Consider the following 57,671-nt stretch of genomic DNA (forward strand, 5'->3'; position numbering starts at 1 on the left):
TAAAGTCTTTCTTAGGCATTTTTGCATTAACAACACAGAACTTCATTACAAGACGTTCTTGGATACGTACTTTGTCCATCATTGCACGCATGTTTTTAACCATGCGATCAAATTGCTTAGGAACTAGACGGAACTCTTTAAATACGTCGCTTAGTGCGTTGATTTGTGTACGAGAATCGGCATGTGAACGACCCTTCTTCTCGATAACATCACGAGTTTTGATGTACTGTTCACGAAGTTCTGCGAAACGTTCGCGCGCTAGCTCTGGGTCTACGCCGCTATCGTCTTCATCTTCGTCGTCGTCATCATCATCATCGCCATCTTCGTCATCTAACTCTTCTTCAGATAACTCAGAGCCTACGTGCGTTGCAGTTGGCGCGAGATCTTGATCATCGTTAGGATCAACAAAGCCCGAGATAATGTCACTTAGGCGAATTTCTTCGGCTTCGTATAAATCCCACTGATCTAACAGGTAAGTGATCGCTTCTGGATATTCAGCAACCGAGCACTGTACTTGGTTAATACCGTCTTCAATACGCTTAGCGATTTCAATTTCGCCTTCGCGTGTAAGAAGTTCAACGGTACCCATTTCACGCATATACATGCGAACTGGGTCAGTCGTACGGCCAATTTCACTTTCTACAGTAGCAAGTGCTTGAGCTGCCGCTTCTGCAGCATCTTCATCAGCATTCGCTTCTTGCATGAGAAGTTCATCTGCATCAGGAGCTGATTCAGAAACTTGAATTCCCATGTCATTAATCATGCGGATTATGTCTTCGATTTGATCAGAATCGACAATATCTTGCGGCAGGTGGTCGTTTACTTCTGCAAAGGTTAAGTAACCTTGCTCTTTACCTTTTGCAATCAGGAGTTTAATCTGAGACTGCTTGCTTTGCGCCATATAACCTACACTTCTCACATTCAATTAGTTTGCAATAGAAAAGACAACATACGCCTAGGTATGTTCCCTGTTCTGCTGTAGTACTGCATTTGTATCAAGGCCGTTAATGCTAGATGCCACGCTGGTGTAAACCAATATATTTACGATGCACATCTGCTCGGGTTCGGTTCTGCCCGTTATGTTCGGCTATATCTTTGCTACTCGTGTTGCTGCATTTTTGTTCACATAAAAAGCGTGAACCATGTTCAAACATGCCCGCAGCGAATTAGCCAGTATAGCAGAATAAGCGTTGGTTTTACCAGATTGACGGCCGATTTTTTAGTCAATGCTTTTTACATTTCCGCCTTTACTACTTGCATAGTGCATAACTGCAAGGCGAAGGCGAGCTAAACGTAAAGCTTACTACGCAAAAACAGACCAACCCAAAGTTCATTTTCCCCTGGGTTAACTCTTCTGTCTTTCCCTCATAAGCAGGTTCAATTCCTGTTTTTCCGCTTGAGTCAGCGGTTGAACCCGCGAGCGTGAAATTAAGGTTTCAATGCGGCTATCGAAATGCCCGTCTAGTAAGCGAGCGAAGCTGTCGTTATATACACGCTCAGCATCCTCATCTTTGACTAAGTGTTCTTGCAACAATAATTTCGCGATAGTAGAAGAATGGGGATGGTCGCGGAAATTTTCAACAAGCTGCGCAGTTTTTGCGTGAGGGTGATTGACACAATAGCTGTGAATATCGCGCAATAAATCCATACCGGCAGCATTGCTACCGGCGAATATATCTATCTGCACATCTTCGCAATGTGCGGCTAACTCTGGCTTATCAAGCAGTAAGCGTATCAGCATGCGAAGTGGCGATAGTTTAGGTTTGTTTACCTGGTTGCGATTAGGGGAGTAAGCTTGCTTTGAACCTTGATTCGCTTTGTTAATATCTTGTTGAAGTTTAAATCGATCGAACTCACCGGTGTGCTTGGCTAACTCTTCCAGCAACATTTGCTTTTGGTCATCACCTAAGGTGCTTTCAATCAGTGGCATTGCCGCTTTTTTAAGGGCAATCTTACCTTCTGGCGTACCCACGTTGTGAGTTTTTAACAAGTTCTCAAAAAAGAAACGAGACAAAGGCGTCGCGTTATCGAGCATTTCCATAAACGCATCTTTGCCCACCTGACGCACCATGGTATCTGGGTCTTCGCCATCGGGTAAGAATAAAAAAGATATACGCACGCCGTCTTTTAACGCCGGTAAGGCGTTCTCTAGCGCGCGCCATGCAGCTTCACGCCCAGCGCGGTCACCATCATAACAGCACACAATGTGCGAAGTAGCGCGAACAAGCATTTGAATGTGTTCAGGTGTGGTGGCCGTACCCAAGGCAGCGGTAGCAATATTAATGTCGAACTGACTCAATGCCACTACATCCATGTAGCCTTCAACAACGACAACCGTATCTAAAGTGCGATTGTTCTGGCGCGCTGAATAAAACCCAAAAAGCTCGCTGCCTTTATGAAAAATGCGAGTTTCTGGTGAGTTTAAGTATTTAGGACCGCCGTCATCTAATACTCGACCGCCAAAGCCGACCACGCGACCCCGTTTATCCCTAATTGGAAACATGATGCGGTCGCGGAAGAAGTCGTAGGTACGTCCTTGGTCGTTTTTATTGACCAGTTTTAAATCGACCAACTGCTTGATGCGTTGGGGATCTTTACCAAAGGTATTTAGCAGTGCGTCCCAGCTGTCAGGGGCATAGCCAATTTCCCACTGCTTGACGATATCACCACTGAGCCCACGGTTCTTTAAATAGTCGATGGCTTTTTTACTATTACCGTTTTGGCGCAACTGATGCTGGAAAAAGCGTGTGACTTGTTCCATTACTGCATAGTCGTCTTGCTGTTGCTGCTTTTTCTCTTCGCTCATGGCAGGCCGGCTGCCTTTTTCTCGAGGTACTTCAAGCCCGTGATAACGGGCTAGCTCTTCAATCGCCTCGACAAATTCTAAGCGGTCGAATTCCATAATAAATGAGATAGCATTACCGTGAGCGCCGCATCCGAAACAGTGATAGAACTGCTTATCTTGACTAACAGTAAAAGAGGGGGACTTTTCGTTATGAAAAGGGCAGCACGCCTGGTAATTCTTACCTGCTTTTTTGAGTTTGACTCGGCTATCTACCACTTCTACCACATCGGTACGTGACAGCAGGTCATCTATAAAATCGCGAGGTATCTTTCCAGCCATGAGGGTACTTTCAACAAAAGTTAGTTAAAAAAAGAGTTAGTTAAAAAAGAATGAGTTCAAAAATAAACAGAAAAGCATAGTCTTAGCTGCGCTTTAAACGACAGGCTACAACATCATGAAAACGGTGAAGTACTGTAACAGGGAAGTGGTTAAATGAGAATAACGAAGGTGAGACAATGCCCACCTTCTGCGCGATTCACTGTTACACGTGGGCAGTACTTAAGCGTTCAAACGCGCCTTAATTTTTGCACTCAAAGCGCCCATGTCGGTGCGGCCCTGAACTTTAGGCTTCAATGCACCCATGACTTTACCCATATCTTGCATACCTGACGCGCCAGTCGCAGCCATGGTCTCGTCGATAAGGGTATTGAGTTCATCGTCAGTCAAAGGCTGTGGCAAGAAATCTTCAATATAAGTGATTTCTTCACGCTCTTTGCTCGCTAGGTCTTCTCGATTGGCGGCGTCGTATTGCGCTGCCGCGTCTTGACGCTGTTTAACCATTTTGGTCAATACCGCTAAGATTGCGCTATCGTCTAGCGTAATTTGTTCATCGATTTCTTTTTGCTTAATGGCAGCCATAGCCATACGAATAGTACCAAGACGTACTTTTTCTTTTGCACGCATCGCATCTTTTTGCGCTGCTTTTAAATCATCAATTAGTGCCATGATGCTTCCTGATTTTTATTAGTAGATTGCTTGTACCAATCCGCATAGAGCATTGCCCACTCAGAAGATAATGATCTATGCGGAATGGTATTATTAAGCCCCAAGTTGAAAATCAAATGCAACCATTTAAAAAGGAAAAATGGAGTCGTTAAGAATACGGCCAAAAAAATAGAGGCCCAGAAACGCGAAAGGTGCTGCAATTGCAACACCTTTCAGACTCGTTACTTAACCCTATATTAGTAGAGTTTTACGCGACGTGCGTTTTCACGAGCTAGCTTCTTAAGATGACGCTTTTTAGCGGCAGCTTTCTTGCGCTTGCGTTCCCAAGTTGGCTTTTCGAAGAATTCACGACGACGAACTTCAGAAAGAACACCTGCTTTTTCACAAGAACGCTTAAAACGACGCAGCGCCACATCAAACGGCTCGTTTTCTCTAACTTTAACGATAGGCATTAAACACTCACCTCAAAACTTTTACTGTGTAAATCCGGGTAAAATTGTGCGCTAAAAAGGCCACCCGGGTTAAAAATGGTGCGAAATTCTAATCATATCTACAGAGAAAGTAAAGGATGAATTGCCAAAAAATAGCCAATATTGTGCATTTACCGTTCATTTACCTGTTCACTGGCATTCCATGAATGCAGGATAAAAGGTAAACTCTGCGCTCGTTAAGCACCGTGTTGTTTAACGCGGCTTGTATAAGCGCCCTTTTCAGAATGCTTTTTGCTCATGTTTCTTCTGATATATTTTTGTGATCAAAAGTAGAAAGCAAACGATCCTGACTAGGGTAGTGTTATGATCGCGGCGGGATCATAAAGATGATCGCCACAGATCGCCAGAATTATTTTCTCAGTTTTTGGTATTCGCTTAGTTATCTTGACTCACAACAATTGTGTGGACACTTGTTGTGATAAAAAGATGACAGCAAATTCAGAAACTAGGCATTGAAGTTAGTAGTAAAAGGGTTGCTCCCCATGCGTATTTTAGGAATAGAAACATCTTGTGACGAAACTGGCATCGCCGTTTATGACGATGAAAAAGGCTTGTTGTCACACGAACTATACAGCCAAGTAAAGCTGCACGCTGATTATGGCGGTGTGGTGCCTGAGCTTGCTTCACGGGATCACGTAAGAAAGATCATTCCTTTAATTGAAAAAGCCATGGAAGATGCGAATACCCAGCCATCAGATATCGACGGCGTTGCCTTTACTCAAGGCCCGGGTTTAGTAGGGGCGTTATTAGTAGGTTCGTCAGTAGGGCGCTCATTGGCCTATGCGTGGAACGTACCTTCAGTAGGTGTTCATCATATGGAGGGGCATTTGCTAGCGCCTATGCTTGAAGACGATGCCCCAGAATTTCCTTTTGTTGCGCTGTTAGTGTCGGGCGGTCACTCGATGTTGGTTAAAGTAGAAGGCATTGGTCAGTATGAAGTACTTGGCGAGTCTATCGATGATGCCGCTGGTGAAGCCTTTGATAAAACCGCCAAGTTACTTGGTCTTGATTATCCTGGCGGCCCTCTCTTAGCAAAATTGGCCGAAAAGGGCGAAGAGGGACACTACAAATTCCCACGTCCAATGACCGACCGACCAGGCTTAGACTTCAGTTTTAGCGGCTTAAAGACCTTTGCTGCAAACACCATTCGCGATGCTGATTTAACCGGTGATGATGCTGAGCAAATTAAAGCGAATATTGCCTACGCGTTTCAAGAAGCCGTAGTGGATACGCTTATCATTAAATGTAAGCGAGCATTAAAGCAGACGGGTATGAAGCGTTTGGTTATTGCTGGCGGCGTAAGTGCAAATACGATGCTGCGCAGTAAGATGAAAGCCCTGATGCAAGAGCTAAAAGGTGAGGTGTTTTACCCTAGCTTAGCGTATTGTACTGACAATGGTGCCATGATTGCCTATGCGGGAATGCAGCGTCTAAAAGCAGGCGAAACCTTGGCGTTATCGTCACAAGCCAAACCGCGATGGCCTCTTGATACCTTATCAGCAATTTAAAAACGCCGACGGGGTTTTAAATGATGTTGTGAAATTGATACTGCTTATCTATGTATACATAAGATGTGCAAAAGGCAGGTATCAAGCCTAACAAGCAGGCAAAATAGACAAACAAAAAGTAAAGGCAATGGGAGCTCGTCCCATTGCCTTTTGTTTTACCACGGCAAATATTGAAGAAAGGACATAAAAAATATGCGCCTAGCAACAAATAAAACAAAACAAAATGCATCGCTATTATTTTTAGCGCCGTCGTTATTTATTTTGATTTTCTTTGCAGCGCTCACCACGCCTAATGCACTTGCCTCAAGTAAGATTCCTTCAAATGAATCAGCAAAAGAGTTAAAACAAAAGCAACAGCCAAATAATCAGCAAGATCAGTATGTCGTGTTAATTTCTCTTGACGGTTTTCGCCACGACTATATCGAGTTACACAACGCCGAGAACCTTGGCGCCATTGCAAAGCAAGGCGTAAGGGCGTCATCAATGACCCCTGTTTATCCGTCGAATACGTTTCCCAACCATATTTCGTTGATCACAGGGCTGCTTCCTAAACACCACGGTATTGTGAATAACCGCTTTTATGATAAATCACGCCCTACAAAAGACGGTTATGCAAAATATCAGTTAGGCTATGGCAAAATGGATAGCACCTGGATCACGGCAACACCGCTATGGAATTTAGTGGAATACCACGGGATGAAGGCTGCAACCTTCTTCTGGCCAGAGTCTGACGCACGCATATCGGGTGCTTCTCCGACTTATTTCTATCATTATTCAAAATATGCTGACTACCAGATGCGTATTGATCAGATCATCAACTGGCTAAAATTGCCCGAGGTATCGCGCCCTCGTTTTATCGCGAGCTATTTTTCGCTTACCGATTCGGTAGGACACGATGAAGGCCCTTTTGCCGATAAAACCAATGATGCAGTGCAGGAAGTGGATGCGCTTATCGGTCAACTTTATAAGCGTATTAATGCATTAGATTTGCCCGTGAATCTTGTAGTGGTGTCTGACCACGGTATGACGCCTATTGATGAAAGCCAGCTTATAGAGGTTGAGTCTTTATCCATTCCTGATAGCTTTATTATTGAAAACGAAGGGGCCCAAGTACACTTGTATGCCAGAGAAGGTGTGTCTGATAAACAAATCACCGACGAAATAGAACGTCTGACACATCTAGCCGAAAATCGCTACATTGTACTTAATGATACCCAGCGGGCTAAGCGTCACATGGAAGTAGGAAATAGAACCGGCGATATTATTATGGAAATTGCGCCGCCAGCGCGTTTCAAAAACGCTAACAGTACGCATGTTAGCAAAGGTGGGCATGGCTACGTAAATACGTTACCTGATATGGGGGCGACCTTCGTTGCAGTGGGGCCTGCGTTTAAAACGAATACCACTATACCAACATTTAGCAACTTAGAAGTATATCCAGCGCTGGCTAAAATATTGGGTATTACGCCTGTTACGCCCATAGACGGCAAGCTGGATGTGCTGCAGCAGGCACTTACTCTTTAACTTTGCCTTTATCCCACACCTTACTTTCATTGCCTGCTAACAGGCGGGCAATGTTGTCTTTATGGCGTAAAATAATAAGCAGCGAAAGCATTGCTACCGGCACAGTATACAAAGGCTTGATTAAAAATGTGAAAAGCGGCGCAAGCGACACCGCAATGAGCGCACCTAGCGAAGAATAGCCGGTAAGAAAAACCACTACTACCCAACTTAGAATAAGCAATCCGGCTAAATCGAGCCCAATCGGCAGCATGGCACCAAAAGCGGTAGCGACGGCTTTACCGCCTTTGAAACCGAAATAAAGCGGAAATATATGGCCTAAACAGGCAAAGATAGCAATTATGCCCAGCATTATTGGCTCTATACCCAAAAAGTAGCTGCCGTAAACGGGAATAGTGCCTTTCAAAATATCCATAACAAGTACAAGTAGCGCAGGAATACGACCACCTAAGCGGTACACATTGGTTGCACCAGGGTTTTTAGAGCCAGCGGTCCTTGGGTCGGGTAAACCAAATAATTGGCTTATAACCACTGCACTTGATAGTGAACCGAAGAGGTAGGCAACAGCAGCCATTAAAAGCGTTAGCGAAATCATTTTTTCATTCTAATTATCAAAAGCGTTTTAGAAGCACTACCTTCTGTCGGGTTTTACTTCTCTTGTAGGAGGTTAAAGACTTATGCCCTATTAAATTACAAAACCTTGGTTGCCCCCAGTTGTCATACAGCGGTATAGTTGTGCCACACAAGCGTAAAGCTACTCCATCCAAACGCGATATACCACCGTTTACCAGCAATATGTGGTTGAAAGCGCAGTAGTAAGACCAGTATTGAAGCCGGAAAGTAAGGCAATAAACTGGGTTGATAACAGACAAGATGAAAAATTCCATGGGAAAAATTTATATAACAGGGCTTGAAGTAGACACCCTGATTGGTGTTTATGACTGGGAGCGAGTAAGAACCACCCAGCTACTTCTCGATGTAACACTTGATGTTGACTTAAGCGCGGCGATGCAAAGTGATGATGTTGCTGATACGGTAGACTATGCAAAAGTAGCCGAGTGCATCGTGGAAGTAGGTAAAGAGAGTACGTTCGAACTACTTGAGGCTTTCGGAAGCAAGGTTATGGACACCGTGCTTGCTCACTTCTCGGTTTCAACAATAACGCTTAAAATTGTTAAACCTAATATTCTTCCTAATGCGCAAACTGTTGCCGTTGAAATGCGAAAAGAGCGCAACTAATGCCTGAACATACCATTTTAATCAGCATTGGTTCTAATATTGAGCGCGAACATTACACTAGGCAGTCTTTGGTTGCCCTAAAACAGCACTTCTCAGAAGTTTCAGTGTCTTCTGTTTATGAAAGCGAAGCTGTAGGCTTCAACGGCAGCCCTTTTTATAATGCTGTCGCACGGGCGACAACATCAAAAAATGTTGAAGAGGTGTGTGCAATACTAAAGGCAATTGAGAAAGACAATGGAAGAGTGCATACCGACAAAAAATTCTGCGCTAGAACCCTTGATCTCGACTTGCTTACCTATGATAGTAAGGTAACCACATCCCCTGTGGTTTTGCCTCGCGAAGAGATTTGTTACAACGCGTTTGTGCTTTGGCCGTTAGCTGAACTTGTTCCCGACGACATTCACCCTGAAACGCAAGAAACCTATGCCCAAATGTGGCAAAACTTTGATAAACAGAAACAGCAATTATGGCCAATTGACTTTACTTGGAGTTAAGCAAAGGAATGACACTTTTCGAAATCATTATTTTAGCAATTATTCAGGGCGTTACTGAATTTCTTCCAATCAGTAGTTCTGGGCACTTGCTGCTACCCGCTGAGCTTTTCGGTTGGGTAAGCCAAGGTTTGGCGTTTGACGTAGCAGTACATGTGGGAAGTCTTCTTGCAGTTATGATCTATTTTCGTCAAGAAATAGGGCAGATGACAGTAGCATGGGTGACTCAAGGCTTCAGCAAGCAGCAATCTACCGACAGTAAACTGGCGTGGTACGTTATTGTGGCGACTATTCCTGCGGTCATCATTGGCTTTTTGATGAAAAGCTGGATAGAAGACAATGCACGTACAGCATTGGTGATCGCAGGTACTACCATCATTTTCGGTTTGCTTTTATGGTATGCCGACTCGACAGCAAAGCGGGAACAAGAACTTGAAGGCCTAACGCTAAAACAAGCCATTTATATCGGCTTAGCCCAGGTGTTAGCGTTGATTCCGGGGACATCTCGTTCGGGTATAACGATGACTGCTGGCTTGATGCTAGGATTAAAACGCGAAGCCTGTGCACGCTTTTCTTTCTTACTGTCTATACCTGTCATCTTAGGTGCAGGGTTGCTAGCCACCTTAGATTTGCTTAAAGCAAATGAAGCTGTGGACTGGTATGCATTGCTGTATGGCGCAGCATTTTCATTCGTAAGTGCCTACCTTTGTATTTATTTATTCCTAAGCTGGATATCCCGTATAGGCATGCTGCCTTTTGTTATCTATCGCTTAGCGTTAGGCGTAATACTTCTATGGTTTGTTTTTGCATAAAATAAGGCATCAAGCCGAGTAAAAACACTGTAGTTTAGAATTTGTTATTGCGTTGACGAGAGAACCATCATCGATCGCTAACGCAATAGTTAAACACCTGATTAAAAAGGAATGTGAGACATGGCAGAAACAATTTTTGATAAAATTATCAGCAAGGAAATTCCAGCAGAGATTTTGTACGAAGACGAACTCGCGCTGGCGTTTAAAGATATAAACCCTCAGGCCCCGACTCATTTTCTGGTTATCCCGAAAAAGCAAATTGCCACGGTAAACGATATTGCTGAAGAAGACCGCGAAGTAGTGGGGCACTTGTCATATGTAGCTGCAAAAATTGCCAAGGAGCAAGGGTTTGCAGACCAAGGCTATCGTACTGTCATGAATTGTAACGAATACGGTGGGCAAACCGTATATCACATTCACCTTCATGTATTGGCAGGTAAACCGCTAGGCTGGCCTCCGTATACTGAGAATATGAAGCAACACGTAGAGTAACGTTTGCGCTTAAAGATAAAAAATGCCGCCCTTTATTCAAAGGGCGGCATTTTTATTTACGCTGCAGATAAATGAGGTAAATAAGTGAAATCGATTGACTTATTCAGCAAGCCCCAGCACTTTCTTACCTTGATTAAAGTGAATATCAACCGGGATGCTGGCTGCTTCTAAGCGCGCTAAATCTGACGCAAGGTCAGGCTTGATCACACCCATAGTTTCTACAAGTTTTGCGACACCGTCATAATCGCCGTCACCTTGAAGGGTAAGGATCAATTCAGAAAGAGCTTCTACTGCGGCGCCCATCTTCTCCATATTTACGCGATACATGCCGTTTTCTGTTTTCTCAAACGCACCTTGCTGTGCAAAAAAGTTAAAACGAATCATGTTCGCTTTTCCGTGTGCAGAGCTTGCGCCGAAACGCACAGAACGGAAAATGCCAGCCATGAAGGTCACGTAGTAGTCTTCAAGTGTACCTTCAGTAATTTCACCTTTTTCCAATAAGCTTTGTACCATGTACAAACCTAGAATATCCGCTTTGCCTTCTTCAAGAGCTGAGGCATGCTCTTTAAGTGCGCCGCGCACGGTACCCGAACCGTCTAGGGTGTTTTTAATACCAAGGCCGTGAGCCACTTCGTGAAACATGGTGTTCGCGAAAAAGGCGTCGAACGTAATGTGCTCACGTTGCTCTGGCACAATTAGCGTGTCTGCAATAGGTACCAAAATAGTATCGAACTTAGCGCGCATTGCGTTTTTAAGCTGCAGGCGGCGAGTTCCCTTTTCTAACTGTACGCGCTCGTCATTGGGCAAGTTAATCGCAATGGTCTTACTACCAGCATTAGAGTGGCCTGCATAATAAATAACATCGTAAGCGTTTAGATCTGCATCAGAACCTGGCATCTCAGCTTTGTAAGCATCAGCAACAGGAAGGCCTTTCTGAAGCTCAGGTAGGAAAGCCGCGTACTTCGCCAGCTTTTCACTCCATGCTAAATCTTTAATAAGCACGTAGGCTTCAAACGCAGCGCGATAGCCAAACAATTGGTCTTCATAGCTTTCAATAGGGCCGATAACCAGCTCAACAGGATTAGTCTTCATATCCATCCAGGCCATATCAGACGCAAGATAGTCATTAGACAACAATGCCTCAGAACGCAGTTGCAGGTATTGCTTGAAGCTTTCGTCTTCAGCTAGCTCTGACGCTTTTTTTAGTAGGTCAGATGCTTTCATCAATTCGCTTTTAAATGCTTCAGAGTAAGGCACAGAATAAAGGTTACCGGCTTCATCGCGCTTCACCATAGAATACAAGCCTTGCTTGTCGTTAAAATCTGCCGTAGCAAACTCTTCCTTTTCCATGTCGTGAGGGTAAAACTCAGCGCCTAGGGCCTTATCTTCATAGCCGCTAATAAATGGCGTGTCGCCATTTAGGCGATCCCAAGGACCATAGTTAATCGCTGCAAAGTGACGTACCTTTTCGTCGCTTATCGAGGAAAGGAAAGCATCCTTATCTTCAAAAAATGCCTGCTTCCAAAACAGGTCGTCCATAATTTTCGACGCATCTATTAAAAGCGAAAGCATTTTATGCTGGTTGTCATTAAGGTGTGATAAATCGCTGGTAAGGTCTACACCGTGATAAATAGACAAGCGGGACTCGTCTACAAGTAAGGTTTGCGCTGTATCGGTTTCAGGCTTTGCCGTTTGAGTTTGCGTTGTATCGGCGCTTTTGCTGCAGGCGGTCAGCATAAATAGCCCTGCTACTGCAGCAGCAATAGGCGAATAAGTTGAAGTCGTTTTTTTAATCATAAGGTTTACCGTGTCGTTTTCCCGCATTGATTTAAGTATGTGGGGAGGTGTTTGCGTAACTCACTATAGCTATGCTTTTGATTTTATACAAAAGTATGAAAATTATTTGCTTAATATCAATAGTGGTTTGCCGCTTGTTGTCTATACTTTGATTAAGCTCTTGTGCTTCTGCGGTCGTTAAACATTCGCACTAAGCCTGTCTTTTTTAGTTGGTCGAAACTAAAGAGCTACTATAGTATGGTGATAGAAATACCATAATAAAACAATAAACGGTTTGTATTTTAGCGTGAAACATAGAGGCCTATGTGAATAAGCGCAGGGAATGCAACGCACAAATACTCGATTTATTTGGCGCATCAGGATTGATGTTAGCTATGTGGATAACGGGTAACGCAAACTATCGCCTTATCAAGGCAATTTGGAACTTTCTAAGGGTAGAAATATGTCTACACAGAACGCGCTTTCAACCATCTTGGTTGAAAAGATAAACAACGACACACTGGTCCTTCCTACACTTCCTGCTATCGCATTAAAAGTCCGTAAAGCAGCAGATGACCCTGACATTAACCTTAATGCTATGGGCGAGGTAATCGGACAAGACCCATCACTTAGTGCAAGAATGATCAAAATTGCAAACAGTGCTTATATGGGGCGCAGTGTTAAAGTAACCTCTATCAGTCAGGCGGTAACCCGTATTGGTTTGCGACAAATTAAGAATATCTCTACCGCACTAGCAATGGAGCAGCTGTTTGTATCTAAAAATGATGTAGTTGCTCGTTATTTGCAACAGGAATGGGCGAATACGGTAAACATAGTTGCCAGTGCAATGGCGGTATTGCAGCTTTATATAGCCCGCACTAAAAAGCGGGAAATGAGCATGGATACTATGACTTTAGCTGCATTGGTACATAATATTGGTGTACTGCCTATTTTGACCGAAGCTGAGCGCCACCCTGAAGTTTTTGCGAACCCTTCTTTCCTTGAAGTGGCAATCGATAAACTAGCGGGGCGCATTGGTGCAAGCATAATGAGAGAATGGGGCTTTGGTGAAAGCTTCGTAAATGTAGCGAAAAACTGGAAAGACTTAAGCTATCTTCCTGATGAGCTAAGCTATATTGACTTTGTTCGCGTAGGTGCGGCAGTCTCGGGAGCGGCAGGTAGTCAAAAAGACGCCATGCTAAACCTAGCTATTCAGCGTGGTGTGGTCGAAGATATGGGCGAGCTTCACTCAGATGAGTTCGAAGAGCTCACAAGTGCCGCGAAGCAAATTTTCTTATAGCAGTTAAGCTTTTAAGCTACCCCTCAGATCTACACCGTAGTGTTAGGCCGATACAGAAGTGAAACCTCAAAACGTATCGGCCTTTTTGTTATATAGGTTAGCTACACGTACAGCGCATAATAAGCAACACTATGCGTTAGCAGGTTTCTTTTGAACAAACAGCAATAGTAAACCTAGACCCAATCCCCACACCGCTGAAGTCATAGAAAATAAGCTAAAGCCTGACGCCGTACACAGCATGGTGAGCAGTGCTGGGGCTCTGTGATGTTCTACTTCCATCGCGCGAACCACCGCCCCTTGAAGCGTAGCTAAAAGTGCGAGCCCTGCAAGTAGATGAATAATGATACTGGGCATGCTAACAAATAACGCAACGACCACAGACGCTAAAAGTCCCATAAACAAATACGCTACGCCGGCCGCTATGGCAGCTCTATAGCGCTGTGATTTTTCACTATCCGCCTGCTCACCCATGCACAGTGCTGCTGTGATAGCGGCTAGGTTAAAAGTAAAGCCACCAAACGGTGCTAATAGACCTTGTATAACGGCAATGCCTGATAAGATAGGCTTATGGTCGGGCGCATAGCCGTGGGCGTGATGAATAGCTATGCCGGGCAAGTTTTGAGAAAGCGTGGTGATAAGAAAAAGAGGAAAGGCTAAGCCAATGGCGGCGCTGAGAGAGAAAGTGGGCGTTACCCAAATCGGCTCGGGCAGAGTAATTATTGATGGCAGTCCTGATGAGGTACTTGGTAAAGCGACAATACCGCTGGTACTACCCATAAACAAACTAATGCCCACCGACATAACCAGCAACAACAGCATCAGATAGCGGGGGAATAGTCGGCTTCCTATTAGGTAAGCGGAAATAAATAACGCGACTAGGTGCGGCGCTTCATTAACATCGGTAAATATAGCAAGGCATATAGGCAGAAGAATACCGGCTAAAAGTGCAGATGAAATGGCTGGTGGAATGCGACTAATTTGTTTAAGTAAAGTCCGACTTTGCGCTGTTATCAGTGAAAGCATTGCGCATATTATAAATGCACCAATGGCTTCACTTAAACTATAGTCGCCGATACTGGTTAATAAAAAAGCCGCACCAGGGGTAGACCAAGCGGTAACAACGGGCAGTTTGGATAGCCACGAAAACACAATACAGGTAATGCCCATTCCTAGACCAAGCGCGAATAACCAACTTATTACCATGTCATCGCTAGCGCCGGCTTTGCGCGCAACATCAATGATAATGACAACAGAACTACTGTAACCTACCGTAACGGCGGTTAGCCCTGCGCTGATATGACTTAACTTCCATTTATTCATGAAAACCCTCGTGATGGAATTTCGATTGGAAACGATTGAGCGATAAAAATACGCTTTTAGCGTCTTTCGAATGTGCTACTCTACCTTTTCGTGCGCTATAACGTACAATGGGTAACTTAACACTTGTGCGTTATAGCGCACAACTGCTTTATTAACATCAGCGACAAAATAAAAGGCCTTCATTACATGACAAAAGCAAATGGGCAGCCTTCTGCTATTTCAAGGAGCATTGCACAGCACCTGCAGTCTGTTCGCAAAGCAAGGGGGCTTTCGCTTGATAAAACAGCGAAGTTGACGGGGGTATCGAAAGCTATGCTTGGGCAAATAGAACGAGGTGAGTCTAGCCCAACCATCGCTACCCTGTGGAAGATAGCTACAGGTCTTGCGTGTTCATTTTCTTCTTTCTTATCTGGTGACGAAACAGCACCTTCGTCTCAACACGCCGATAACAAGTTCGCTAACGACCCAAACGTAACCATAAAAACGCTATTTCCGTTTAACTCAGCTACCCAGTTTGAAATGTTCGAACTATGCTTAACAGACTTGCATGAGCAGCACTCCTCGGCCCACCAAATTGGTGTCACCGAACATATTCACGTACTACAAGGAGAGTTAGGGGTTTTGCAAGATGGACAGTGGAAAACCTATCAGGCTCAGAAGCAATGTATATTGCGTGCAGACCAGCCCCACGGTTATCGAGACGAAGCCGGAGAGACGCGCTTTGTGGTGGTAATTCACTATCCAACTTACACCTAAAGCGGTTGGACAACTTTCTTGCAAAGGCTAGGAAAAGGGCTAAAAAAGCTACGAAGTATTTGCGCTTCGAGACGGTTGCCAGTTCAAACATGCAACTTAATTAACAGGCCCTAATAAAAAGCCTAACGACCCTTAGGTAATTAGGCTTTTCGATAGCGCTAAGCTACCTTTATCATTTGCTTATTATTTACTTACCGTTCGCTTATAAACTATCGTCGTTAAGATTAAGCGCACCGCGAAGGAAGTTCAGCAGCGTACAAATCTCTGCTGACATTAGCGCAAACTCTGCATCAAGGCGAGCTTCTACCTGATCCTTTGGTACGTCGTCAGTTTCTTCTTTAATGCGGTCGGTGAACTTAATACGCTTAATGGCGCCATCTTCACACATAATAGCCGTTAGGGTTTCTGCATATTCAAACGCGACTTTTTGAACCAGCTTACCGGCATCTAGGTGAATACTGATTTCTTCGCTATCAAGCGGCTGGTTCTTACAGCGAATAACACTGCCCGTGTCGTCGGTAGATTTAAGCTCAGCTTCTTCAAGTAGCCCTACACCTTCCGGTGTTGACTCGGTAACCCAATGCGTAAGTTCGCTTTGAAGGCTTCTACGCGTAAACGGCACTACTGGAAGTGAACCTATGGCCTTTCTTACCATGGCCAAAAAGGCTTCGGCTTTGCCGTCAGACGACGCATCAACCACTACCAAGTTGTCGGCAAGGGAAATAAAACCGTGGGTGTAGGTGTTTTTGGTAAAGGCCTGTGGCAGCAAGCGTGTCTGAATTTCTTGCTTAAGGTCGGCTTTGGCTTTTTTGCCAACTGGCGAACCGGTTTCCATTTCAATTTTAGCTACCATCTCGTCAAGCTCGGCATTGACCACAGCACCGGGCAAAATCTTTTCTTGTTTCTTTAGCGTTATCCAAAAACGCTGTTGAACAACATGAAACATGGTGCCTTGCTTACCAGCCTGAGAAAACGGAGAGGCAAACCCCATGGTTGCCAAATCTTGGCTGCCGCACGGGCGAAAAGCATGTTCGTTTAAGACTCGCTCTAAATCACCCTCGTCTAGCGATAACGGCTGAGTAATTTGATAGGCTTTTACATTTTTAAACCACATAGTGTAAGCATTCTCTTAATAAAAATAGGGCGCAAGCGTACCAACGTAAGACTTGCGGTGCAATTGAATAAAGGGTTGTTAGATACATAAAAGGGCGCTTGCAGTACGCGCCCAAAATTGAAAATAGTAAAAAGGATTACACACTCTTTTTGGGAAAACGAATGGTGTATTGTAAGCCGTTGCCGAGTGTACTGTCGGCTTCAATATGGCCATGCAGTGACTGCGTCACCAGGTTATACATAATGTGTGTGCCCAGACCGCTGCCACCTTGGCCTCGTTTAGTAGTAAAGAAAGCATCAAACAATTGACTTAATTCTTCTTCACTTAAGCCCCTGCCGTCATCCTTATAGTAAAGAACAACATTATCACCTTCTTCTTTTACATCGAGGGTTACCGTGCCAGCGGTTTTGCCTTCAAAGCCATGCATAAGCGAGTTAACGACCATATTTGTCACAATCTGTGCAATAGCGCCGGGGGCACAGGTTACTACTAAATTGTCCGGGCAGATTACGCTAATTTGATGTTCGGTTTGCTTGAAACTCGGCTTTAGGGACTGGATGATCTCGTTGATGTAATCGCCTAATACAAACTCGCGTTCGGTTTCACTGGTTTGATCAACAGCTACTTGCTTAAAGCTGGCGATAAGATCTGAGGCGCGCTCTAAGTTACTTAAGAGTAAAAGCGCAGTTTGCTCGGCTTCGTCAATAAAGCTTGCCATATTTTTACTGGTTAGGCTTTTATCTTCAAAATCAGTCTTCAGGTTGTTTAGTCGCTCTTGCAGAAAACTGGCTGCGGTTACGCTCACCCCTAACGGGGTGTTTACGTCGTGTGCAATACCGGCAACAAGGCCGCCAAGTGAGGCCATGCGTTCGGATTCTACTAATTGCTCTTGCGCTTGGTGAAGGGTATCCATAGAACTGGCTAGTTCTTGGTTACGTTTGCGAAGCTCTGCCTCTATATACTGGCGATTTTCGTTTTCCTGGCGCAGCTCTCGTTGGTGGGCGATAAGCTCGTCTTTTTGCTGCTCTAAATCAAGCATGATTTGCGACAAAGACGCGGTTTTCTTAGCCACTTCCTGTTCTAAAATGAGGTTTTGATCATCTAACTTTTTATTGGCAAGCGTTAGCTCGCTTTGCGCATTATTCAACTTATTATTTGAAGCGATAAGGTCATCAATAACATTGTTGTACGATTCTTTAAGCTGCAATAGCTCGTTATCATCATCCAGCTTGATGTTGAACTTACTCTCTTCCGGGTGCTGAGGGTTGAAATTGCCCATTTGCTCAGTGATGGACTGTAAGGGTTCAGAGAGCATGGTGCGAAAGGCTGTCATAAATAAGAAAACAAGGAAGGTTGTCTTCACTATCGCGTTGCCGATAAGAAAAAAAACACCTACTTCAATACGGCTAAATATAGTGTCGAAGCTTGAGTATAAAGTAACATCGCCGACGGTAGATTCACGGCCAGAGAATTTGAAAACAAGCGGGAAGCTATAGCTAAAAACGCCTCCGGGATGATCCTCTATCAGCTCTTGGTCGACAGGCGCGGGAGAGCGCTGGACCCGAATGCCGTACTCCGCAATGTAGTTACCGTTTTCACCACGAACTTGCAGACCTTCAACTATTGGGAGCGACATTAACCCTTCAGCGATGGCTCGGACTTGATCATTGTTAAGCTCCCATAGCGCGCGAGTAAGACTAGAAGAAAAGGTGTTTTTTAACGTTTGAAGCTCGCTTTCAACGTGATTTTTGGTGCTGAGATATTCTGTGAAAATTTGTCCTACTGTCACAATAAGTGTGAGCGCAAAGTATACCGATAATACCCTTGCTAAGAGCTTCCTTGATAACCCTGTCTTGACCGCAGCCATAGAAAAACACACCCCTGTTACTTCGGACTTTGCATGATTCTCCCACTTGTGGTGAAAGCACCATTTTGAATTACATACATGTAGATATTTTTGACAATTCAAGAATATGCGCAATTGTATGAATAAACAAGATTGTATGTATAAACTTTGGACGAAGCGTGTTTTAAAACCGTATTAAACTTGACACATTAATGTAATCGTTTTAATAAAACTGTCACAGACCACATTAATAATAACGGCGTTTATAAATGAGCAGGAATATTACGATGTCTCGTACAGTGTTGGTGGTTGAGGACGAAGCGCCTATCCGTGAGATGCTTAAGTTCGTACTTGAGCAATCTGGTTTTAATATTATTGAAGCCGAAGATTTCGACATCGCGCAAGAAAAAATTTGCGAGCCTTACCCAGATTTGATTCTACTGGATTGGATGCTACCGGGTGGAAGCGGTGTACAACTGGCTAAAAGTTTAAAGCAACACGAGTTTACTCGTGACATTCCCGTTATCATGCTTACGGCCCGTGGTGAAGAAGAAGATAAAATTCGCGGCCTAGATGCAGGTGCTGACGATTACGTGACTAAACCCTTCTCGCCAAAGGAACTAGTGGCAAGAATTAAAGCGGTAATGCGCAGAGTCACGCCTACATCAAATGAAGAGCCGATTGAGTTTAACGGGCTTAAACTTGAACCTGTGTCGCATCGCGTTATGGCCAATGAAGAGCCATTAGATATGGGGCCCACAGAGTTCAAGCTATTGCACTTTTTCATGACTCATCCAGAGCGAGTATACAGCCGAGAACTGCTACTTGATAACGTGTGGGGCACCAATGTATACGTGGAAGACAGAACAGTAGATGTACACATCCGACGCTTGCGCAAAGCTATCTCTCGCCACGGACATGATGCTATGATCCAAACCGTACGCGGTGCGGGTTATCGTTTTTCTACTAAGCTTTAGTAAGATGTAGTGTTTAGGGATTGGTATGACGCCATTCCTTTCACTTCTATGCGCCACCTTAGCGTGCGCCTATTTCCACTTTCAACAACGCGAGCTATTTCATGTATTACCCTTTCTCTTGGTTGAGAAGTACATTGCGCTTAGTGCTATTCCTTGTGGTTTTTGCGCTGGTCGGGTGGTACCTGGATGATATGTTATTCGCTGTCGCCATAGGTGCGACTTTGTTACTGCTGTTTAACTATTGGCACCTTTATAAGCTGAATCGCTGGCTGTGGCATAGTCGCAAAATGTCTCCTCCTACCGTGCGAGGTGTATGGGAGCATATTTATGAAGGTATCTATTACCTTCAGCGTCGAAATCGCAACAAGCGTAAAGAGCTTGGCGAGTTAGTAAAACGCTTTAGAGAGGGGTCTGAAGCCTTACCAGATGCAGCGGTAGTGGTTGACTCAAAGGCATGTATTATCTGGTGTAACCGTCTTGCACGTTTAGATCTTGGGTTGAAATGGCCTCAAGACTCAGGCCGGCGCATAGACAACTTATTACGCCACCCTGAATTTATTCAGTACTTTCATGCTGGTAATTACAAATACCCTATTGAAGTACCGTCGCCAACGAACCCCAATAAAACTTTCGAATATCGGATAATGCCCTATGGCGACGAGCACCTTCTGCTGATTGCTCGTGATATAACGCGTGTATCTCAGCTTGAAGAAATGCGCAAAGACTTTGTGGCGAACGTATCTCACGAGCTTCGCACGCCGCTCACGGTTATAAATGGGTACTTAGAAATTCTTCCGGTTGATGAAGCGTCAGACCCGTTTATGCACAAAGCGATGAAAGAAATGACATCGCAAACCCAGCGTATGCAAAACTTAATTGAAGACTTATTAGTGCTATCGCGCATTGAAGCAAGTTCGGAACGTATTTATGAAAATACCGTTAATATACCCGTGGTCCTCGCGCAAGTGGAACGAGAAGCTCAAGCGCTGAATAAAGAAAAAAATCACACGATAAACTTCCATATTGACAAAGAGCTATATGTCTTTGGTGTGGAAACCGAACTACGCAGTGCCTGTTCTAATTTGGTGTTTAATGCCGTTCATTACACCCCCGCTGGTGGCGAGATAAACGTATATTGGCGCCGCGGTACGAGTGGCGCGCAGTTTTCTGTTGTAGACAACGGTGAGGGCATTGAACAGAACCATCTTAATCGCTTAACAGAACGCTTTTACCGTGTGGATAAAGCCCGTTCCCGTAAAACCGGTGGTTCAGGCTTGGGGTTGTCCATTGTAAAACACGTGCTAAGTCATCATAATTCTCGATTAGAGATAACCAGTACGTTGGGCGAGGGCAGTAACTTCTCCTTCGTGTTGGATAACGAGTTAATTGCAGAGCAGCTGTAATCTTAAGAGGCAGTAAACCTTGGTGAGCAAACGTCATAACATAGTGAATGGGCTATGCCATAGTTTCATGAGCTTATTGTTGGTAATAAGCTTGTTGATGCCACTTAAATTACTCGCCAGCACTCAGCTTATGCAAAGCTCTTCTTCTGTTCCAAGCACTTATCAAGTGCCCGCCTATGAACGCAAGCCCGGTGTTGCAGGGAAAATATCCTCAGTGGGCTCAGACACGCTGGCAAACTTAATGACCTTTTGGTCACAGGAATTCAAAACCCTCTACCCTCAGGTCGGCTTTCAAATTCAGGCATCTGGTTCATCTACCGCTCCGCCGGCACTTATTGAAGGTACTGCCACCATAGGCCCCATGAGCCGAGAATTAAAACCCAGTGAAATACGCGACTTCACGCGAGTTCATGGTTACCCACCCACTGTTTTAAAAGTTGCGATGGATGCCATCGCAATCTTTGTGGACAGACGAAACCCACTTCCAGGTATGACGTTAGAGCAAGTAGATGCCGTATTTTCTGAAACCCAGTTTTGTGGCAGCAATACCGCCATAACCAATTGGTCTCAACTCGGCGTTAACGATATAGGCTACCGTTCTCCCATCAGGCTGTACGGCCGGAATTCAGTATCGGGTACTTATGGCTTGTTTAAAGTGATGGCGCTGTGTGATGGGGACTTTAAAAATACGGTTAATGAACAACCTGGCTCTGCATCGGTGGTGTTATCTGTTGCTAGTGGAACTGGCGCTATTGGCTATGCCGCTTACGGTTACAAAACCGCCGGGGTTCGCGCTCTGCCACTAGGTGAATCGCTAGATAGCTTAATCCCTCTTTCTATTGACACTGTGCGCAACGAAACCTACCCCTTTGCCCGTTTTCTTTATTTAGTGATAAATAAAAAGCCCGGCGAGCCTTTACCTACTTTAGAACGGGAGTTTTTGCGCTATATCTTGTCACAGGAAGGGCAGCAGCAGGTGTTAAGAGATGGCTATTTCCCTATTCGTGAAGATGTATTGGTGCGCCAGCGTCGATTACTTGGTGAATAAATAAGCCAAATTTATGTGATGAAATCGTTTCGGCGTTGCCGTACGATTTCATGGTTATTCACTGAATAAGCACTATCCAAAACACATGTGCCAATAACCTTGAGTGGTCATGATTTTGTCACAAAACAGTAATGTAACTTCATGAATACCAGGTTTATCTTAGACAAAAGATCAATTTTCAATGAAGAATAAAAGACTTATCTCAGCCAATTTGGCCAATGTGAGTTCTGCAACTATCTGAAAATAAGCAAAAAATAAAGTCCCATAGAGCTTTAAGCATTAATTGTGTGATTTTTTAGCTCAAAATTGAACTTTTTATGTGAAACTTTTGTTACAGCGCCTTAATGTAACAAATGTGTCATCTACCTCAGTTAAAGTTTCCGCGTTTTTAAAATCCATAATTATACCGTACTTGGAGAAACACATGGAACTTAAGCAACTTTTCAAAGCTTCAGCTATTGCTACAGCGCTTGTGCTAGCTGGCTGTGGTGGCGATATTAATATCAGTGAAGGTGATATTGATAACAGCGTAACTAATAACAATGGTGGCGACACTGGTGGCGATACTGGTGGCGATACTGGTTCAGATGATACAGCTCCAGGTGAAGTAAGCTCTTTCCTAAGTGGTGAAGTTTCTGATGCGTTCGGCCAGTCGGTTGAAGTACGCGTTCTTTCTGGTCGTTTAACAGCTGATGATGCTGACGATCAAGGCGTTATCACGCTAACTAATGACACAGTGTGGGCACTTGAAGGTCCAGTATTTATTGGTAACGACAAAGCAGACAGCGTAACGCTAGCAATCGAAGAAGGTACAATCATCTTTGGTCGCACTGGTGCAGATTACCTTGTAGTTAGCCGTGACTCTCAAATTGAAGCAGAAGGCACAGCATCTTCTCCAATCATCATGACATCTTTCAACGACGTTGTAGGTGACGAAGTTGGAGCAGGCCAATGGGGTGGTGTAGTTATCCTTGGTAACGGTACTTCAACTAAATGCCCGCAAGACGGTTCTGATTGTGCGCTTCAGGTTGAAGGTGCAGAAGAGGGCGCAGTATTTGGTGGTACAGACGATACAGACAGCTCTGGTATCCTTAAATACGTAGTTGTTAAATACGCTGGTTTTGAAATTGCGCCAGACAACGAACTTAACGGTATCACTTTTGGTGGTGTTGGTTCAGGTACAGAAGTTGACTATGTACAAGTACACAGCAACGCGGATGACGGTGTAGAATTCTTCGGTGGCGCGGTAAACGCGAAACACTTAGTTTTAACAGCTAACCAAGATGACTCAGTAGACTGGGACAACGGTTACAAAGGTAAGCTTCAGTATGTTTACGTTCAGCACGCTGCTGACAACTCTGACGCAAACCGCGGTATTGAAGGTGACGGCGACGGTGGTGACGGCCTAGAATTCTCTAAGCCAATGATCGCAAACATGACAGTTATCGGTAACACTTTCGACACAGCTGACGCAGATTCTGAAGGTTTACTACTTCGCGACCAAACTGGCGCAAACCTAATGAACTTCCTTATCACTGGTCCAGAAGCAATGGGCGAGTGTTTAGAAATGGACACAGACGAAACGGTTCAAGCTAACCTTTCTGACGGTGACCTAACCATGACTTACTCAGCTATCGCTTGTTCTGAGCCGTTCAACACGCCAGAAGGTGCAGTTGACCTAGAAGCGTGGTTTACAGGTCAAGAAGGCAACCAGCTAATCGCCTTTGAAGACCGCGCAAATCTTGGTCTTAACCCAGATGGCACATTAACAGCTCAAAGCGACCTTCTTACCGCCGGTGGCGACGCATCTACGTTGCTTGATACTTTCTTTGAAGCAAACACCTTCATCGGTGCTATCGGTGAAGATGACTGGCGTCAAGGTTGGGCATTTGGCTTCGGTGGCGGTAACATCGAACTAGCACAATCTGCTTCTGGCTGCCCATCGGGTACTACTTCTATCACACCAGTAGACGGTTCAACCACTACGTGTGAAGTGTCTGGCACCATCACGTCTGACCTAACGCTTACAGAAGGTAACTTCTACGCGCTTTCAGGTGCAGTATTCGTAGGTGGCGACAAAGAAAACAGCGCAACCCTTACTGTTGAGCCAGGCGTAACTGTTTATGGTGCATCTGGTAACGACTACCTAGTAATCAGCCGTGACTCAGAAATTAATGCAAACGGTACTGCTGAAGACCCAATCACATTCACTTCACGTGACCACGTTGTTGGCGGTCTTGAAGCGGGTGAAGCTGGTCAATGGGGCGGCATGATTGTTCTAGGTAACGGCGAATCTACTAAGTGCCCTCAAGACGGTACTGACTGTTCACTTCAAGTTGAAGGTGCACAAGAAGGTGCAGTGTTCGGTGGTACAGATAACGCTGATAGTTCAGGTACGCTTCGCTACGTTCGCGTAATGCACGGTGGTTTCGAAATCGCCCCAGATAACGAACTAAACGGTATTACGTTTGGTGGTGTGGGTTCTGGTACTACCGTTGAGTATGTACAAGTACACAAAAACGCAGACGACGGTGTTGAGTTCTTCGGTGGCGCAGTAAACGTTAAATATCTTACGCTAACAGGCATCCAAGATGACTCTGTAGACTGGGATAACGGTTACAAAGGTAAACTACAATTTGTTCTTGTTAAGCACGCAGAAGACAACTCTGATGCTAACCGCGCAATTGAAGGCGACGGTGACGGCGGTGACGGTACTGCGTTCTCTAACCCAATGGTTGCTAACATGACTATCATTGGTAACGAGTTCGATACTGCTGACTCTGATTCTGAAGGCGTTCTTCTTCGCGACCAGACAAATGCACAGCTTTATAACTTCGTAGTTACTGGCCCAGCGGGTATGGGTGAATGTTTCGAAGCTGACCTAAGCGATGGCGACACTACGCTACTTGCTAACATGGACGGCACTAACGACCCACAACTTACTTTTGAAACTTCTGTACTAGCATGTGCGGAAAACATCAAAGATTCTGGTGACTTTAGCCAAGAAGACTGGTTCACCGCACAAACAGGTAACAGCCTACTTGATAATACTGCGACAGTACTTAACGGTATCTACACAGTAGACGCAACTGCTGCGACTGACGTATCGACGCTAGACAGCTTCTTCTCTTCAGTAGACTTTATCGGCGCAGTTAAAGACGCTGATAACGACTGGACTGCGGGATGGACTGTTGGTCTTGAATAAGACCCAGTTCGCATAGCTAAAAACAAGCAAGTGCGTTGCAAAAGTGGCGCACTTGCTTTTAAGTTTGTAAGACACGAATTATTTTCGTGAATGTATTCCTTTCTAAAGAGGTTCATCATGAACAGACCTGCTAACAGGTTTCTTCTAAAGCCCATTAGCTTAGCCGTTGCAGCAAGTATTTTGCTTCCAACGTCTATAGCCAACGCTCAATCAAATGAAGACGAAGTGATTGAGGAGGTTGTCGCTACCGGTACGCGCTTAAAAGGCACCGCGACAGCAGTAATGGAAGAACGTAAAAATCAAGCCTTCGTAGCTGATATCATGGGTGCTGAGCAGATTGCTCGTACTGGTGACAGTGATGCTGCGGGTGCACTTCGCCGTGTAACTGGTCTAACACTGGTAGATGGTCGTTTCATCTACGTACGTGGTCTTGGTGAGCGTTACTCATCAACACAATTAAACGGCGCAATCGTGCCAAGCCCAGATCCAACGCGTAACGTAATACCTCTCGACTTGTTCCCGTCGAGCATTATAGAAAGCCTTGCGGTTCAAAAATCGTATTCGCCTTCCATGCCTGCGGCATTCGGTGGCGGTAACGTAAATATCCGATTGAAATCTATACCTTCACAGCGTGTTTTCAACGTATCAGCTGCGGTTGGTATCGATACGGAAAACTCTGGCGATGTCCTGGATTATGCTGGTGGCGGTCGCGACTGGACAGGTGAAGACGACGGAACCCGCGCAGCCTCTGCTGCTATCCAAGAGCGTTGGGATTCAAAGAATTTCCTAGACGACCTAGAGCCCGAGGAAGCGCTAGAGTTGTTCAAGGGCGTTAACAGAGAATATGGGCTTGAGAGAGAATCAGCTGACCCAGATATGCGCGTTAACGTTACCTATGGTGACAGTTACGACTACGATGACGACTGGCGCTTTGGCTTTTTGGTAACTTCACGTTACTCAGCCCAAACTCGCTCTTCTGAAGAATACGAGCTACAAGACCCTGACTTAGTGGGCGATGACATTATCAATGTACGCTTCTTTGACGATATTCAAGGTACTGAGCAAACGGTGACTTGGTCTTCACTATTAACATTAGGTGTAGACTACAACCGTCAACATCGTATTGATTACAGCCTTATTGTACTAAACGACACGCGCGATGAAATTCGCGAAATGTTTGGTAACACGGAAAACTTAAACCAAGCAGAAGGTTTGCGTATTCGCGATATCGACGTTCAGTACGAAGAACGCTCGCTTTATACCAATCAGATTAAAGGTCAGCACACCATCCCAGAACTAAACTTCATGGGTATTGACTGGACTTACTCGTTGGGTCGCTCTGTACGTCATGCGCCGGGTAACTTCAATGCGCGTTTCGTAATGGAAGACGTGAACCAAGACGGCATCTTTGATGATGAAAACGAAATCTTCTTGTCAGATGCACAAACTGCGGCTCGATATACGTTTCAAGACCTTCACGACCGCTTGGAGAATTTTGGTTATAACGTGACTTACCCAATGACAATGGGTAAGTGGGAAACTGAGTACAAAGTGGGTGCAAGCTTTGTAACCAAAACACGTACTGCTGAAAACCGTCGTTTCGACATCAATACACTTGGTGTTGAAGACCGTTCAATTCTAGACGGTAACGACTTTAGCGAAATTTTCAGCGACAGTGTTCTAGACACCCTATCTTTGTCTAGCCGACCCATTATTCGTGATACGACTATTGCCGGTGATGACTATGTAGCGGGCCAGAAAATTGATGCTTACTATCTAGAAGCTGATTTCTTCTATGACAACAAGTGGCGTTTCACTGGTGGTGCACGTTATGAAGACTTCCGTCAGGTAGTGGCGCCGCTAGACCCGCGCACAAACCAGTTTGACTTGAGTGACGAAGCGGATCGTTCGCAGCTTGCGTTCCAAGAAGACGGTTTTTATCCAGCACTTGCAGTGACTTACTTCTTAGAAGACGATATGCAGCTAAGAGCGAGCATTGGCCAAACGGTAGTTCGCCCTGATCTTCGTGAAGTATCATCAGCGACTTACCTAGACCCACTAACTAACTTCCCGATTGCTGGTACACCTGGTGTAAGCACAACAGATATCATTAACTATGATTTACGTTGGGAGTGGTATCGCGAAGCAGGTAACAACGTGTCTGTAGGCCTATTCTATAAAGACATGGAGGCGCCAATTGAATCGGTACAGTCTCCGGCTCAGGATGGTCCACCCCTAATTCGTATTGCTAACGCTGAATCTGGCGAGGTTTACGGAGTTGAAGTTGAATTCCTACAAGACTTAGCCTTCATTGGCGACGGTATTTGGGACAACTTGTTTACTACAGGTAACATCACTGTCAGTGATTCTGAAATCGTATTAGATCGTCAGAATATCGTTGAGCAAACTGGTGTTTCTGCGGCAATTACTAATGTTGAGCGCCGAATGACCGGCCACTCTCAGTATGTACTTAACATGCAGTTGGGTTATGACTCTGATAACGGTGAACACACTGCATCATTAGTCTATAACGTATTCGGTGAGCGTATTCTAATTCCGGGTATTGATGGTTTCGACGATAACTTCGAGCAACCATTTCATTCATTGGATATGGTATACAAGTACTACCCAGACTTTAATAGCACTGTCACATTACGTGTTCAGAATATTCTAGGCGAAGATCGTGAAATTGAATTTAACGATACCCTGCTTAGGTCTGAGACACGAGGTACAGGTATTAGATTGTCATTTAAATATGACTTCTAAAAACTGAACTTATCCTTAAGGCCGCTACATGCGGCCTTTTTTATGAGTTAAACATGACACTTTCGGTTCTAATATGACAGTTTCGTAATAAAACTGTCACAGAAAAACTCTATCCTACGCGCAGAAATTTATAGTCGGATACAACCGATTTCTTTTAACTTTAAAGGTTTGAATGTATGAAGCTTATCAATGCTTTGTTAGTTGCAGGTGCGCTTACAGCGACACCGGTACTGGCACAAGACGATGAAGTCTTAAAACCCGTTGTCGATGAGGCAGCGAAAATCAATGAGTCAGCGGCAAAATCGCAAGAAAAAATAAACGGTATTACCGATCAAATTGACAGCAAACTTCAACAGTTCAAAACATTGATGAAAGAAATCGAAGGCCTTGAGGTTTATAACACTCAGCTTCGTAAGCAAATCAATAACCAAGAACAAGAAATGGCAGATCTGAACTCAGCTATTGACGAAGTGTCTGTTGTTGAACGCCAAATCACGCCACTTATGATGCGTATGATTGACGGCCTAGAGCAGTTTGTTGCTTTAGACGTACCTTTCCTTCCAGAAGAGCGCGCTAACCGCGTTGCTGACCTTCGCGCCATGATGGACCGCGCCGATGTTGCTGCATCTGAAAAATTCCGCCGCGTTATGGAAGCGTATCAAGTAGAGATGGATTACGGCCGCACTATGGAAGCGTATAGCGGTATTCATTCAATTAACGGTCAAGAACGTGACGTAGAATTCCTACGCCTTGGTCGTACAGCGCTAATTTATCAAACACGTGATGCTAGCATGCAGGGTGTTTGGAACAAGCAAACCCGTCAGTGGGAAGAGCTTGATAGCAGCTACCGTACACAAATTACAAAAGGTCTGCGCATGGCGAAGAAGCAACTTGCACCAGACTTGCTAATGCTGCCAGTGGCAATTACAGACTAAGAGGTTGATGAGAATGTTTAACACAGTAAAACGTATCGCTGTTGGTCTAGCAGCCCTTAGCATCAGCGTTGGTGCTTTCGCACAAAGCGACCGTGCGATGGACTTAGATGCACTTCTAAAGCAATTAGAAGAAGGTCAGTTCGCACAGTCTCAGCAAAACAAACAGCGCGAGCGTGATTTCCAATCACAACGTGCAGAGCAAGATCGCATTCTTCGCGAAACCCGTGAAAAGCGTGACCAGATGCTTGCACAATCTGAGCAGCTTGAAACTCAGTTTGAAGAAAACGAATTCAAACTGGCTGACTTAAACGGTGCACTAGACACGCGTCTTGGTTCACTAAAAGAGCTATTCGGTGTGCTGCAGCAAATCGCGGGCGACACCAAAAACAAATTCTATAACTCAGTAATATCTGCGCAAATTCAAGGCCGTTCAGAGTTCCTTGACCAAATGGCACAAGATATGGGGTCAAGCTCAAAACTTGCTTCAATTGAAGAGATTGAGCGCGTGTGGTTTGAAATGCAGCGTGAAATGACTGAATCAGGCAAGGTGACTACCTTTACCACTGACGTTGTTGAAGCTGGTGGCGAGAAAGTGAACAAATCTGTTGTGCGTGTAGGTCCGTTCGCGCTAGTTGCTGATGGCAAATACTTAGAGTACAACGGTGTAACAGGCACAGTGTCTGAACTAGTACGCCAGCCTGCTGACCGCTACATGAGCTCTGCGGCAGAGCTTCAAGCATCAAATGGCGAGTTAGTTCAATTCGGTATCGACCCAACAGGTGGTTCTATCCTAGGTCTTCTTGTTCAAGCGCCTAACCTTAAAGAGCGTGTAGAGCAAGGTGGTCCAGTAGGTTATATCATTCTTATCGTTGGTGCTTTCGGTTTGCTCCTTGCTCTAGAACGTCTAGTAACGCTTACGCTAACGCGCATGAAAGTGAACAAGCAGCTTAAGAGCAAAGAAGTTAACACTAATAACCCGCTTGGCCGTGTACTTAAAGTACGTGACGAGCATCCAAACGCTGACGTGGAAGCGCTTGAACTTCACCTTACAGAAGCGATTTTGGGCGAAGTGCCTAAGCTAGGTCGTAACCTAACTATCATTAAGATTATCTCAGTAGTTGCGCCGCTTATGGGTCTACTAGGTACGGTAACGGGTATGATTAATACCTTCCAGGCAATTACCTTGTTTGGTACAGGTGACCCGAAACTAATGGCAGGTGGTATTTCAACTGCACTTGTAACAACAGTACTAGGTCTTGTTGTAGCGATTCCAATGACACTGCTTTACGCAATGCTAAACACACGTTCTAAGAACATTGTGTACATCCTACAAGAACAGGCGTCTGGCGTAATTGCAGAGCGCGCTGAGCGAGGCTAATCATGATCGAGTTTTTAGAAGCAATTCGCGATTTCACAGAAACAGGGGGCCAGGTTCTCCTGGTCATCGGTCTGCTGATATTCGTTATGTGGCTTTTGATCCTCGAGCGTGCGATGTATCTGATGGTTTGGCACAAGCAAGCCAAGAAAGAAGCGGTAGCAATGTGGACTGCACGTGCTGATCGCTCTTCTTGGTTCGCTGAGCAAGTTCGTCAGAAAACAATTTCACAGTTGACCATGCGCCTTAACGGCAGCATCCCAATTATCCAGTCACTGGTAGCGCTTTGTCCGCTGTTAGGCTTGATGGGAACGGTTACCGGTATGATTGAAGTGTTCGATGTAATGGCGATTGCGGGTTCAGGTAATGCTCGTTCAATGGCATCAGGTGTATCGAAAGCCACTATCCCGACAATGGCGGGCATGGTTGGCGCACTTTCAGGCGTATTCGCCGCTACCTGGTTAACTCGTATGGTGAAATCAGAACGCACGCATCTTGAGGATGCATTGATTATTCAACGTTAATGCTAGCTAAGCGTTAAGGTAAGGTATTTATTATGAAGCAGCACTTTCAAAACCTAGTCGATGAGGAAGAAGCAAACATCGACATGACGCCCATGCTGGACGTTGTATTTATCATGTTGATCTTCTTTATCGTGACTGCGTCATTTGTGAAAGAAGCCGGTATCGATGTTAACCGTCCTGAAGCAGCCACCGCTGTGAAAAAGGATCGCGCTAATATCCTTATCGCTATTTCAGATAAAGGTGAAATTTGGATTAACAAACGTCGTATCGACGTTCGCGCAGTACAGGCGAACATCGAGCGCCTACACGCTGAAAACCCACAGGGTACTGTTGTTATTCAGGCTGACAAAAAGGCCACAACAGAAACCTTAATTAAGGTTATGGACGCGTCGCGAGCCGCTGGTGTTTACGATGTTTCGATTGCAGCCCAAGAGCAATAAATCATGCCACGATATTTAATCGCATTTGTTATTTCCCTTGCGATCACGTTAGGCCTGTTCTTCTTGATGCAATCGCTTATCAAGATGGGTGGCAGCGCACTAACTGAGCCGCCTAAAGGAAGCGTGCTTGACTTCGTAAGGGTTAAGCAGGATGAACAGGTTGAGAAAAAAGATCGTAAGCCGAAGAAGCCACCTAAGCCAGAAGAGCCGCCACCGCAAATGGAGCAGCCTCAAATGGACTCGCCTTCTCCAGATGCAGAAGGTACATCAATGGACTTTGGTGCTGAAGTGGGAGACGACATCTCGCTAGAGGGCGGTTTGGCTCTTGAATCTGGTGACGGTGAATATCTGCCTATTGTTAAAGTTGCGCCGGTATATCCACGACGTGCTCTTCAGCGGGGTATTGAAGGCTTTGTTATTGTTGAATTTACGGTAACTAAGCAAGGCGCAGTACGCGACCCAATTGTTGTTGAAGCTAACCCAGAAGGTATATTCGAACAAGCGGCTATCGATGCTGCCATGAAGTTCAAATATAAACCTCGCGTGGTTAACGGTGAAGCAACAGAAGTGTCTGGTGTACAAAACCGTATTACGTTCCAAATTGACGGGTAACAGAACATGATGAAAAAACAGACGAATACATTGCTTAGTGCACTGGCGTTTGCATTTGCATCGGCCACGGTATCTGTACCTAGCATGTTGGTTGCCAATGATGCTGTTGCGCAAGAGCAAAAAGCCAGCGAGAAGAAAACTCGCCGTGTACCTACACTTCGCGGCAAGGTTTACGAGCAGTTAGCCCGGGCCCAAACGGCAGCAGATGAAGCGGGTAATGTTGAAGAAGCTATCGCTATTTTGAAAGAAGTAGAAGATAAGGCTGACTCAATGAACGCTTATGAAAAAGCCATGATGTACAACTTTTTCGGCTTCATTTATTACAACAACGAAGACTATGCAAAAGCATTGGAATCGTTTGCCAAAGTGGTAGAGCAGCAGCCAATTCCTGAAAAGTTCGAAATGACCACGCTTTTCAGTCTGGCCCAGCTTAACCTTATGCAGGGTAATTACGACGACACCATTACTTACCTAGAGCGTTGGGAAAGTCTTAATACAGGCCCTGTACCGGTTAAAAACAAAGTCATCAAAGCCCAGGCGTACTATCAAAACAAAAAGTACGACGAAGCGGCAATGTGGATTTCTGAAGCCGTTGCCGATCACGAAGCAGAAGGCATGATCCCTGATGAAGGGTGGTTAATTCTTCAACGTGCTATTTTTTACGAACTCAAGCAGCCTCAAAAGGTTAAAGACGTTCTTATTAAAATGGTTAAGTTGTTTGACGAGCCTAAGTATTGGATCCAGCTAGCTGGTATGTACGGTGAGCTAGGTGAAGAGCGCAAGCAATTGGCCATCATGGAAACCGCTTATCAACGTGGGTTTGTCAATACGTCAGCTGACGTGTTCAACATGGCGCAGCTTTATTACTATCACCGTGTACCTTATAAAGGTGCTAAGTTGATGGAACAGGCGATGAACGACGGTGTGCTCGAGAAAAACTTGCGCAACCTTAAGTTCTTAGGTCAAAGCTGGTCACTTGCTAAAGAGCAAGACAAAGCCATTCCCGTTATGATGCAAGCGGCTGAACTGTCTGAAGACGGTGAGTTAGATGCACAGTTAGCGCAAATTCTTCTTAATGAAGAGCGTTTTGACGATGCAATCGCTGCTGCAGACCGTGCTGTTGAAAAAGGCGAATTAAGAAACCCTGGTTTGGTTTACTTGATAAAAGGCATGGCACTTTACAATAAAAAGCAATATGCCCTTGCGCTTAATCAGCTTGCAGAAGCTGAAAAGCATCAGAAAAGCCGCGCTATGGCACAGCAATGGAAGCAGTTTGTGCAGGGCGAAAAACGCCAAGCTGACGCTATCGCTGCCGAGCTTGGTGCCAGTTAAAGCTAGCGGTTGAATGCAAGCGTTAATTGAAAAGGTCGATAAAATATCGACCTTTTTTTATATCTTCATGCGCAATATCTTTAATTAGAAGTCGCGAATCTTTTGGTTTGTCAGATAGCGTTTTATAGTGGCTATAAGTGACTAGAAGTAATTAGGGGTTTAGATCTGATACTGATGCCATTTGGCCTTCCGCCTCTAACTGATTCCAATGGCTTTTAGTATCTAGTATTTCCTGTTTGATTGAAAAAAAACACTCTACTAGTTTGGGGTCGAAATGTTTCCCTGCCCCCTCCTGAATATATTCAAATGCTTCTTCGTCAGACCATGCTTTTTTATAAGGGCGTTTCATCGTAAGGGCGTCGAATACATCGGCAATGGCGACAATGCGCGCGCTTTCGGGAATGTCTTCACCCGCCAAGCCTTCGGGGTAGCCTGTACCGTTCCATTTTTCGTGGTGACATAATGCAATTTCCGCCGCAAGGTTAAACAAAGGTGTATCGCACTGCGAAAGAATTTTGTGGCCAATTTGTGCATGGGTGCGCATCACCTCCATTTCGCTGTTTATAAGGCGACGAGGCGCTTTCAAAATTGCATCGGGAATACCGATTTTACCTGTGTCATGCATAGGCGCAGCTTGCGCCAACAAGCAAGCGTCGTCATAGGACCAGCCGCAGGCAATAGCTAAACATTTGCTGTAGGCAGCCATGCGCCAAATGTGGTGTCCTGTGTCTGTGTCATTATAGTGTCCTGCTGCCGCTAACATAGTAATGGCACTTTGCTGGCTTTTGCTAAGCTCTTCAGTGCGTTTTGACACCAAGTTTTCGGTAGTACGCATTTGATGAGCAAGACTAATATGTGTTTTCACGCGCGCTAGTGTAATGCTGGGAGATACTGGCTTGGTTATGTAGTCGACGGCGCCAAGCTTGAAACCCTTCTCCTCGTTTTCTCCTTGGGTCAACGCTGTGACAAAAATGATCGGAATCTGGCTTAGCAATCTGTCAGTTTTTAATTGTTTGCATACTTCAAACCCGTCCATACGTGGCATCATAATATCTAGCAGTATTAGGTCTGGCGTAAACTGCTGAACTATTTTGAGGGCAACCGCGCCGGATGGCGCGACCTTTACATCATAATAAGGGCTTAGTATTCCAAGCAATATATCAATATTGGCTGGCTCGTCGTCTACAACGAGGATACTGAATTTTTGTGCTACTTTATTCTGCTTGTTCATGCTTAATTTCATCTATGATTTTTTGCGCCACAACTAAAGCCCCTTCGAAATCATACACAGAGGCTCGCTGTTTTAATTGACTTATGCTGTGTGAATGGGCTGAATCACCATGGCAAGCTGCAACTTCAGTAATATAGTCAAGTGCTTTTGCATCATAAGCTTCAAGAAAGGTTTTTATTTGGTATAGAGATAAGAGCAGAGGCTCCGTTCCCATATTTTTACTTTGAACCGAGTCATTTTTTTGGCCTGTTTTATCTATGGTATGCGCAATTAAACGCAGCGTCGCATCTAGTTCGAAAGAAAGCTTTGCAATGTACTTGGCAATAACCGAATCCGGACGTTGTTGAACGTCTGCAATACATTGTAAATGTCGTTCTAGCGTACTTGCCCCAATCCTCTGAGCATCTGCGGTTAAATTTATTAATAGCTGGCTTGTGCAGGACGGCGTATGAAGAATATTGAGCAGGTCCGACATTACGCTTCGTTGACTATACTTGTTGTAGAAATCTAATAGTGCAGTGAAGAACTTATTGGATCCGTCCAACGGCATGATTTCAACGTAGCCAGAGTGAATATGAATATCAATGGTATGAACAATTTCGTTTGCTGTGGCGGGTTTGACTAAGTGATGGCACATACCAGCCGCTAGCGCTTTTTCCGACGCTTCATTGGTTTCATCAGCACTTAGCGCGATAATTGGCGTGAACCAATTTCCATTTTGCGTCAGTGTTTCTGCGATGTCGTAACCAGATATGTCTGGTAGGTGGCAGTCAAGTAAGATGGCGTCAAAGGTATTCGAGTTGCACAGTGCCAGCGCATACTCTCCCGTTGTTGCCGTTAACACTTTTATGCCTAAGTCAGTTAGGATTTGTTGGCTTATTTCCACACTTATTAGGTCATCGTCTACTACTAATACTCGTTTACCTGCCAATCGATTGGTTCGCCACTTTTTGCTTTCAAGACCTTCGGTTGCCTCCTGATTTGTTGGCACTTGCAAAGGTGATAAAGCGGAAATGATTTCGCTTTCTGTAAATGGAAGCTCAATAATTCGAACATCGTTAGGGAAGGTTTTTCCGAATCGCTTACGAACGTCTTCTCGACAAAATGGGGTGATCAGAACATTGACGTTTAAGTCGCGGTATTCACCAAATTGCATGTGATTGGCAAAGCGTTTCCAGCTAGATTCATCAATGGGTAAATAAGCGATGCTAAAGGGCGCCTGCTGTGGCAATAGCCCTTCTGCCTGATCTACAATTTGACAGTTGATGTTGAGTCTTTCTAACGTTTGACAAAGAATATGACATCCTTGCTCCACGCTTTCGTGTGTCTGAATGCAAAGTACTTCTGGGGGGACGGAGACAGGAAGTAAAGCCTCAGCAGGCTTCTCGTCATCAATGCAGACCGGAAGCGAGAATGCAAAGCAACTTCCCTCATTGATTTGGCTTTCAAGGGTCAGTTCTCCGCCCATGAATTCTACAAGTCGCTTACAAATTGCAAGCCCTAACCCAGTACCACCAAACTTTCGAGAAATGGATGCGTCAGCCTGTTCGAAGGCATTGAAAAGCTTTGCTTTGCCCGCATCGCTAATTCCCATTCCGGTATCGCTTACACTAAAGAAAAGGTGATTATTCCGCTTATCGACTTTAAGTAGAACGTAACCTTTTTCTGTAAACTTGATAGCGTTACTTAAAAGATTCAACAAAACTTGGTAGATTTTTTCGCTATCGCCCTTGCATGGTGTGTTGGTATTGCAGCGAATATCAAAAAGTAACTGAAGATGTTTTTGCTGTGCTTTTACTTGAAACACCTGCGCCAGCTTTTCTATCATTCTACTTAACGTAAACGGTTCATCGAGAATGTCTATTTTATTGGCTTCAACTTTGGAAAAGTCCAAGATACTATTCATCAGCTCGAGTAACGCATTTGAACTTCGCTGAACTTTCTCTAAGTATTGCTGGCGCTGTTCATTATCGTTTGTTTCTAAGGCCAAATGCGTCAAACCAATGATGGCGTTCATCGGCGTCCTTATCTCGTGGCTCATTGTAGCAAGGAAGTCGGTTTTAGCTTTGTTTGCACTTTGCGCTTCGTCATAGGCTTTTTGTAGCTTCTGTTCAATGGCTTTTTGACCGCTAATATCGTTGAATACACCCACATGCCCGTCTGGTTCACCTTCGTTATTCATCAGCGGTACCGCAACGATAGAAATAGGGAATAGCCTGCCTCGCTTATCGGTAAAAAAGTCTTCATATGAGGTATAAGACTTTCCTTCGCGAATAGCGAGGTTTACTGGGCACTGCTCTCTAGGCAGGAGGGTGCCGTCTCCCTTTTGGTAATGGACGGTATCGTGAAAACGACGGTCTTGAAGTTCTTTTAAAGTCCACCCTAGAAGCTGAGAAGCGGCAGGATTGAGAAATTGTGTTTGACCCGCTGCATTTACTGCATAAACCCCTTCTCCAATACTATCGGTAATGCTGCGGTAAAAAGCGCGTCCTTCAGAGAGACGCTTTTCTAAACGCTTCTGTTGAGAAATGTCTGTCCCAATAACAATAAGGTGGTCGACAAGGGTTGCTTTTTTAACAACTGGAACCACAGTGGCAAATACATACCAAGGTTCACCGGTTTTTCTTATGCTGTGAACTTCGCCTTGCCATATTTTGCCTAGTGAAAGTGAGCTGAAGATCTCTTGCTTTTCATCGGCTGTAATGTTGGTGATGTCGAAGGCGGTGATATTCTCACCCACTATTTCTTTCTCAGAAAACCCTGAGAATTCACAACACTTTTCATTAGCACTAAGGATATTCCCTTTTACATCCATAGTTGCAACCATGCCATGCTTGTCCATAGCCTGACGTTCTAGCAACGGGCGGTTCACAACCCAAAGCCTTTTGTAAGACGTAAAGTTAATCTAGAGCAAGACAGCGGGTAGACAGGTAATGTCGTAAATTGCATAAGTGCAACGAAAGTGATTGGGGTTTGTTTAAGTTAATGACAGAACCGCGATTTTTTCAACACGTTAAGCTTATTCTTTGGTAGCAGTTGTCTGATATTTAAAATAAAAAAACGCATAGGTTTTGACACTATGCGCTTTTTTTTTCAGTTGCTATTTTTTGTGCTGTTTTGTGTTTTTAGGCAGAACGTAGTTCTCGACGGAGTATTTTACCCACTGTTGATTTGGGTAGCTCTTCTAATATTGTGATTGACTTCGGAACTTTGTAGTTAGTTAACTGCGTCTTGCAATGTTCGATAACGTCTTCTGTCGATACATCACCAGATAGCGTAATGTAAGCACACACTCGCTCTCCTGTTTTATCATCAGGCTTGCCAACAACGGCGGCTTCCATCACGCTGGGGTGCGACGTTAGCACATCTTCTATTTCGTTCGGATAAACGTTGAAGCCTGAAACAATAATCATGTCTTTTAAGCGATCTACAATTTTAATTGCGCCAGATTCTGTACGAATACCGATATCACCGGTTTTGAAGAAGCCGTCTTCGGTCATTACCTTTGCCGTTTCATCATCCCGATTCCAATAGCCCATCATAACCTGCGGTCCGCGCACTGCTATTTGCCCCGACTCACCTTCTGAAGCTGGCTTATCATAACTATCAAGAAGCGCTACCTCAGTGTCTTCTAGCTCATGGCCGACTGTTCCTATTTCCTCTTTTCCTGGAATGTTGAATGAAACCACGGGCGCAGTTTCAGACAGGCCATAGCCCTCGGTGATGGTGTTACCCGTTACATCTCGCCAAATCGACACAGCTGCTTGGGTGAGCGCTGTACCGCCAGACATAGTGAGATGAAGATTAGAAAAATCGAGCTTTGCAAATTCTGGATGTCGTCCAAGACCGACAAATAGCGTATTTATCCCCATAAAGGCGGAAATTTTATGGGGCTTGAGTGTTTGAATGAAACCGTCGATATCTCTCGGGTTAGGGATAAGAATAATGTGCGTGCCCTTCGCAAATAGCGCCATCATACCGACCGTGAACGCATAAATATGATAGAGCGGCAACGGGCACACCAACACTTCTTCGCCGTCTTTAAAGCCTTCACCAATGCGATCAAGCATTTGAATACAGTTAGCCATTACATTTTTATTGCTAAGTGCTGCGCCTTTAGAGACGCCGGTCGTACCTCCGGTGTATTGCAGCATGGCGAGCTCGTCTAACGCTATTGAAGGACGAGAGAACGAAGGCAGTGCACTTCCTACTTCAATTGCTTTGCTAAAAGAAACCGTCCCGTCAAGCGTTGGCGCTGTACTAGGGTCTAGCAACTCTGTTGCCGAAGTCGTAATGACTGTCTCGATACCAGTGTCATCTTTAATGTTGGTAAACTTAGGAAGTAAGTCACTTAAAATAACTAAGGCTTTTGCCCCGCTATCGGTAAACTGATGCTTCATCTCCCGCTCAGTATATAGCGGATTAGTATTTACTACGACAAGACCTGCACGGAGTGCGGCATAAACGACAATAGGGTTTTGGATAAGATTGGGAAGCTGAATGGCCACTTTTGTACCAGGAGTCAGTTTTGCTTCGTGTACGAAATAACGTGCTAACGCAGACGACTTACTGTCGATATCGGCAAACGTGAGAGTTTGTCCAAGAGCCGTATATGCAGGTCTATCTGCGAACTTCTTTAAAACACTTTCAATATAGTCGGCTAGGCATGTCACATTATCTGGGTAAGTTATCATGTTGCTTATTCCTAATAAGGCAAAGGATGTAAGGTATGCTCCTTACATTAGCAAACTTAACTTTTTATTTACATCAGTGTTGGCTTATTTAGTAGTATAAGTTTTGGTTATTGATGGTGGCTGAAACTATCACTGAATTGGCGATAGAGAAACCCTGAACAGACGCCTGCAAAACATTGAGCCGCAAGTCCTAGTGTCGAGCGAGCACCTGCAATAAGGGTGACATTTAAAATAGGCTGCATGGCTAGCAACATCAGTAGGAAAGAAAGACCACCTGCAGCAGCGAAGAGAACCGTTCGGCTAGTGCTGTTCGCGCTTTTTGCGTCGTTAAGGCCTAGACGGTTGACTATTAAGTGCGTTATTGAAAAAGCTAACAGCAAAGTTACGGCGATAATAGCACCGTAAGTGGGTAAGAGACCTATAGCGTCCTGCCATATCATGGATAGCCAATCGTTAACGTTTAACTCGACGCCAATTTGAACCAAGCCCATCAAAACAGAAATTGAATGAAATAGACTTGCAAGTAGGAAACCGACTGCCCAAGATGGGATAAAATGAAAAATAGCGCGGCGAGTTAAGTGTCTCATGTATCACATTCCGAGGTTCGTCTGTTATTACCATGTATTAACTATCGACAAAGCGCAACAAGAACACTGAATGTAGTTATATTGTGCTTAATAACCAAGCATATCTTTATAGCTTAAATTAGCTTAGCTAAGGCCTTCGAGGACAATAACAATGGAGTTAGAGCGTATCGTAAGAAAGTTTTTGGTTTTTGCGTTAGCTAGTGGAGCGTTTTCGCATGTTCTGGCGTCAAGTCTCGCTTCTGACGCTCGTGTCGAGCCCACACGTAATACCCAAAAGCATGCGGTTATAAGCGATGAGCCGGCGTCTTTAAAACGTTTTGCTAGTAACGTAGTAACCGAAGACTTGGTAACCTCGATAGCGTTTCCAAAGGCGTTAACAACAGTTATCGATAAGGTGAACGCAACTACGTATATAGTGATAGTGACAAGAGATGGAGAGCTCGTTATTGCTGATGATGACGGTGAGATTTCTAGGTTCTCTTTGGCTCTCGATAACTTGTATACAAAAGGTCAGGGAGGTGTGCTAGATATTCTTATCCCTTCCCGGTTCCCCGCCAATTCCACTGTATTGCTTAGTTATTCCAAGGGTAGTGATGATGCTAACCGTCTTGCTGTAGTAAAAGGTGAGCTTTCTCTCACTTCTGGCATTAGTAATATTGAACCCGTAATTGAAGTAGCGCAAACAAAAGATACGCCTGTGCACTATGGCGGGAAGCTTCTTCAGCTTAGAACTAGTGATGCAAGCCAAGAACAGGGCTTCCTAGTCACTACCGGTGACGGATTTGATTACCGAGAGCAAGCACAGGTTGTTAGCTCACAGTTAGGTAAAGTGCTAGGGTTTACACTATCAGGTGAACCGCTAACGAATCCTTCTTTCTCTAAAAGTCCTTATGTATTTACCTTGGGGCATCGCAACCCTCAAGGGTTAGTGCAGGGGCCTAAAGGGCAGATATTTCTGCATGAACACGGTCCCGATGGCGGCGACGAGGTAAACTTGCTTCAAAAAGGCGCGAACTATGGTTGGCCTGTAGTTACGTTAGGAAAAGACTATTCAGGTGCCAGAATTTCACCTTTTTCAACTTATCCGGATATGACAGACCCCATTGTGGATTGGACACCATCCATCGCGCCGTCATCCATGATTTACTACTCACATGATCAGTATCCAATGTTGACCGATACCTTACTTGTTACCAGTTTGAAAGCTAAAGCCTTATATGCGGTCCATAAAATACCGAATAAATATGTTTCTACGAAAATTTATGAGGAACTAGAAGTGCGATTAAGAGATATAGCGGTTGATCACCAAGGTAACCTTCTACTTTTAACTGACGGTGAGAATGCCAAGGTAGTAAAAGTTTCACCTAAACAGAACAATGCACAATAAAAAATCAATAAACTGAAATTTTGTTTCAAATTTGAAGGTAATTTGAACTGGTCTCACCATAAACAGAATGAATCTTTGTCATAAGTACAACACTATTATTTATCTTTATTGGTCAAACCATTCTCATTAAAAATGATTTTGCACTTCAGTCATTATCTTTATAAGTAACTGAATTTAATAGTTATTGCGCATTTTTTTCAAAAAGTCATTTTTTGCACCTATGCTCTTTGAGGTTTATTTAACTTTGGTTTGAGCAGTTGTATAACCAACTGATTACTTTCAGTCATTACGTAACTGCTAAAAATCAGTTAAAATATCCCTCATTTTTATATGCGTATAGCTAAGACCGACTTAACACTACGCCCAAGTAAAACTAAGACCGAGAGAACTATATGAGTTTGTATTCAGAATATCTGGCAGAGATCGAAACCCGTAAAACGGAATTAGGTCTTAACCCTAAGCCAATTGACAGTGCAGAACTGCTGTCTGAAATTATTGCTCAAATCAAAGATACAACAAACGAGCACCGCGAAGACTCTCTAAAATTCTTTATCTATAACACCTTGCCAGGAACTACGCCTGCCGCTGGTGTTAAAGCACAATTTTTGAAAGAAATTGTACTTGGCGAAGAAAAAGTAGAAGAAATCACGCCAGAGTTTGCACTTGAGCTACTTTCACACATGAAAGGTGGTCCGTCTGTAGAAGCACTTCTAGATCTTGCTCTTTCTGATGATGAAACAGTTGCCAAGCCTGCAGCTGAAGTGTTGAAAACTCAGGTTTATCTATACGAAGCCGATACTGAGCGTCTTGAAACGGCATTTAAAGCAGGTAACGCGATTGCTAAAGACGTGCTAGAAAGCTACGCAAAAGCTGAATTCTTTACCAAGCTTCCTGACGTTCCAGAGAAAATCGAAGTAGTGACCTATATCGCTGCTGAAGGTGATATCTCAACTGACCTTCTTTCTCCAGGTAACCAAGCGCACTCTCGTGCAGACCGTGAACTTCACGGCCAGTGCATGATTTCTCCTGAAGCGCAGCAAGAAATTGTTGAGCTAGGTAAAAAGCACCCTAACGCAAAAGTAATGCTTATTGCTGAAAAAGGCACAATGGGTGTAGGTTCTTCACGTATGTCTGGTGTGAACAACGTAGCACTTTGGGCTGGTGAGCCTACAAGCCCGTACATTCCTTTTGTAAACAAAGCGCCAATTGTTGCTGGTACTAACGGTATCGCACCTATCTTCCTTACTACTGTAGACGTAACTGGTGGTATTGGTCTTGACCTTAAAAACTGGGTTAAGAAAACTGACGCAAATGGCGAAGTAGTTCGCGATGAAAACGGCGACCCAGTGCTTGAAGAAGCTTACTCTGTTGCAACTGGTACGGTACTGACTATTGATACCAAAGCGAAGAAGCTTTTCAACGGTTCAGAAGAACTGGCTGACGTATCTGCCTCATTTACTCCTCAGAAAATGGAGTTCATGAAAGCGGGTGGTTCTTACGCTGTAGTATTCGGTAAGCAGCTACAATCTTTTGCTGCACGTACACTTGGTGTTGAAGCGCCAGCAGTTTACGCGCAATCGAAAGAAGTTTCACACGAAGGCCAAGGCCTTACTGCTGTAGAAAAAATCTTTAACCGCAATGCGGTAGGTGTAAATTCAGATGCGCCGCTTCACGCGGGTTCTGACGTTCGCGTTAAAGTAAACATTGTAGGTTCTCAGGACACCACTGGCCCAATGACCTGCCAAGAACTAGAGTCTATGGCGGCATCAACTATTTCACCTACTGTTGACGGTGCATACCAGTCTGGTTGTCATACGGCGTCAGTATGGGATAAGAAAGCACAGGCTAACATTCCTAAGTTAATGTCATTCATGAACAACTTTGGCGTAATCACAGCACGTGACCCTAAAGGTGTTTACCACTCAATGACTGACGTTATTCACAAAGTGCTTAACGACATCACCGTTGACGACCGCGCCATCATCATTGGTGGTGACTCGCACACGCGTATGTCAAAAGGTGTAGCATTCGGTGCCGACTCAGGTACGGTAGCACTAGCACTTGCGACAGGTGAAGCGGCAATGCCAATTCCAGAGTCTGTGAAAGTGACCTTTAAAGGTAGCATGAAAGAGCACATGGACTTCCGTGATGTGGTTCACGCTACTCAAGCTCAAATGCTTAAGCAATTCGCTGGCGAGAACGTGTTCCAAGGTCGCGTCATTGAAGTGCAAATCGGTACTCTACTTGCTGACCAAGCGTTTACGTTCACTGATTGGTCTGCAGAAATGAAAGCGAAAGCGTCAATTTGTATCTCTGATAACGAGACTATGGTTGCGTCACTTGAGCTTGCTAAGAGCCGTATCCAAATCATGATCGACAAGGGTATGGATAACGAAGCGAACATGCTTCAGGGTCTAATTGACCTTGCTGACAAGCGTATTGCTGAAATCAAGTCTGGCGAAGTACCAGCGCTTGCACCAGATGACAACGCTAAGTACTACGCAGAAGTGGTTATCGACTTAGACCAAATCGATGAGCCAATGATCGCTGACCCAGACGTAAACAACGAAGACGTATCTAAGCGTTATACCCACGACGTAATCCGTCCAGTTTCTTATTACGATGGTAAGCCAGTAGACCTAGGTTTCGTGGGTTCTTGTATGGTGCACAAAGGCGACATGCAAATTATCGCGCAAATGCTGCGTAACCTAGAGAAGCTTAACGGCTCTGTAGAGTTCAAAGCGCCACTTGTTGTTGCTCCACCTACATACAACATCGTTGACGAGCTAAAAGCAGAAGGCGACTGGGAAGTACTTGCAAAATACGCAGGCTTTGAATTCGACGATGCTAAGCCTAAAGAAGCAGCGCGTACTAAGTACGATAACATTCTTTACCTAGAGCGTCCTGGATGTAACCTATGTATGGGTAACCAAGAAAAAGCTGAGCCGGGCGATACCGTAATTGCTACCTCTACACGTCTTTTCCAAGGTCGTGTTGTAGCTGACTCTGCTGAGAAGAAAGGTGAATCACTACTAGGCTCTACGCCGCTAGTAGTACTTTCAACGGTTCTTGGTCGTTTCCCAACGACAGAAGAGTACAAGCAAGCAGTTGCAGGCATTGACCTAACTAAGTTTGCTCCACCTTCTGAAGACTTGGCAGTTAAGCCTAAGTTCGAAGCAGATGTAGCCGTTAAGCGCGTATAAGCACTTACCGCTAAACAAGGCATTAAAAAGCCCCAACCAAGGTTGGGGCTTTTTTATACCCGAAATAATGGGGTCAAAGTACAAAATAATGGGGTCAGAGTAGATAAACTAAGAAGATTGGGGTCAGAGTACATTTCTTTGAAACCTACTCTGCTTAAATGCCGAAAAATGTACTCTGACCCCATTTATTTGTTATTCGGCGTCGGTTGCTACGAGTTCGTCAAGTATGCCAAGTAGTAGTTTGGTGCCGGTGCCAGAGGCTATTGCGTCAAATACATTCTCAACATTTTTACCGTGCTGACCGCCCGCTAAGTCGCTAATTGAGCGGATAATTAACCAATCTACGTCGTTAACAAAACTCACCTGTGCGACGGTTGCCGATTCCATTTCTGCAACATCAGCCGTGTAAACGTCACGCAGCCACTCACGGTATTTAGCGTTGTCTACGAATACTGAACCTGTTACTCCATTTCCACCTATATCAACCAGTATTTCCTTACCTGATGGCATAGTGATAGGCGGGATCTTTTTGAGCGCGCGTTTTGCCATCTCTAACAATGCCTTATCGGCAGTGAAATAAGGCATTCTTTTTCGGGTGTCCCATCCTTCTTTAACTACAGCCACTTCAGTAGGATGAATAAAGCCAATGTTTTTATAGCTTGGCGAGTGCTTGTCTGTCTTCCGTCGCGCTTTGTAATACTCAAGCTGTTTAGCGTAGTAGTCCGGAAGCTCATAGGTGCTAGCATCATTCTTTTTCGGGTTGATATAGACGGATTCATCGTGAAAGTACCAACGTTCAGGCACTGCGATATCGCCTGGTGTATATTTCGGGTTTATGGCCCCTGCGATACCCATCATAACCAGCTTATCAATAGGGAAGTAATCCAACGCCATCTGCACAGTCATTGCTGCGTTGGTAATACTGACACCCGTACTAAATACAACAATGGGCTCACCTTTGTAGGTGCCAAGCTGGTACTTAACCCCTTTAATATAAACCGTTTGCGTAATTTGAGCGTCGTCCATAGTCGCAAACGCGGTGTCAATGGCTTCAATTTCTGGCTCATAAGCAGCAACCACGGCTGTCCATTTGTTTGCAACATTGGAAAAATCTTTTGGACCGTACTGACCAGTATCGTCATTTGCTAAAGACGATAGCGATATACAAACGAATAAAACAAAACTACTTAAGCGCATAGTGACCTTATTTAACCTATTCATGCACCAAACAGGTGCGGACAATGAAAAAAGAACGAGTCTAAAGGCCTTGGAGTGCTATAGGCAAGGCTCAAGACAACAATATTAAATATGTTGGCAAGGTTCGGGCCAATAATAGGGTCAGAGTCGCGACTCTGACCCTATTTTTGTCATGCAAAATCGCTGTTTAGTACTTATACTGTCTTATCAACTGTTTATCTTTAGAACGCTAATGTCGCAGCAGTACACCACAGCAACTGAATCTTTTGGCGAAGTCACCATGACCTTGCGAGGCGCAGGGTTTAAAATTTTGCTGGTTTTTTCTCTACTGATACTCGTGGTTATTGCTATTAAACAACCCGATAACGTTTATGTGGCGTCGTTTTTCGGTCTCTCGTGGTGTGTTATATCTGTAGTAGGTCTCACCTTTCCTAAAAAACAGGAGCTATTAGCAAAGTTATGGGCCTTACTCACGATTCCAGTGGCCCCTTATTTGGTCATAAGCAATGGACTTATGCCCGCAGCCCTTGCACCTATTGCCACCATATTTCCTATTTTGTTGCTTTCTAATAGCTGGAGAGGTGTTGCCATGGTGGTGCTCGCAAGCTGCACTTTTCTGGTCCCTTTCTACGATAAACCCTACGATGAAGGTCTTTGGTTAAGGTTATGTCTAACAAACGTGATTGTTTCCCTAATCATCTATGTTTTAGCGAGCCAATTGGAGAAAGCTTTACTAGAAAGTAAAAAGAAAACCCTCGAGTTAAACAGGGCGCTTGAGAACGAAAAGCAAGCGTCGGCCGCACAATCACGATTTCTTGCCACCATGTCACACGAGATTCGCACGCCATTAAACGGTATTTTGGGATTAACCGATGTAGTGCTATCTCATGAGGTATCGGAAAGTGCACGGCCTAATCTGGAGAAGATTCAGCGTTCAGGGTTATCGCTTAACCGTATTTTGAACGACATATTAGATCTCTCTAAACTGAACGCAGGTAAGCTCGCGCTGGAGAACATTCCTTTTAATCTAAAAAGTACTGCGAAAGATTGTGTGGCGTTTTATGCGCAATTGGCGCAGAACAAAGGAATTTCATTGCGAATAAATGTAGACAAGGCATTGAATACGAATGTGGTGGGTGATGCTACTCGCCTCTCACAAGTGTTAAACAACTTAGTGAGTAACGCGATCAAGTTTACACATAAGGGCAGTGTAACCCTCGGGCTATCGAAAGGTGAAGCTTCGAAGACCCACCAATTTATAAGATTTTCGGTAAAAGACACGGGAGAGGGGATTGACGTTGATGAACAAGAGCGCGTATTCGACGCATTTACCCAAGCGAACAGCAGCATAAATCGCGTACACGGAGGTACTGGACTTGGATTACAGATAGTAAAAAGTTTAGTTGAAGCAATGGGCGGCACCGTGTATCTAAAAAGCGCTGTTGGCCAGGGGAGTGAGTTCTACTTCGAATTACCGTTTGAGATTACAGATAGTGTAATTGGCACTAAAGAACAGAACAGCACACCGTCGTTTTCAAACCTTACTGTTTTGGTTGCAGAAGATAATGACATTAACCAAGTTGTCGCTAAATCCTTGTTAGAAGACACAGGATTAAAAGTCGTGATAGCAGATAACGGCAAAGAGGCAGTGGAAGTCGCACAAAAGCAGCATGTCGACCTGATTTTAATGGACCTACACATGCCTGAAATGAACGGCTCTGAAGCCGCTCTAGCGTTGCGACAAGCAAACATCACTATTCCCATTATAGCGTTCACTGCCGCGGTAGTTGCCGAAGAAATAGATAAAGCACTAGCATACGGGATGAATGGATATCTCACAAAACCCGTCAATAAAACGGAACTACACGCTGTACTGACAAAATATTTGGGCGGAGAAATGTCTACAAAAAGTTCCTATATTGCTAAAGAGGCTTATACAGAGTAACGTGGGTTTAAGGTATCGAGATTCCCAATAACCCCCTGTTATCGCAACACTAAAGTAAAAACGCGCTTGGTCCTATTAAGTAAACAGTATTACTTTGAAAAGAAAAGCGCCTTATAAAAGGATTTAAGTTTGAACTCACAAATAGCGACTGTTATAGCCCTACTGCTTTTTGCTTTAACGAGCCTTTCGGTTAATAGCGAGACAGACAAAGACAGCCAACATTACGAACTGAAAGTAGAGAAGTTCGAATCTAAAGTGTTAAAGGAAGAACGAGAAGTCGTTGTTCAACTTCCTAAAGGCTACGCCGAAAACCCTGACAAGAAGTATCCTGTAATTTATCGGCTAGATGGTGCGGTTTATCTACCTATAATGAATGCGGTACTTGAATCACTTCAATCTGAAAATGCTGCGCCAGAAGTAATTATCGTCGCCATTGAAAATACCGATCGTTTTCGAGATCTTTTCCCTACAGCAAATGAAGACCCATACGGGCCTGTAGGTTATGGTGGGGGCGGGGCAAACTTTTTGTCTTTTATAACCACTGAACTTATCCCAATGGTAGAGAATAAATACCGGGTGCATGATTTTCGGGTGATTGCTGGCGGTTCCGCTGGTGGTGTATTCGGGTTGTATGCGCTCACTCAACATCCTGAGCTCTTTAGTGCTGTGATTGCCTATAGTCCTGCGGTGTGGTGGAACTATGGCGCGCCGGCAAAAAGAACGGTTGCGTTTTTTAAATCTTCCAGCCAATTGGATCACTATATCTATACGTCTATAGGCAACGAACCGGCGCCAATGCGACCCTACTATGATGATATGATTTTGGGTATGCGGGCAAACCAACCTGCTGGTTTGAGGTGGGTAAATGATGAATATGCCGGTGTTCGGCACAATTTGGTTACGGCAGCGTCTATTTTTAGTGCTTATCACAACTTGTTCTTTTCGGCTTATTTAAGGCCTGAACAGTTCGATGGGGATATTCAAAGCATTGGCAAATATTACGATCGCGTTTCAAAGCAACGCGGGGAAAAATTAGAGGCGCCTGAATGGGTAATTCGAGAATTAGGTTATCATTATGTGCGTTCTGAAAATTACGACAAGGCTATTGAGCTGTTTAAGCACGATATAGCTAAGTACCCCGAGATGCCTGACCCGTATAACGGCATAGCGTATGGTTACGAGCAAATGGGTGAGTATAAAAAAGCACTTGAGAGTGTAAACAAGGCTTTGGAGCTTTCTACACCGCAGCACGATGGTTATCAAGTTTATACAAATAGACAAAAGCGTTTGCATGATTTACTCAATGAGTAAGCTACTTTGAAATACCAAAGCAAAATTAAACACACAATCAGTATTGCTACCGTTTTTATGATTGGGATTGGCGCTGTAACGAGCGGATGCAGTACGGTTTCGACAGCGCAAACTGAACACTGTATTGAGCAAGCTAATCGCGCTGAAGTTTATGAAGTGAATACTGCTGATGAGCGGCTAAACGCATGTTTGGAGACCTACCAAAAGAGACGTGACGAAGAAAGAACGTTTGGTGAGGCATTAGCCGAGGATGTGCTCATCTCAGTTCTTGATATCATCACTGACTAAGATTTTTTCAGCCAATTAAAAACCTTCTTACGTACAGTTATAAAAATTCCAAAGGCAGAGTAATTTACTCTGCCTTTGTCGTTTTAGTCTCTTTCTAATGACTTTAACGGCTCCGTTTAATAACTTATGGAAAGAGCCAATGCGTTATATTCTGACATTTGTCTGTGTGTCTTTGATGACTGCAATTACTCACGTTTGTGCACAGAGCAAGCTTGATATTGTCGACGGTTTGCAGCTTGCCAAGCAGTATGAACACACCCGCCAAGATATAAACATCACCGATTACTGGGTGAGCGAAAAGTTAGACGGTATTCGCGCACGATGGGATGGCACTGAACTTAGAACCCGAAACAACAACAAAATATTTGCGCCAGCTTGGTTTACCGCCAATTGGCCTAAAGCGACTATCGACGGTGAACTTTGGATAGAAAGAGGGCAATTTGAACTTACTGCTTCCATCGTGCTTTCTAAGTTAACAGAAGGGAAGTCGCACCCTGTCGCTAATTCTTTGGTTGGAGCCGAAACTAGCGCCGAAACTACCGCGGACGAAACTACCGCGGACGAAATTGCAGCAGCGTCTATATCAGACACACGCTGGGCTAAGGTTAGGTTTATGGCCTTCGACATGCCTGTAGCAGGCCAGCGTTTTGACAGCCGACTGAACAAGCTTAATAGTCTTAGAAAGGCCACCCCCAATCCTACATTTGCCGTGATCCCTCAGTTTAAGCTTTCGTCTCTAACCGCGCTTGAAGAAGAACTTAAACAAGTAACTAAAGACGGTGGTGAAGGGCTGATGCTTCATCACGGGAAGGCGTTTTACCAGCCAGGGCGTAGTGACGATCTACTAAAGGTAAAACATTTTGAAGATGCTGAAGCGAAAGTATTGGCGCAACTTCCAGGGAAAGGAAAATTTAAAGGCATGATGGGTTCACTGCTGGTAGAAACATCGGCCGGCATTCGATTTAAACTGGGAACGGGGTTTTCTAAGAAAGACCGGCAAGCGCCTCCGGCGGTAGGTAGCTGGGTAACTTTCAAGTTTTACGGTGTAACGAAAAACGGTAAGCCAAAGTTTGCCAGCTACCTTCGAACTAGACCCGACGCCGACTTATCAAAATAGTACAGTTATTAATAAGCGAAATAGCCTCAATATTGAACTTTTAATTAACTGTTATCTATCCTTTACGATGCACTTCAGTTGAACAAGCTTCACATAAAGCAAAACCCTTGTGTTCAAAATATAAAACCCTATAACTTACTTAACCAGTAATTGTTTTTGTCACTTTCTGCATTGCTTTTTAATCGCTTTTAGCGTTCAAAAGTAATGTTATGAATAGCGATTATAAGCGGATAATAGAGGCTAAAAATTTCAAAATTTAGCCCGTGAAGTTATACTGTTGATGATTAATTAAACACTCCTTGCGTCAAGTGCGTACAAGACCGTTTACTCCCATTGCGCAAGCTAACTTAGAGGAAGAGACTGTGTTACAAGACTATCGCAATCACGTTGAAGAGCGTGCAGCCCAAAATATCCCCCCAAAACCTCTTAATGCAGAACAGGTAGCAGCCCTTGTCGATTTGCTGAAAAGCCCGCCAGCAGGTGAAGAAGAATTCTTATTAGAGTTGCTTTCAGAGCGTGTGCCACCGGGGGTTGATGAAGCGGCTTACGTCAAAGCTGGTTTTCTAAGTGCTATTGCAAAAGGCGAAGACAGTTGTGAACTTATCTCAAAAGAGAAAGCTGTTGAATTGCTGGGAAATATGCATGGCGGTTATAACATTGCGACGTTAGTAGAGCTACTTGACGATGAAGACCTTGCGCCATTGGCTGCCAAGGAGTTAAAACACACGTTGCTGATGTTTGATGCCTATCACGATGTGGAAGAGAAGCACAAAGCGGGTAATGAATACGCCACTGATATTATTAAATCTTGGGCTGAAGGCGAGTGGTTTACATCGCGCAAGCTAATGGACGATAAAATTACATACACGGTGTTTAAGGTTACAGGTGAAACCAATACCGATGATTTATCTCCCGCTCCGGATGCATGGTCACGTCCAGACATACCATTACACGCTCTTGCAGCTTACAAAATGCCTCGCGAAGGGCTAGAGCCAGAGGAGCCAGGCGTTAAAGGTCCAATGGCGCAAATAGAAGAAGTCAAAAGTAAGGGCTACCCCGTTGCTTTTGTTGGTGATGTAGTCGGTACCGGCTCATCGCGTAAGTCGGCCACTAACTCTGTTTTGTGGTTCTTTGGCGAGGACTTACCGGGTGTGCCTAACAAACGGGGCGGTGGCGTATGTATTGGTTCCAAAGTCGCACCTATTTTCTTTAACACCATGGAAGACGCGGGCGCACTAGTATTTGAAGCCGACGTTGAAAAAATGAATATGGGAGATGTGATAGATATCTACCCATTTGAAGGCAAAATCACCAACCACGAAACCGGTGAGCTACTTGCTGAATACAGCTATAAATCGAAAGTTATTTTAGATGAGGTGCGTGCCGGCGGACGTATTAACCTGATCATCGGGCGCGGTCTTACCGAGAAAGCGCGTGAGACACTAGGCTTAGGCCCAACGGATTTATTTCGTACGCCTGAGCAGCCAAAAGACAGCGGCGCGGGATTCTCGCTAGCGCAAAAAATGGTGGGCAAAGCGTGTGGCGTTGAAGGTATTCGCCCAGGCACCTACTGCGAACCTAAAATGACAACCGTGGGCTCGCAAGATACCACGGGGCCAATGACCCGCGATGAGCTTAAAGACCTTGCTTGTCTTGGTTTTACTGCCGATTTAACTATGCAGTCCTTCTGTCATACTGCTGCTTATCCAAAGCCGGTGGATATTGAAACCCAGCACACGCTACCTGATTTTATTATGAATCGAGGTGGGGTATCGCTTCGTCCCGGAGACGGCATTATCCATAGCTGGTTAAACCGCATGCTGCTGCCTGACACAGTAGGGACTGGTGGTGATTCGCATACTCGTTTCCCATTAGGTATTTCGTTCCCTGCCGGCTCTGGCTTGGTGGCGTTTGCAGCAGCAACGGGCGTTATGCCACTGGATATGCCTGAGTCTATATTGGTGCGCTTTAAAGGCGAGATGCAGCCGGGCATTACCTTACGTGACCTTGTACATGCCATTCCGCTATATGGCATTAAACAAGGGCTATTAACGGTAGAGAAAAAAGGCAAAATTAATGCGTTCTCTGGCCGTATTTTAGAAATCGAAGGGTTGGAAAACCTTACTGTAGAGCAGGCGTTTGAGTTATCGGATGCGTCGGCAGAACGTTCAGCTGCAGGTTGTACTATCAACCTTTCTGAAGAGTCGATAGCTGAATACCTGCGTTCAAACATTACCATGCTTCGCTGGATGATTAATGAAGGTTATGGCGACCCTCGTACGCTAGAGCGCCGGGCGCAGAAAATGGAAGAGTGGCTAGCTAACCCAGAATTAATGCGCGCCGATGCGGATGCTGAATATGCCGAGGTTATCGAAATAGACCTTAATGACATTAAAGAGCCTATCGTGTGCTGCCCGAATGATCCTGACGATGCGAAAACCTTATCTGACGTTGCAGGTGATAAGGTAGATGAAGTCTTTATTGGCTCGTGTATGACAAACATTGGCCACTTCCGTGCAGCCGGCAAATTGCTTGAGCAATACAATAAAACACTTCCAACCCGTTTATGGATGTCGCCACCTACTAAGATGGATAAGGCACAACTAATGGAAGAGGGATATTACAACATTTACGGTCGCGTGGGCGTACGCACCGAGATGCCGGGGTGTTCACTTTGTATGGGTAACCAAGCCAGGGTAGATGCAGGCGCCACAGTGCTTTCAACATCAACCCGAAATTTCCCTAACCGTTTAGGTGATGGGGCGAATGTGTATCTAACCTCAGCGGAGCTTGCCGCGGTTGGCGCAATTGTGGGTCGCATTCCTACCTCTGAGGAATACATGGAATACGCCAGCAAAATTAACGCAATGTCAGGAGAAGTATTCCGCTACTTAAACTTCGACAAAATGCCTAGCTTTAAAAAGGCGGAAGAAGAAGCTAAGGCGCGCATTATTCCAACGTTGAATGTTGCTTAAAATAGTGTATAAACTACAAAGCCGGTTGCCTTAGTGGTGACCGGCTTTTTTTATGGCGAAAAGGAATGTCTAATGGGAAAATCTTTCTTTATTGTTGCTGCACTTGTATTAACCTTAGGGTGTGCAAAAGCGCAGGTAGACCCTGTATCGTCACTGAATTCAGTGGACTTCGAATCTATTACACTGGAGATAGGTGGCAAGCACTATGAAGTTGAGTATGCCAATACCTTTGAGCAACGCGCGCAGGGCCTTATGTTTCGCAAAGCTTTGTGCGAAGACTGCGGTATGTTTTTTAAGTTTTCTAGCCCCAAATTTGCGGGCATGTGGATGAAAAACACCTTTGTACCCTTAGACGTAGCATTTATCGACAGAAATGGCGTAATAACGGATATAAAACCTCTCACTCCTCATAGTTTGGAGTCGGTCGGATCATCGAAAGAGGTACTTTACGCGTTGGAAATGAACCAAGGGTGGTTTGCCGAGAATAATATAAAAGTAGGCGACCAAATAACGATTGATTAACTGCGTACAGCGCGGTTGCTGCTAGCGAAAAGCTAGTTTTATTCTGGAGTTAAATATAGTGACAAATGCCTTATCGATAGCTAAGTTCGGTGGAACTAGCGTAGCGAATTACGAAGTAATGCAAAACTGCGCCCGAATTGTTGCCGGTAATGAAAAAACACGCATCGTGGTAGTGAGTGCTTCAGCTGGGGTAACAAATCACCTTGTTAGCCTAGCGCATACGCCAATGACGCAACAGCAAATTGAAGAAACCTGCAAAGCCATTGTGGATATAGAACACGCTATTCTGAATAAGCTTGATGACAAAGATGCAGTAGAGCCTAAACTTAACGATTTGCTAGAAGAAATGCGCAGCTTAGCGTTTCACGAAGAAATACTTCACCGCGATGATTTAAAAGATCAGCTGCTATCTATGGGTGAGCGAATGTCATCATTGATGTTCTCATCAGTGCTTGCAGAGCAAGGCGTGAAAACCATGAACTTTGATGTTCGCAAAGTACTTCGTACTGACAGTGAATTCGGTGAAGGCGCGCCTCAAATAGAAGAAATTGAAAAACTTGCCAAACAGTTGCTCGCGCCAGAAATCAAAGACGCTATTGTAGTTACACAAGGCTTTGTTGGTGCAGATGAAGAAGGCCGCACTACAACGTTAGGTCGTGGTGGTTCTGATTTTACGGCTGCACTACTTGCTGAAGCGCTTGATGCAGAATCGTGCGAGATTTGGACTGATGTAACGGGTGTGTACACAACTGATCCGCGCATTACTCCTGCTGCCCATCCGCTACCTGAACTGAGCTTTGAAGAAGCGGCGGAAATGGCCACCTTTGGTGCTAAAGTGTTACATCCTGCAACCATGGAGCCTGCCCTGCGTAAAGACATTAAAGTGTTTGTAGGGTCAAGCAAAGAGCCTGAAAAGGGTGGTACATGGATTGTGCGTGATTGTGAGCACGAACCACCGTACCGTGCTATTACTCGCCGTAAAGAGCAAGTAATGGTGACAGTGAAAACACCGAAAATGATGTACGCGCAAGGCTTCCTACAGCAGGTATTTGCTATCATCGCTAAGCATAAGCTGAGTGTTGATTTGGTAACAACATCGGAAATCTCGGTATCTTTTACTCTTGATAATCCCGCGAACTCTGTAGCCCAGCGTTTGAATAAAGAGACTATTGCCGAGCTTGAAACTATCTGTGACGTTAAAGTAGAAAAAGGTTATGACCTTGTCACCGTTGTAGGTAACAACATGCAAACGGCTATTGGAGTTTCAAGTAAGATTCTATCTGCGGTTTCTGATTTTAACCTGCGCATGATTTGCTTTGGGGCTAACCCACACAACCTATCGTTCTTGGTTAACGAGACCGACAGTGATGACGTGGTTCGCAAGCTGCATTCGGCATTGTTTGAATAAGTATTAGGTTTACGTAAAGCATAAAAAAACGGTCGCCTCAAGGCGACCGTTTTTTGTTTGTATTACTTGTAAGAGGCTAAACTTTAAACTGCCTGATAGACTGCTGTAGCTCTTCGGCAAGACGTGCCACTTCATGGCTAGATTCAGACGTTTGCTGGGCACCCGCTGTCGTCTCTTCAGCAATGCCCACAATGGTTTCAAGCTTTTCACTAATTTCTTGCGAGACTGTATTTTGTTCACGGGCTGACTGCTCAATTTGAGAGCTAACGTCATGAGCTTTGTGAACCGCATCAGTAATGATATCGAGCGCTTGCGTGGCTTTTTCGGTTTGTGCAACACAGGCGGCGGTTTGCTCTTTACCTTGGTCCATCACAGACACCGCTTTTTCAGCCCCAGCTTGAAGCACTTCAATCATGGCATTGATTTCTTGTGTCGACTCCTGTGTGCGACTCGCAAGGGTTCTTACTTCGTCTGCAACTACCGCAAAGCCTCGGCCTTGTTCACCGGCGCGTGCAGCTTCAATAGCAGCATTTAATGCAAGTAAGTTAGTTTGGTCGGCAACACCGCGAATAACGTCAAGAATACCACCAATGCTTGCGCTATCTTGGTGAAGCTTATTAATCACGTCGGCTGCTTCTTGAACATCCCGAGACAAGATCTCAATAGTGTTCTTGTTCTCTAACGAGATTTGGCGAACATTTTCAGCTTCGGCATCTGCATGACGAATTTGGCTAAGCGTATCTTCGGCATTTTGCACAACAAGTTGCGACGTTGAGTGCATTTCTGTTGTCGCCGTTGCGACTTGGCCAATTTGTGATTTCTGATCCTGAATAGAGTGGGTGGTTTGTGCCGTCACGGCTGATGTCTGTTCCGATGCCGCAGCTAACTGCTCTGCGCGAACGTTAATGGCAGTAATCAGCTCTTTCAGGTTGCCAATTAGCGTATTACAGTTTCTTGCTAGTAGCCCAAACTCGTCTTGCGCTGAATCGTCTAGGCGATGAGTAAGGTCACCTGATGACGCAACAGTAAGTAGTTCGTTTACGCGATAAAGCGGGTGTGTAATAGCGCGAACTGTGACGTAGCCAATAAAGGCTGCTACGGCAATAGAGATGAGAACAACAACAATAACAAAGGTGTTACCCGTTGTAATAGCACCGTTTACCTGATTTTCTATATGAGATGCTTTCTTATCAGCAAGATTCAGCAGGTTTTCAAGTGCGACAACACCCTGCGTAATATTTGAATCAGATGCGTTAAGTGCTTGTTCAGCGTCATTTCTGCGCTCTAGTCGGTCGACATGAAGCTGCACAACGCCGTCGTTAGCTTTTATGGCGTTGATGGCGTCATTAACTAAGTCGTTAATATCATCAAGTGTACCTGAGTCATCACGACCCCCCGCAGCTTCAACCATTTCGCTTAGCTGGGTAACTACTTTTTCAACTACAAGGTCGACCTCGTTACCGAGCGTCTGTGAACGCACCAGTGTTTCGGTTTTAATGTACTCGTATGAAACAGTAAGAAGAGAGAGAAGCGAAGTTTCAAGTTGACCACCGATCTCAGCAGCACGTCTAAGATTAGGATCGCGCTGAACCGCGTCTAGGTCTGAAAAATCCAGAAGGTAGGTAGAGGCATCGTCTGCGTTATCTTCAGCATCACCTAGTTTGTCTTGTATATTGTTGCGCAAGTCGAGGTACATTTGGTGATTTTTGTACATAGCCTCAACATTAGTAATATACGCATCATAAGATTCGCGAACACTGTTTAGCGTGTTTCTAAGCTCTGGCTCATTACTAACGGCCTGCGCTAGCTTATTGTACTCATTTTCAAAGGTATCTTTGGCAGAGTCAAATGACGCTCTTTTGTCCTTAAGATCACTTAAATCTTCTTCGATATAGCTTTCGAAGGTAAGTCGACCCATATTCAGGAAGCTTGCTTTAAGTGCATTACTGCCTGCTACCGTGGGCAAGGCAACGTCATTTACTTCCTCTGTTGCAGAGCCTATGGAATTGAGGTTATAAAGTGAGACAACACTTATAACGATTAGAAGTGCGCTAATCGCTACAAATCCCCCGATTACGCGTGTGGCTACCGTTATTTTCATCGGAACTCCTGGATGAGTGTTTTTTATTTTTATCCCGAACGATATTACCTGCCTCAGCTAACAAAATATAGCACTTATAAAGTGATGTTTGCTTGTATGCTGAGCAGGTAACGAAACATCATCGTTACTTTCACAAGTAAGTGTATCGGCTACAAAGACTTAATGTTTATTTTATTTAGCACTTAAGTCTAATTGTTATTACTGGTACAACCAGTTGGGCCAAGGAAAAGCGGGCTCTCCCTCGGAAAAGTTTCGTATCTGTGGGCGTGTATACAATAATGATTCTATGCTGTAACGCTAATCAAAGTTGAGGTATCTAAATTCAATAGCGTCATACTTTGCCCCCACACGTAGCCAGTATCTAAACCAACGAATTGTGAGTTATTTGTATGACCTGATAGGGCGGCCCAGTGCCCGAAAATTACTCGCTGGCTAGTTGTGAGCTTTGTATTTTCTATTTCAAACCAAGGCTTTAGGGGGCTATTGGGATCATTAGAAACGGTACTAGGATGAGACTTATTGTCAAAGTCGAGGGTGCCATCGGTATGAACAAATCGCATGCGCGTACACGCATTCACAATAAAGCGCAGTCGCTCGTCATCCTCGAGTTTATCTGACCAGTTGTCAGGTGT

At 44.6% G+C, this 57,671-nt stretch carries 44 protein-coding genes (2 of these 44 cut by a window edge); 28 read left to right on the plus strand and 16 right to left on the minus strand.

The features are described from left to right. The 4 genes from rpoD to rpsU form a co-directional block, all read right to left on the minus strand. A protein-coding gene (rpoD, locus tag ACXAGK_RS01500) for an RNA polymerase sigma factor RpoD (RefSeq protein WP_474808715.1) crosses the window boundary here: on the minus strand, positions 1 to 901 show its 5' end (the start). The gene continues 935 nt to the left of window position 1, outside the view; 901 of the gene's 1,836 nt are visible here — the first part of the coding sequence; it begins with the start codon at positions 899 to 901; the stop codon falls past the left edge of the window. A gap of 444 nt (positions 902 to 1,345) precedes the next feature. Continuing rightward, entirely contained in the window at positions 1,346 to 3,124 is a 1,779-nt protein-coding gene (dnaG, locus tag ACXAGK_RS01505; protein ID WP_474853636.1) for a DNA primase, read from the minus strand. A gap of 219 nt (positions 3,125 to 3,343) precedes the next feature. Then, entirely contained in the window at positions 3,344 to 3,790 is a 447-nt protein-coding gene (locus ACXAGK_RS01510) for a GatB/YqeY domain-containing protein (RefSeq protein ID WP_474853638.1), read from the minus strand. Between the two features lie 236 nt (positions 3,791 to 4,026). Continuing rightward, a complete protein-coding gene (rpsU, locus tag ACXAGK_RS01515) occupies positions 4,027 to 4,242 on the minus strand; it encodes a 30S ribosomal protein S21 (RefSeq protein ID WP_012517258.1) in 216 nt (71 codons plus the stop codon). A 521-nt stretch (positions 4,243 to 4,763) separates the two neighbouring features. Between rpsU and tsaD the strand changes: the two genes are divergently transcribed. Then, positions 4,764 to 5,789, plus strand: a complete 1,026-nt coding sequence (gene tsaD, locus ACXAGK_RS01520; RefSeq protein ID WP_474854461.1) for a tRNA (adenosine(37)-N6)-threonylcarbamoyltransferase complex transferase subunit TsaD — start codon at positions 4,764 to 4,766, stop codon at positions 5,787 to 5,789. A gap of 192 nt (positions 5,790 to 5,981) precedes the next feature. Further along, positions 5,982 to 7,313, plus strand: coding sequence for an alkaline phosphatase family protein (locus ACXAGK_RS01525; RefSeq protein ID WP_474853640.1), 1,332 nt, complete (start codon positions 5,982 to 5,984; stop codon positions 7,311 to 7,313). Here the strand turns inward: ACXAGK_RS01525 and plsY are convergent. Continuing rightward, positions 7,303 to 7,905, minus strand: coding sequence for a glycerol-3-phosphate 1-O-acyltransferase PlsY (gene plsY, locus ACXAGK_RS01530; protein WP_474853642.1), 603 nt, complete (start codon positions 7,903 to 7,905; stop codon positions 7,303 to 7,305). The two genes, ACXAGK_RS01525 and plsY, sit on opposite strands and share 11 nt — an antisense overlap. Positions 7,906 to 8,195: 290 nt before the next feature. On the opposite strand from plsY, the gene folB reads away from it, so the two are divergent. From folB to ACXAGK_RS01550, 4 genes are all read left to right on the plus strand, one after another. Further along, positions 8,196 to 8,549, plus strand: a complete 354-nt coding sequence (gene folB / locus ACXAGK_RS01535; protein ID WP_179982379.1) for a dihydroneopterin aldolase — start codon at positions 8,196 to 8,198, stop codon at positions 8,547 to 8,549. Beyond that, entirely contained in the window at positions 8,549 to 9,043 is a 495-nt protein-coding gene (gene folK, locus ACXAGK_RS01540) for a 2-amino-4-hydroxy-6-hydroxymethyldihydropteridine diphosphokinase (RefSeq protein ID WP_474853644.1), read from the plus strand. The genes folB and folK overlap by 1 nt, the downstream gene beginning before the upstream one ends. Before the next feature lie 8 nt (positions 9,044 to 9,051). After that, entirely contained in the window at positions 9,052 to 9,852 is an 801-nt protein-coding gene (locus ACXAGK_RS01545) for an undecaprenyl-diphosphate phosphatase (protein ID WP_474808706.1), read from the plus strand. Positions 9,853 to 9,972: 120 nt separating this feature from the next. Beyond that, complete coding sequence (locus ACXAGK_RS01550) at positions 9,973 to 10,344, plus strand: histidine triad nucleotide-binding protein (RefSeq protein ID WP_179982381.1); 372 nt, start codon at positions 9,973 to 9,975, stop codon at positions 10,342 to 10,344. A 99-nt stretch (positions 10,345 to 10,443) separates the two neighbouring features. Here ACXAGK_RS01550 and ACXAGK_RS01555 read toward each other — a convergent pair whose 3' ends face one another. Then, positions 10,444 to 12,138, minus strand: a complete 1,695-nt coding sequence (locus ACXAGK_RS01555) for a dipeptidyl-peptidase 3 family protein (RefSeq protein WP_474854463.1) — start codon at positions 12,136 to 12,138, stop codon at positions 10,444 to 10,446. A gap of 445 nt (positions 12,139 to 12,583) precedes the next feature. Between ACXAGK_RS01555 and ACXAGK_RS01560 the strand changes: the two genes are divergently transcribed. Continuing rightward, positions 12,584 to 13,420, plus strand: a complete 837-nt coding sequence (locus tag ACXAGK_RS01560; RefSeq protein WP_474808704.1) for an HDOD domain-containing protein — start codon at positions 12,584 to 12,586, stop codon at positions 13,418 to 13,420. 129 nt (positions 13,421 to 13,549) lie between these two features. On the opposite strand, the gene ACXAGK_RS01565 is transcribed toward ACXAGK_RS01560, so the two are convergent. Then, positions 13,550 to 14,740 (minus strand): benzoate/H(+) symporter BenE family transporter, encoded by a 1,191-nt coding sequence (locus ACXAGK_RS01565; protein WP_474853647.1) that lies wholly within the window; start codon positions 14,738 to 14,740, stop codon positions 13,550 to 13,552. A gap of 186 nt (positions 14,741 to 14,926) precedes the next feature. Here ACXAGK_RS01565 and ACXAGK_RS01570 point away from each other — a divergent pair, with 186 nt between their 5' ends. Beyond that, entirely contained in the window at positions 14,927 to 15,496 is a 570-nt protein-coding gene (locus tag ACXAGK_RS01570; protein WP_474853649.1) for a helix-turn-helix domain-containing protein, read from the plus strand. A 202-nt stretch (positions 15,497 to 15,698) separates the two neighbouring features. On the opposite strand, the gene rdgC is transcribed toward ACXAGK_RS01570, so the two are convergent. Further along, a complete protein-coding gene (rdgC, locus tag ACXAGK_RS01575) occupies positions 15,699 to 16,610 on the minus strand; it encodes a recombination-associated protein RdgC (RefSeq protein ID WP_025256534.1) in 912 nt (303 codons plus the stop codon). Between the two features lie 136 nt (positions 16,611 to 16,746). Continuing rightward, positions 16,747 to 18,477 carry a sensor histidine kinase gene (locus ACXAGK_RS01580; RefSeq protein ID WP_474853651.1) on the minus strand — a complete coding sequence of 577 codons (1,731 nt, stop codon included), beginning with the start codon at positions 18,475 to 18,477 and terminating at the stop codon, positions 16,747 to 16,749. Between the two features lie 266 nt (positions 18,478 to 18,743). Between ACXAGK_RS01580 and phoB the strand changes: the two genes are divergently transcribed. The 11 genes from phoB (at position 18,744) to ACXAGK_RS01635 (ending at position 33,073) form a co-directional block, all read left to right on the plus strand. Then, positions 18,744 to 19,433, plus strand: a complete 690-nt coding sequence (gene phoB / locus ACXAGK_RS01585; RefSeq protein WP_118490259.1) for a phosphate regulon transcriptional regulator PhoB — start codon at positions 18,744 to 18,746, stop codon at positions 19,431 to 19,433. A 101-nt stretch (positions 19,434 to 19,534) separates the two neighbouring features. Continuing rightward, on the plus strand, positions 19,535 to 20,836 hold the full coding sequence (phoR, locus tag ACXAGK_RS01590; protein ID WP_474808694.1) for a phosphate regulon sensor histidine kinase PhoR: 1,302 nt from the start codon (positions 19,535 to 19,537) through the stop codon (positions 20,834 to 20,836). Between the two features lie 130 nt (positions 20,837 to 20,966). After that, positions 20,967 to 21,884 carry a PstS family phosphate ABC transporter substrate-binding protein gene (locus tag ACXAGK_RS01595; RefSeq protein ID WP_474854465.1) on the plus strand — a complete coding sequence of 306 codons (918 nt, stop codon included), beginning with the start codon at positions 20,967 to 20,969 and terminating at the stop codon, positions 21,882 to 21,884. Between the two features lie 424 nt (positions 21,885 to 22,308). Continuing rightward, complete coding sequence (locus tag ACXAGK_RS01600) at positions 22,309 to 25,089, plus strand: hypothetical protein (protein ID WP_474853654.1); 2,781 nt, start codon at positions 22,309 to 22,311, stop codon at positions 25,087 to 25,089. Between the two features lie 117 nt (positions 25,090 to 25,206). Continuing rightward, a complete protein-coding gene (locus ACXAGK_RS01605; protein WP_474853656.1) occupies positions 25,207 to 27,855 on the plus strand; it encodes a TonB-dependent receptor domain-containing protein in 2,649 nt (882 codons plus the stop codon). 176 nt (positions 27,856 to 28,031) lie between these two features. Then, on the plus strand, positions 28,032 to 28,790 hold the full coding sequence (locus ACXAGK_RS01610; RefSeq protein ID WP_474806290.1) for a DUF3450 domain-containing protein: 759 nt from the start codon (positions 28,032 to 28,034) through the stop codon (positions 28,788 to 28,790). 13 nt (positions 28,791 to 28,803) lie between these two features. After that, positions 28,804 to 30,168, plus strand: coding sequence for a MotA/TolQ/ExbB proton channel family protein (locus tag ACXAGK_RS01615; protein WP_474853658.1), 1,365 nt, complete (start codon positions 28,804 to 28,806; stop codon positions 30,166 to 30,168). 2 nt (positions 30,169 to 30,170) lie between these two features. Then, positions 30,171 to 30,689 (plus strand): MotA/TolQ/ExbB proton channel family protein, encoded by a 519-nt coding sequence (locus tag ACXAGK_RS01620; RefSeq protein ID WP_025256525.1) that lies wholly within the window; start codon positions 30,171 to 30,173, stop codon positions 30,687 to 30,689. 32 nt (positions 30,690 to 30,721) lie between these two features. Next, complete coding sequence (locus ACXAGK_RS01625; protein WP_012517280.1) at positions 30,722 to 31,129, plus strand: ExbD/TolR family protein; 408 nt, start codon at positions 30,722 to 30,724, stop codon at positions 31,127 to 31,129. A gap of 3 nt (positions 31,130 to 31,132) precedes the next feature. Beyond that, a complete protein-coding gene (locus ACXAGK_RS01630; RefSeq protein WP_071817099.1) occupies positions 31,133 to 31,741 on the plus strand; it encodes an energy transducer TonB in 609 nt (202 codons plus the stop codon). Positions 31,742 to 31,747: 6 nt separating this feature from the next. Then, positions 31,748 to 33,073, plus strand: coding sequence for a tetratricopeptide repeat protein (locus ACXAGK_RS01635; RefSeq protein ID WP_474853660.1), 1,326 nt, complete (start codon positions 31,748 to 31,750; stop codon positions 33,071 to 33,073). Between the two features lie 151 nt (positions 33,074 to 33,224). On the opposite strand, the gene ACXAGK_RS01640 is transcribed toward ACXAGK_RS01635, so the two are convergent. From ACXAGK_RS01640 to ACXAGK_RS01655, 4 genes are all read right to left on the minus strand, one after another. Next, positions 33,225 to 34,304 (minus strand): response regulator, encoded by a 1,080-nt coding sequence (locus ACXAGK_RS01640; protein ID WP_474853662.1) that lies wholly within the window; start codon positions 34,302 to 34,304, stop codon positions 33,225 to 33,227. After that, positions 34,288 to 37,176: an ATP-binding protein gene (locus ACXAGK_RS01645; RefSeq protein ID WP_474853664.1), complete on the minus strand. Its 2,889-nt coding sequence runs from the start codon at positions 37,174 to 37,176 to the stop codon at positions 34,288 to 34,290. Before ACXAGK_RS01645 ends, ACXAGK_RS01640 begins: the two co-directional genes overlap by 17 nt. 253 nt (positions 37,177 to 37,429) lie before the next feature. Continuing rightward, on the minus strand, positions 37,430 to 38,998 hold the full coding sequence (locus ACXAGK_RS01650) for an AMP-binding protein (RefSeq protein WP_474808677.1): 1,569 nt from the start codon (positions 38,996 to 38,998) through the stop codon (positions 37,430 to 37,432). A 107-nt stretch (positions 38,999 to 39,105) separates the two neighbouring features. Further along, positions 39,106 to 39,585, minus strand: a complete 480-nt coding sequence (locus ACXAGK_RS01655; protein WP_474853667.1) for a hypothetical protein — start codon at positions 39,583 to 39,585, stop codon at positions 39,106 to 39,108. 151 nt (positions 39,586 to 39,736) lie between these two features. On the opposite strand from ACXAGK_RS01655, the gene ACXAGK_RS01660 reads away from it, so the two are divergent. Both ACXAGK_RS01660 and ACXAGK_RS01665 read left to right on the plus strand, forming a co-directional pair. Next, positions 39,737 to 40,972, plus strand: coding sequence for a PQQ-dependent sugar dehydrogenase (locus tag ACXAGK_RS01660; protein ID WP_474853669.1), 1,236 nt, complete (start codon positions 39,737 to 39,739; stop codon positions 40,970 to 40,972). Positions 40,973 to 41,364: 392 nt separating this feature from the next. Then, a complete protein-coding gene (locus ACXAGK_RS01665; RefSeq protein ID WP_474853671.1) occupies positions 41,365 to 44,175 on the plus strand; it encodes a bifunctional aconitate hydratase 2/2-methylisocitrate dehydratase in 2,811 nt (936 codons plus the stop codon). A 192-nt stretch (positions 44,176 to 44,367) separates the two neighbouring features. Here ACXAGK_RS01665 and ACXAGK_RS01670 read toward each other — a convergent pair whose 3' ends face one another. Then, positions 44,368 to 45,372, minus strand: coding sequence for a 5'-methylthioadenosine/S-adenosylhomocysteine nucleosidase family protein (locus ACXAGK_RS01670; RefSeq protein WP_474853673.1), 1,005 nt, complete (start codon positions 45,370 to 45,372; stop codon positions 44,368 to 44,370). 232 nt (positions 45,373 to 45,604) lie between these two features. Here ACXAGK_RS01670 and ACXAGK_RS01675 point away from each other — a divergent pair, with 232 nt between their 5' ends. The 7 genes from ACXAGK_RS01675 to lysC all read left to right on the plus strand — a co-directional run bounded on the left by ACXAGK_RS01675 (position 45,605) and on the right by lysC (position 54,938). Beyond that, positions 45,605 to 47,317: an ATP-binding protein gene (locus tag ACXAGK_RS01675; protein ID WP_474853674.1), complete on the plus strand. Its 1,713-nt coding sequence runs from the start codon at positions 45,605 to 45,607 to the stop codon at positions 47,315 to 47,317. A 129-nt stretch (positions 47,318 to 47,446) separates the two neighbouring features. Further along, on the plus strand, positions 47,447 to 48,628 hold the full coding sequence (locus ACXAGK_RS01680; RefSeq protein ID WP_474853676.1) for an alpha/beta hydrolase-fold protein: 1,182 nt from the start codon (positions 47,447 to 47,449) through the stop codon (positions 48,626 to 48,628). Positions 48,629 to 48,634: 6 nt separating this feature from the next. Then, positions 48,635 to 48,916 (plus strand): DNA ligase, encoded by a 282-nt coding sequence (locus ACXAGK_RS01685; protein WP_474853678.1) that lies wholly within the window; start codon positions 48,635 to 48,637, stop codon positions 48,914 to 48,916. A gap of 139 nt (positions 48,917 to 49,055) precedes the next feature. Then, the gene (locus tag ACXAGK_RS01690) at positions 49,056 to 50,033 is read left to right on the plus strand and encodes a DNA ligase (RefSeq protein ID WP_474853680.1); all 978 of its coding nucleotides are present in this window, start codon (positions 49,056 to 49,058) and stop codon (positions 50,031 to 50,033) included. Positions 50,034 to 50,395: 362 nt separating this feature from the next. Next, positions 50,396 to 53,008 carry a bifunctional aconitate hydratase 2/2-methylisocitrate dehydratase gene (acnB, locus tag ACXAGK_RS01695; protein ID WP_474853682.1) on the plus strand — a complete coding sequence of 871 codons (2,613 nt, stop codon included), beginning with the start codon at positions 50,396 to 50,398 and terminating at the stop codon, positions 53,006 to 53,008. Between the two features lie 72 nt (positions 53,009 to 53,080). Next, the gene (locus ACXAGK_RS01700; protein ID WP_179982404.1) at positions 53,081 to 53,530 is read left to right on the plus strand and encodes a DUF192 domain-containing protein; all 450 of its coding nucleotides are present in this window, start codon (positions 53,081 to 53,083) and stop codon (positions 53,528 to 53,530) included. A 58-nt stretch (positions 53,531 to 53,588) separates the two neighbouring features. Next, positions 53,589 to 54,938: a lysine-sensitive aspartokinase 3 gene (gene lysC, locus ACXAGK_RS01705; protein WP_474853684.1), complete on the plus strand. Its 1,350-nt coding sequence runs from the start codon at positions 53,589 to 53,591 to the stop codon at positions 54,936 to 54,938. Positions 54,939 to 55,014: 76 nt separating this feature from the next. On the opposite strand, the gene ACXAGK_RS01710 is transcribed toward lysC, so the two are convergent. Both ACXAGK_RS01710 and ACXAGK_RS01715 read right to left on the minus strand, forming a co-directional pair. Next, the gene (locus ACXAGK_RS01710; RefSeq protein ID WP_474853686.1) at positions 55,015 to 57,039 is read right to left on the minus strand and encodes a HAMP domain-containing methyl-accepting chemotaxis protein; all 2,025 of its coding nucleotides are present in this window, start codon (positions 57,037 to 57,039) and stop codon (positions 55,015 to 55,017) included. 284 nt (positions 57,040 to 57,323) lie between these two features. Beyond that, on the minus strand, positions 57,324 to 57,671 hold the 3' portion of the coding sequence (locus ACXAGK_RS01715; protein WP_474853688.1) for a symmetrical bis(5'-nucleosyl)-tetraphosphatase. Its footprint extends 480 nt past the window's final position; the window shows 348 of its 828 coding nt (coding positions 481-828); its start codon lies off the right edge, out of view; it ends in the stop codon at positions 57,324 to 57,326.

The sequence above is a fragment of the Alteromonas sp. ABM1_013 genome (assembly GCF_056160505.1).

What these genes read in the sequence shown, in the direction of transcription:
- ACXAGK_RS01700 (WP_179982404.1), top strand. Translation starts at nt 53,081, where the DNA reads ATGGGAAAATCTTTCTTTATTGTTGCTGCACTTGTATTAACCTTAGGG.
- ACXAGK_RS01640 (WP_474853662.1), bottom strand. Translation starts at nt 34,304, where the DNA reads ATGAACAAGCAGAATAAAGTAGCACAAAAATTCAGTATCCTCGTTGTA.
- ACXAGK_RS01600 (WP_474853654.1), top strand. Translation starts at nt 22,309, where the DNA reads ATGGAACTTAAGCAACTTTTCAAAGCTTCAGCTATTGCTACAGCGCTT.
- ACXAGK_RS01620 (WP_025256525.1), top strand. Translation starts at nt 30,171, where the DNA reads ATGATCGAGTTTTTAGAAGCAATTCGCGATTTCACAGAAACAGGGGGC.
- phoR (WP_474808694.1), top strand. Translation starts at nt 19,535, where the DNA reads ATGTATTACCCTTTCTCTTGGTTGAGAAGTACATTGCGCTTAGTGCTA.
- ACXAGK_RS01630 (WP_071817099.1), top strand. Translation starts at nt 31,133, where the DNA reads ATGCCACGATATTTAATCGCATTTGTTATTTCCCTTGCGATCACGTTA.
- rdgC (WP_025256534.1), bottom strand. Translation starts at nt 16,610, where the DNA reads ATGTGGTTTAAAAATGTAAAAGCCTATCAAATTACTCAGCCGTTATCG.
- phoB (WP_118490259.1), top strand. Translation starts at nt 18,744, where the DNA reads ATGTCTCGTACAGTGTTGGTGGTTGAGGACGAAGCGCCTATCCGTGAG.
- dnaG (WP_474853636.1), bottom strand. Translation starts at nt 3,124, where the DNA reads ATGGCTGGAAAGATACCTCGCGATTTTATAGATGACCTGCTGTCACGT.
- ACXAGK_RS01690 (WP_474853680.1), top strand. Translation starts at nt 49,056, where the DNA reads ATGCGTTATATTCTGACATTTGTCTGTGTGTCTTTGATGACTGCAATT.
- ACXAGK_RS01615 (WP_474853658.1), top strand. Translation starts at nt 28,804, where the DNA reads ATGTTTAACACAGTAAAACGTATCGCTGTTGGTCTAGCAGCCCTTAGC.
- ACXAGK_RS01675 (WP_474853674.1), top strand. Translation starts at nt 45,605, where the DNA reads ATGTCGCAGCAGTACACCACAGCAACTGAATCTTTTGGCGAAGTCACC.
- rpsU (WP_012517258.1), bottom strand. Translation starts at nt 4,242, where the DNA reads ATGCCTATCGTTAAAGTTAGAGAAAACGAGCCGTTTGATGTGGCGCTG.
- folB (WP_179982379.1), top strand. Translation starts at nt 8,196, where the DNA reads ATGGGAAAAATTTATATAACAGGGCTTGAAGTAGACACCCTGATTGGT.
- ACXAGK_RS01610 (WP_474806290.1), top strand. Translation starts at nt 28,032, where the DNA reads ATGAAGCTTATCAATGCTTTGTTAGTTGCAGGTGCGCTTACAGCGACA.
- ACXAGK_RS01510 (WP_474853638.1), bottom strand. Translation starts at nt 3,790, where the DNA reads ATGGCACTAATTGATGATTTAAAAGCAGCGCAAAAAGATGCGATGCGT.
- ACXAGK_RS01580 (WP_474853651.1), bottom strand. Translation starts at nt 18,477, where the DNA reads ATGGCTGCGGTCAAGACAGGGTTATCAAGGAAGCTCTTAGCAAGGGTA.
- ACXAGK_RS01595 (WP_474854465.1), top strand. Translation starts at nt 20,967, where the DNA reads ATGCAAAGCTCTTCTTCTGTTCCAAGCACTTATCAAGTGCCCGCCTAT.
- ACXAGK_RS01670 (WP_474853673.1), bottom strand. Translation starts at nt 45,372, where the DNA reads ATGCGCTTAAGTAGTTTTGTTTTATTCGTTTGTATATCGCTATCGTCT.
- ACXAGK_RS01665 (WP_474853671.1), top strand. Translation starts at nt 41,365, where the DNA reads ATGAGTTTGTATTCAGAATATCTGGCAGAGATCGAAACCCGTAAAACG.
- ACXAGK_RS01710 (WP_474853686.1), bottom strand. Translation starts at nt 57,039, where the DNA reads ATGAAAATAACGGTAGCCACACGCGTAATCGGGGGATTTGTAGCGATT.
- tsaD (WP_474854461.1), top strand. Translation starts at nt 4,764, where the DNA reads ATGCGTATTTTAGGAATAGAAACATCTTGTGACGAAACTGGCATCGCC.
- ACXAGK_RS01550 (WP_179982381.1), top strand. Translation starts at nt 9,973, where the DNA reads ATGGCAGAAACAATTTTTGATAAAATTATCAGCAAGGAAATTCCAGCA.
- ACXAGK_RS01570 (WP_474853649.1), top strand. Translation starts at nt 14,927, where the DNA reads ATGACAAAAGCAAATGGGCAGCCTTCTGCTATTTCAAGGAGCATTGCA.
- ACXAGK_RS01605 (WP_474853656.1), top strand. Translation starts at nt 25,207, where the DNA reads ATGAACAGACCTGCTAACAGGTTTCTTCTAAAGCCCATTAGCTTAGCC.
- ACXAGK_RS01565 (WP_474853647.1), bottom strand. Translation starts at nt 14,740, where the DNA reads ATGAATAAATGGAAGTTAAGTCATATCAGCGCAGGGCTAACCGCCGTT.
- ACXAGK_RS01525 (WP_474853640.1), top strand. Translation starts at nt 5,982, where the DNA reads ATGCGCCTAGCAACAAATAAAACAAAACAAAATGCATCGCTATTATTT.
- ACXAGK_RS01560 (WP_474808704.1), top strand. Translation starts at nt 12,584, where the DNA reads ATGTCTACACAGAACGCGCTTTCAACCATCTTGGTTGAAAAGATAAAC.
- ACXAGK_RS01660 (WP_474853669.1), top strand. Translation starts at nt 39,737, where the DNA reads ATGGAGTTAGAGCGTATCGTAAGAAAGTTTTTGGTTTTTGCGTTAGCT.
- ACXAGK_RS01625 (WP_012517280.1), top strand. Translation starts at nt 30,722, where the DNA reads ATGAAGCAGCACTTTCAAAACCTAGTCGATGAGGAAGAAGCAAACATC.
- ACXAGK_RS01635 (WP_474853660.1), top strand. Translation starts at nt 31,748, where the DNA reads ATGATGAAAAAACAGACGAATACATTGCTTAGTGCACTGGCGTTTGCA.
- ACXAGK_RS01655 (WP_474853667.1), bottom strand. Translation starts at nt 39,585, where the DNA reads ATGAGACACTTAACTCGCCGCGCTATTTTTCATTTTATCCCATCTTGG.
- plsY (WP_474853642.1), bottom strand. Translation starts at nt 7,905, where the DNA reads ATGATTTCGCTAACGCTTTTAATGGCTGCTGTTGCCTACCTCTTCGGT.
- ACXAGK_RS01650 (WP_474808677.1), bottom strand. Translation starts at nt 38,998, where the DNA reads ATGATAACTTACCCAGATAATGTGACATGCCTAGCCGACTATATTGAA.
- ACXAGK_RS01545 (WP_474808706.1), top strand. Translation starts at nt 9,052, where the DNA reads ATGACACTTTTCGAAATCATTATTTTAGCAATTATTCAGGGCGTTACT.
- folK (WP_474853644.1), top strand. Translation starts at nt 8,549, where the DNA reads ATGCCTGAACATACCATTTTAATCAGCATTGGTTCTAATATTGAGCGC.